We start from the raw sequence: 57,671 nt of genomic DNA on the forward strand, positions 1-57,671 counted from the left end.
TATCGTAGATAAGAGTCCCCAGCAAAATGCCGTAGCAAGCTGCGGAGATCTTGGTATACGGTGGCAAGGAGGGGATGGGATAGGAAGCTTGCGGCAAAAACAGCCACGCTGCAACAAAACTTATAATTACCGCCCGCAGAGGCGGAAACCTCACAAACAGGTAAAAAACGACTGGAATAAAGCCGAACATAGCAAGTGGGATTAATGCAACCATAAGTCTTTTTTGGCAGTAAAATTATAGAAAGACAACTCTAATTGCTCGATAAAAATTCTCGATTAAACGATCGCCCAACCCCAATCTTTTAAATCAGCCTCAATTTTACCTCTTGTTCGTTAATTGTGCCTGACGTTCCAAAGCAGTGTAGAGTGCCGCCTCAAAGAGATTAGTTGCATCCTCCCAAGTATAATTTATCACCGTTTCCAAAGCAATCTCGGACATTGCGCGCCATTCGGCATCAGACAACTGACAAATCTGCTCGATCGCTTTTGCCATATCCTCTGGGTCTTCTGGCTTGACAAGTATGCCACCCCCGCCAGCAAGTAGTTCCGGAGCCGCACCCGCAGGAGTGCCGATGACTGGAGTGCCACAAGCCATAGCTTCTAAAATTGGCAAGCCGAAGCCTTCGGATCTGCTGGAAAACAGCCAAGCATCGCATTTGCTGTAAAATTCTTTTAGTTGATCTTGAGTAGGTTGCTTATTATACTCAGTACCCTCAGGCAACAAATGGGGAAAAGCATTATCGTGGCCGGAACCAAATGCAACTAAACGAAGGTTAGGAATTTTTTTAGCAGCTATAGAGAAAGCTTTCAGGGCAATATCGCAGCCTTTCCAAGGAGTTGTAGTATAGTACATCCCGACTGTGGGAACTAATTGCTTGCCTCGCGGCTGCTTCGCTCGCGACTGGGGGTCGTAAAACTGTTTGGTGTCCACCGTAGGAGGGACGAGAGATACAGACAAATCGCCGTATTCATTCCGAGCTATGTCGGCCAGCCACTGGGCCACAGCGATTTTGTGCATCGGCAGGCGCCAAGTTGCCTCTACCCGACCTTTTGGTACGTAGTCAAAAGCCTCGTAGTGTTGGAGAAAATATACTTTCGTTCCTTTGCTGGGAGAGAGTTTTGCCACCCACTCAGCAGTTTCCCACCAAGTAGCCATGACAATATCGGCATCAGGTACGTCCAAATCGGTAATTGGACGGTTGGTTTCGATAACTCGGCTTTCGACATCAACCTTGTCAAAATGAGACTTTTGTGTTTTGGGAGCCGGCAGCCAGCCCCTACCCCTCATCAGCGATCGCAATTGTTCGATTAAAGTCGGTTGCGGCAGGGGCATAGAGACGATAAATATTTTGTGTCCTCGTTTTTGGAGAAGTTCGGTGTATATAGATAAAACCCTCATGCCACCTGTAAGACTAAGGGTAGGCAGGACAAAAGTAATTTTCATGAATAAATGCTGAAGATTGATACTGGTTAAAACTCCTCCTTAAAGCAAGTTGGCACTTACCAGCCTCTGTTTGGCTTTTCTGTGGGGTGCGGATCTGTGCTGGAGGCGATCGTAACTCGATAGTCGAGCCGATCTTACTTGGTCGTCAGGGACTTTTCCCAATTACAAATCGGGATATGTTTGAGGACTAGACAAGTTTAACCTGTAACGGAGCCAGCCTTAAAACCTCCGTTGCACTCTGCTTCAGATTTTGGCCGATCGCTTTATAACCAGCATTCGCTCGTCGGTGCGGTCAGAATTCGTGTCGAGACTGCGGGGTAAAAAACAGGACAGATGCGATTTTAGTTGGGGCAGACGCACCCCACCAAATGATATTGAGTTTCTGCCCAGAAATCCGGCGCCGAAAACGCCCGTAGCGCCGAATTTCAAATTGCAGCAGTTAGCAAACCGGAATTTTTCCATAGGGAGAAAACGAAACTATCTTAACGTCGCGCTGTTTAGATTTGTCTATAGCAACTTTCAATGCAGCTTCAAAATGATCCGTGGCATCTTTCCACGTATAATTGTTCACCTTGGCATAGGCGGCTTCAGACATGGCTTGCCACTTGGAATTTGGCAACTGACAGATATACTCTATGGCTTTTGCCATCTCTTCGGGATCTTCTGGTCTTACAAGTATGCCTGTACCGCCGCTCAAAATTTCAGGAGCAGCGCCTGCTGGGGTACTGATGACGGGAGTGCGACACGCCATCGCTTCGATAATAGGCAAGCCGAAGCCTTCTGAGCGGCTCGCCAGCAGCCATGCATCGCATTTGCTGTAATAGTCTTTGATTTTGTCTTGGTCGGGTTGAATTACATACTCGGCATTGGCCGGTAGGGGCAATTCCGAGGAGGGGGCCCCTGTACTGAAGGCAACCAAACGCAGGTTGGGGATCTTTTCGGCCGCTAGGGAAAAAGCTTTGAGGGCGATGTCAGTTCCTTTCCAGTAGACTGTAGAGTACATTAGACCAACTGTAGGAACCGATTGTTTGTTGCGAGGACAGGCGTAAAATTGCTTGGTGTCCACGGTAGGAGGAGCTAAGGAAACTTGGCGATCGCCATATTTAGTCCGAGCTAGCTCAACTAACCACTCAGAGATCGTAATTTTGTGCATGGGCAGCATCCAGGTTGCTTCTACTCTTCCTTGAGGTAGATAGTCAAAAATTTCGTGGTGCTGGATAAAATAAGCTTTTGCTCCTTTGCTAGGAGAGAGTTTGGCTACCCACTCGGCTGTTTCCCACCAGGTGGCAACTACTACGTCAGCGTCAGGTACATCTTTGTCTTCTACGGGGCGGTAGCGATCGATAATTTTGTGTTCTACACCTAAGTTATCGAAAAATGAGGGTTCGTTTTCAGGTGGGGAAATCCAACCCCCTCCCCGCAGCAGCGACTTGACTTGCTGGCGCATACTCGGCTGGGGACGGGGTAAAGAGATGACGAACACGGAGTGTCCTCGCTTTCTCAAAAGTTCTGCGAAAATAGATATTACTCGTATTCCACCAGTCAGAGACAGAGTAGGAAGAACAAAGGTGATTTTCATTTTTAAGTCCCGCTGAAGACGTTGACTCTCATTCGGCACTGTTACCAGCGCTGATGTTAGAGCGCAAAAGGAAAGAGGGGCGGGTGAATATTAATTACCGCTTTCCTGGTGTTTACATAGAATTCAACCGACCGACTGTTCGCAACACCCCAGTATCTATCTGCCAAAACTTTGCTGTCATTGCAATGATAATAACGATGGATGCGAGCACGGAACAGTTCCCATAGGGATAATGTGCAGGTAACCGAAATTTCATCCTGAAGATAGATCCCTCATAAAATAAAACCTTTTTTCGCGAAAAACACCAAGCTAGACAACACTCTCTGGTCAAGATAACATCATTTACTATCTAACCAACAAGGATGTACGGTAAACCGAATATTAGCCCACTTTTAAGGTGGAGGATAAAAGTAACATTAGCAACAATATTCAGTAGATTAATATCGCTTTTGGCAAAATTTTATACGGGATTAAAGAGGAGAATTCTTACCTTGATAATGTTGATTGCCCCCTCGATCTAACAGATATAAATACCGATTAGGGGCAGTGATTTTTTGGTAACTGTGCTGTCGGTATTGCTTGACACAATATCCTATTTTTTCAAGATTCAGACATGGTGGTTTTCTCAGATACCTGCTGGGGCGCGATCGCGCGAATCACCGTCGTGGACGTGCGAATGAGGCGAAAAACCCTGTTTTTCAAGCGGTATCCCTCGCCATCACTTGTCGTAGGTTCGTGTAAAAACCCGGTTGATGCGTCCACTGTTTGAAAAAATAGGTTTCCCAATCGTCCTACAGAACATAGAGTTTCACCGATATACATTTAATTAGCTGGGTGAGTTTTAAATTTGTTAATAAAAGGCGAGCTCCTGAAAAAATTTCCCAAAGAGACTGGCACTGCGGCACAGAGTATATGTAGCGTTCCTGCCCAATTCCTCTCTAAGTAATTACCGTAAAAAACTTCAGCAGCCAATTATCACATGACCCTATAAAGATCAAAGGAATACTCAAGGGTGAGCGACCTATACCCTGCAAACCTTTACTCCTAAGCAGTAGCAGCAACTTCGTGATATGTATCAAACGATTTCGCGTACAAAAAATTTCCTGTTATGAAAGCATCATTTTTCCTAAGTTTGTAATTGCGGATGACAATCGGTGTGCTCTTGGGGGTTGGGCCGCCGATGCTTGTAGCGATATGTTGGCCAGTTTTTATGCAGCTAAAATTATGCGATCGCAAGCAAAAGAAAACCTAGGATTACAGTCAAATGCCTTAACGGAAAGCATCTTCCGGTGGGAAGATATAAACGTTCGATTATTGCAGAGCATCAGTCAAGAGCCCAGTACAATCAGCAGGAATGCCAGCAAACCCTTGTCGCTGCTAGTTGGTATCAACCCCAGCTATAGCCATATATAGCTTGCCGAAGCTGACAATTTAGAAAGGTACGTTGTCGCCCGCGGCAGCGGCACGCCGCCCGATCACATCAACCGCAGCGATCGGTATTGGTTTAAAAGTAGAGTTGCTGGCACGGAAATTACCCGCGAAGCTTTGACATATCCCTTAACTGGAAAACCCGCAGTTATTTTCTCAACACCCATTCGGGAATTTGCTATTTTAAGTTTGGGCGATCGAGGAAATTCAGTCAACCAATTGCAGCCGCAACTCAAACTACTCGGGTATTACAAAAACGAAATTACGGGAATTTACGGAAACCCCACCGCCGACGCCGTTGATCAATTTCCAAAAAAATATTTAGGCTTGCCGGTTGGTGGCAGCGTCGATTTTACAACCAAGTAGCTTCTCGAACTAGCAAGTAATTTTAAACAACAATTTTCTCACACACCTCAATTAAATTCAACAGATAAATCTGCCGACCAAGTGGAAAAAATTCAAGGAGTAGCTATTATAGGTATATTATTAAGCGCCGTCCCTCGCTCGGAACAGTCCCGACCTGGAAATTTAGCTTCGCTTTAGGGGGATAAAAAAAGGTCAATTAATCGGTCATCTCGACCCAAACTTACTTGCTAGAAAGCAACTAATAAACCTCAGCAAATATCCGCAAGTCAAAACTCTATTAGCAGGCAAAAGTGGTGCATTTTTCTTCGGCGATGAGCGGGTAGTGAAATGGCTTTCATGTCTGAATTAATTAGACAGTGACCGGGGCGTAATTATCTTGCACGAAGAAGCCGAGGCTTTAGAAAAAAAACAGTTGTTTTTGCAGTTGGCAATTATTATTACCGCCCTTGCCGTCTTGGGAGCCGGCGGTTTCACGTGGATATTAACCAGCCGTTTGGTTCGGCCGATCGCGGACTTGACAGTTGCTGCTGCACTGCTTTCGGGCGGCGACTGGAATCAGAGAGTAAATATCTATCGCCCAGATGAATTGGGGACGTTAGCCCAAGCTTTGAATCAAATGCTTTGCAATTGCAAAAGTTATTTTCTAGCTGGGAATCCCAACATCACGAAGCAGAAAAAGTTCGCAACAAAGCGGAACAAGCTAGCAATGTAAAAAGCTTATTTCGAGCCAATATGAGCCACGAACTCCGCACGCCTCTGAATACAATTATCGGTTCCAGCTAAATGTTAGAAGAAGAAGCCTGCGGTCTAAATTGTGAATAATTACTTCACACTTTACAAGAAATTAATACGGAAATCTAACCTGTACTATCTCTGATTAATAATATTTTTAAGACTTATAAAAGTGAATATATAAGAATAAAGTTTTATTTATAAATGTGGAAGGATTCGGCGACAATCCACGACATGGCTACTATTATTAAACCTTTGATTGACAAAAGTGGCAATTTTTTGACAGTCAAGTGTGCGCCAGCTATCGACCCGGTTTATACTAATCTTACTAAGATTTATCAGTGTGTTTTAAACCTGCTGAGCAATGCCAGCCAATTTACCAAATCTGGAAAAATTACTTTATAAGTAAGCCGTTTTAGAAGGAATAAGGAAGAGGAAAGGGGGAAGTCGGAATAAAAATTTACTTCTCTGGGAGAGGAACAGACAGAATCGGATGTTTTATGTTGAGAAGCGAAGGGAGAAGGAGAAAAAAGGAAAAAAGAATCAGAATCGGATATTTCGGCTGGTGAAGAAGGGATTAGTTTCAAAGTCAGCGATACTGGAATTGGGATGAAGGCAGAGCAAATTGAGAGAGTATTTCAAGCTTTTACGCAAGCGGACGAGTCTACTACTCGCAGGTACGGCGGTACGGGTTTGGGACTGGCAATCGCCCAGAAATTCTTCCAGATGATGGGGGAGATATTCGTCGGGAGAGCGAGTTTGGAAAAGGGCCAAATTTTACTGTAGAATGGCCGACGATAGTCACTGAAACAGCAGCTAGTTAAAGAGGATTTGCCAACCAATAGTTGCTAAGGCTAAATCTGCGATCGCGTGGCTGATATAACTCGACCAAAGCGAACCGTAAGTCAGATAAGAGTGCGACCAAATTATCCCGGCGGCGAAGACAGCTAAGGCCCCTAAGATCACAGCCTGCCAGTCGCTGTAAGCTGCTATTACAAAAATGTGGTGGAGCGTGAAAAATAGCGAACTCAGAAATATTGCTTTTGTGCCTGGTATGAGAATCTGGCACTTGTTGCAGACAAACCACCGCCAAGTAAATTCTTCAATCAGCGAGTTAACTAGCACAAAATATGCTTCTACAATCAAGTAAATAGTAGGGGTGCTAATACCTAATTGGTACGATTTTTCTTTAGCAACTACAGGATCGATCCAGTGCTGACCAAAAAGGCTATAGATACCCAGAATTACCGCAAACATGAATATTCCCCAAATAGCTCCAGCCAGCAATTCTTGGCGCTTGGGAACGGATAAACGCAGCTTTTTGCGATCGACAAAAACAGACCACGCGATCGGAAAAACCAGCAACCAAAGTTGACAAAAGACTGAGAGTGTTTGTCCCCAGCCTCCCGGGGCAATATACAAGGCTGCTATGATACCAATACTAGCCGCAGGGACAAGCAGTGTTAGAGCCAATAGTGCTGATTTGCGATCGCCCATATCCAGCATTTTTCACGCTTCCTTTGAAAATAGGATTGATATCAAAGGTAAAAGCTTGGCGGCGGCGGACAGGTGATACCACTTTTTAAAAAAATGCAACTGTAGACCCGTACTCCAAACCCTTATGCAGTCACTTATTCCAAAGCTTTTAAGGTAAAATCTAAAATGGTATGACTTTTGTGACTATTATAAAAGTGGCGCTTATTTGTTGCAACGAAAAATATGCAGTTGCACAAAATGGAAGACTCCGCCACTAAAGCAGTTTTGGTTGCAACAAAGTATTTATCCAAGCATAATTTGATATCTATTTGCATTTGGGGCTCCAAATACCATAATATGATTTAATCCCTCGTAGCTGTGTATTTTGGCTGAATGGCGATCGCAATTGATTTTGGAACTAGCAACACCGTCGTCGCTCGCTGGAATCAAGTCCTCCAGCAGCCCGAAACTTTGAAATTACCGGGATTGTCGGCAATCTCGGCTCAAAATCCGCCCCTAATTCCCAGTTTACTCTACGTTGAGGACGCTGCTCAAAGTAAAGCCTTACTCGGTCAGCAAGTCCGCGACAGAGGCCTGGATTTGAGTGGAGATTCTCGGTTTTTCCGCAATTTTAAGCGGGGAATTGGCACTTCTGTTCAGGGTTTTGTGCCGGAACTTGACGGGCAACTTATTACTTTTGAACAAGTAGGTGAGTGGTATTTGAGCCAAATTGTGAACTCAATTCGCCAACTTCCCTTGCCGATCGATTCTTTGATTTTTACTGTGCCGGTAGATAGTTTTGAAGCTTACCGCCATTGGTTGGGCAAAGTGTCACAATCTCTGCAAGTAGAACAGGTGCGGATGTTGGACGAACCTACGGCGGCAGCTTTGGGTTACGGTTTGGCCGATCGCGAAAATCTGTTAGTCATTGATTTCGGCGGCGGAACTCTAGACCTTTCTTTGGTGCGTTTGGACGCTTCCTCCGACAAAAAGCCCCTCGGTTTTATTCTGAAGTGGGGCGAAAAGCTATTAGCTGAATCTTCAGCGCAAAAAACAAAAGTTGCCCGGGTTTTGGCTAAAGCCGGACAAAATTTAGGCGGTTCTGATATTGATAATTGGCTGGTTGACTATTTTGTTCAAACAAAAGGGCTGGCAAAATCTCCGATTACAACGAGATTGGCAGAACGGTTAAAGATTCAGTTGTCTTTAGTGAATCAGGCAGTTGAGGTTTATTTTGATGACGAAAATTTTGAGAGTTACGAATTAGAATTAGACCGAACTCGTTTTGAATCTATCCTCGCTGAACATAAGTTTTTTGACAAACTCGACGAGTGCATGAATCAAGTATTGCAGCAAGCGCGGCGTCAAGGCTTAGAAATTGGGGATATCGATGCAGTTTTGCTAGTTGGCGGTACTGTACAAATTCCCGCTGTCGGGCGTTGGGTGCAGCAATATTTCGATCAGGCAAAAATTCGCTGCGACAAACCCTTTGAGGCGATCGCCCAAGGTGCTCTGCAACTGAGTCAAGGCATAGAAATCAAAGATTTTCTCTATCACAGTTACGGAATTCGCTACTGGAACCGCCGCGAAAATTGCCACAGTTGGCACAGTTTAATTAAATCCGGCCAGTCCTATCCGATGAGCGAACCGGTAGAATTAGTCTTGGGAGCTTCTTTAGAAAATCAGCCGAGTATAGAATTAATTATCGGCGAATTGGGAGCGGAAACTGGCGGCACGGAGATATATTTTGACGGGGACAGGCTAATTACTCGGCAACTCGCGGGTCAAACATCGGTACAGCCCTTAAATGATAAAGACGGAGCACGCAGCATCGCTCAATTGACGCCGCCTGGGTATCCGGGAAGCGATCGCATCAAAATCTTCTTCCGCGTTGATGAACAGCGCTTTTTGCGAATTACCGTGGAAGATTTACTGACAAATCAAACATTGTTAGAGGATAAACCCGTGGTGCAGTTAAGTTAAGGATAGACTTTAGATAATTTGGTAGATAATTCGGCTCTTGAAATCCCTGCATAGAGTCAAACTTTAGTCCTAGCAGAGGGGGACTAAGAAATTACTGGTTTACTGGTTCCCAGGCTCTTCCTAGGAATGCAGATCCGGAGGAAGAGCCTCGAATTTTCCGGCTCAGAAAGCGAGGCTCTTCCTCTGGACATCGCTTCCCAGGCTCTTCCTAGGAACCAGTTAGTTTTTGGAGATGTCTATTGGAGACGACAACCTATGCAGATAGTTAAGTTTAAGTCTGCGGAGGCTTGACATGGCGACAATTTTCGTGTATGTTATTTGAAATCCACCCGCCTCAAAACCGCCAGTCTTTCATTGTAGTATCAAGATTTTTATTAACCCAAATCCTAGGAGATTAACAGGTATGAGTACAACTCCCGGCTTACCCCTCTGGGTGCAAGATAGAGAAGAAGTTCTGAAACAGGATGAGGGAGTAGAATGGCGGGACGGGAATCGTCCCAACTATTCTCGCACTAATGCTTTCTTGGAAAAGGAAAAGAAACACAATCATGCCGAAGGGTCTTTGAATGCGATCGCCTATAATTTGGTGAGAACATTTGAAATGGAAGCATCCTTCAAAACCAATCCCCAACAATGGATATCTGTAGTTACGGATAAATTCCGTATGAGCACTAATGGAGGAAAAGAATACACAGCCCAAGAAGTTGTAGATCAGGGAACCTATAATCTCTTTCTAGAAAACTCAGAGCACTACCGCGCCTCTGATGAAACCTTTCAATCCTCCTACAACCTCTTTCACACAGCTTTTCCCGATGGCTTTCTCTGGGAATTAGTCGAAGTCGTTGCAGGGCCTCCTAACGTTGTGTTTAAGTGGAGACACTGGGGTACTTTTAGGGGAGCTTACAAAGATCATCAAGGGACAGGAGAAACTATTGAAATTATTGGTCTTAGCATTGCTAAAGTCACAGAGGATTTAAAGATTGAGTCTGTAGAACATTTCTTTGACACCAATAATTTCTTAACAGGGTTAACGACAGGAGGATGTCCAGTGAGTCATTAATCAAAGGAAGAGGTCATATCGTTTCCGCTGGAATCGGAATCATAAATAATTGTTCGAGTTGCAGTGCAAGCGTGTCCGTCGCTATAAGTAGCGAAAGCGAGGGAGACGCTTGCTTTCGCTTGACGCCGCCTGGGTATCCGGGGAGCGATCGCATAAAAGTTTTGTTCCGCGTTGACCAACAGCGCTTTTTGCGAATTACCGTGGAAGATTTGCTGACAAATCAAACATTGTTAGAGGATAAACCCGTGGTGCAGTTAAGTTAAGGATAGACTTTACAGGTAAGGTGCACGGCCCGGCGCACCCTACGGATTGCCTTCATAACAAATTGTTAATAGCAGATGAACTACAAACTAGAATGTCCACTCTCTCCAGAACTAGAAAAGTATCGCGACAGAATCGAAGCTACCATTAAACCTTACATCGAAATCCAAACCCAGAATAATCATGACGTTAATTGGTGGCAGAGTAAATTTGGGGGATTACCTTATTTACCTAAAGGCTTTGAATATCCCAAAACTTGTGACGGTAAATATTTATTTTTGCTAGCGCAACTCAACTTTGATGAAATACCGCCTTTAGATGGTTTTCCCGATCGGGGAATTTTGCAGTTTTATATAGCAGACGATGACCTATATGGTTTAGATTTCGGCAATTACGCCAATGTAGATAATCCCGCAGTTGAGCAAAAATTCAAAATAATCTATTTTCCTCAGCCAGACTTCCAAGTTGAAAACATCATTACCAATTATGATTTTGTGCCGGAACCAGAATATTTTCCTGTTCAGGGCTGTTGCGGCTTGCAATTTACTAAAAAATATGCGCCGATTAGTACGAATGACTACCAATTTACCGAACTTTTAGGCTCGGAAATCCACGAGTTGTTTATGAACCATGAAATTGAGAATGAGTACCTAGAAATATCGCAGTCCGTTGGTCATAAAATAGGTGGTTATCCTGATTTTACACAAGAGGACGTAAGACAATATAGTAGTAACCCTGAGCACAAACAAAAGCTAGACATTCTTCTATTGCAAATGGATACTGATGGCAATGATACAGTAGATCTAATGTGGGGAGACACTGGTGTAGGTAACTTTTTTATTGATGAATCAGCACTCAGAGAATTAGATTTTAGTAAGGTTTTATACAATTGGGATTGTGCTTAAAAGCATCAGTTAAGTAAGCACGCCTAAAAAAACATAATACCCAGAACCCCGACTTCTTTAAGAAGTCGGGGTTCTAACAGATGGAATAGTGTTTGACTATGCCCAATGCCCAATGCCCAATTCCCAATGCCCTAAACCTGAGATTTGTGCACCACCACGGGTGTTCCCACCGAGGCCCATTCAAATAGCCATTTAGCGTGATTAACAGCTACATTTGTGCAGCCGTGAGTAACGGGATTGCCAAACAAATTGTGCCAGTAAGCGCCGTGAATTGCCATGCCTCCGTCGTAATACATTGTATAGGGAACGTCCGGCACGTCGTAGTCCGGCCCAGTCATTCTAGTAACGCGGTGTTTGGTTTCAACGGCAAAGGTTCCCGTGCGGGTGGGAGTCGATGATTTGCCGCTGGAAATAACCACCGCGTAAACGGGTGTATTTCCTTCCCAAGCTATTAACCTTTGTCTTGACAAATCTATTTCAATCCAGCGTTCGCTGGATTGCTGCAACAACATAATTTTATTGGCAATTATGTTGTGCTGTTCGCTGGCAAATGCGGTCATTGAACCGCCGCAGAATGTAGCAAAAGTGAGGGCGCAGCCGGCACAGAAAGTTCCAACGCGGCGGAAGTAAGTTGAGTTGATAATGCTGTTCATTTCTTACACCTCGTACTATTTTAGATTTTAGATTTTAGATTTTAGATTGGCTTGTCCTATTTTAGATTGTAGATTTGAAATGTTGGATTGGGAAACAGGGCTTAACAAGTTGTTAAGTTTTGGGTAAGATCTCGTGCAATTTGGGCGATCGCGCGCCAATCGCGATTTTCCACTAAGTGTTTAGGAAATAAGTCTCCGGCTAAACCAACGGCGATCGCCCCGGCGTCAATAAATACTTTCGCATTTTCCAGCGTCACCCCGCCAGTGGGAATTAAAGGAATGTTTCCCAGGGGGCCTTGCAGGCTTTTCAGGTAGGCGGCGCCTCCCAAAGCCGATATCGGAAACACTTTAACGCAGGTAGCGCCTGCTTGCCACGCGCTCACAATTTCCGTGGGAGAAAAAGCACCGGGGACGATCGGCACTGCGGCATCAACTGCTGTTTTAATCATAGTTAAATCGGTGTGCGGAGTAAACAGAAATTGAGCGCCACAGTCTATTGCTTGCTGCAACTCTTCTAAGTTTAATAAAGTGCCGGTGCCAATACTAAAAGTAGGGAATTCAGACCGGAGTTCCGCAATTAATTCAGCAGCTTTGTGGGTGTTCCAAGTAATTTCAATAAACTGGATTCCTCCGGCTGCTACCGATGATGCCATGTGCCGAGCGAGTTCTTTTTCGGAGGAGCGGATAACTGCGATCGCACGGTGTTTTTTTAGTTGTGTCAACCAAGATTGATGATTCATACAATTTTAGATTTTAGATTTTAGATTTTAGCTTCTAGAATTGGGAACGCTCCCGGATTGGGAACTTGTATCATTGATTCATACAATTGGAAATGTTAGATTTTAGATTTTAGATTTGGGAATGCTCCCGAATTGGGAAGTGGTCTCATTCTGACTCGCATATAATTTTAATACAGGTTACTAACTTCGATATATGCCAAATTACAATATGCTCCACGTTCAATTTTGAACTGAAAATCTAGGCAAAAAAACCGCTGCAATTGTTGACCTCAAAGAACACAGCGAATTTTTGGCTGAGGTTCTGGCTGAATGCCACGAACCGACAGACTTTCAGTTTTTAGTGGACTCTCAAGGCTAAAAAGTCGCGGTGCTGCTTGACTTCCAGTATCCAGACGAACTCTGGGAGGATGCTGAGGACTGTTGGATTATTGAATATAGAAAAGATGAAAGAAGATTTCCCTGGGAAGAAGTTAAGCGCCAGCTTCAGGAAAAAGGTAGGTGGAATGTCTGATTACTTGGTCATTCTTGAGATTCAAGCTAAAATCCCCAATTGAAAATCTAAAATCGATCGCACTCATAAAAAAATCGGGGCGATTCCAGACATTCCCAGAATCACCCCAATTATTGATTTCAAACTTTAGATTTCCTCGAAAATCCAATATCCAAAATCCCCAATCCACAATTGATTAGGCGATAGTCGCCATTTTCACATCGCTATTAGCTAACAAATTTTGCAATTCATCCGCATCCACAGTTTCCTTTTCAACTAGCATATCTGCCAAAGCATTAAGGACATGGCGGTTGCCGACGAGTACATCTTTAGCGCGACGATAAGCTTGCTCTACCAACAAACGCACTTCATCGTCGATCGTCGCTGCGGTTTCTTCCGAGAAATCGCGTTCGGCCATGATATCGCGACCCATGAACATATTGCCTTGTTGGCGACCGAGAGCTACAGGGCCTAGCCGATCGCTCATTCCGAAGCGAGTCACCATTTGGCGCGCTACTCTTGCCACTTGCTGCAAGTCGTTCGACGCACCGGTTGTTACTTCTTCTTCGCCGAAGACAATCTCTTCAGCAATGCGGCCGCCCAAAGCTACGGCCATTTGATTTTGCAAGTAAGACCGAGAATACAAGCCAGAATCCATCCGATCTTCGCTTGGTGTGAACCAAGTCAAACCGCCAGCGCGGCCGCGGGGGATAATGCTAATTTTCTGCACGGGGTCATAATCGGGCATCAGCGCGCCGACTAAAGCGTGACCGGCTTCGTGGTAAGCTACCAAAGTTTTGCGCTTTTCGCTCATCACGCGGTCTTTCTTTTCCGGGCCTGCGAGCACGCGGTCGATCGCATCGTTGACTTCATCCATCGAGACTTCGGTCAAGTTGCGACGGGCGGCTAAAATTGCTGCTTCGTTGAGTAGGTTGGACAAATCCGCACCTGTGAAACCGGGTGTCCGGCGGGCGATTTTTTCCAAGTCCACGTCTTTCGACAAAGTTTTGCCGCGGGCGTGAACGTTGAGAATTTCTAGGCGGCCTCCGAAGTCGGGGCGATCGACCACAACTTGGCGGTCAAAACGACCCGGACGCAGCAGCGCCGCATCGAGCACATCGGGGCGGTTCGTGGCAGCAATCAAAATGATGCCAGTATTACCCTCAAAGCCGTCCATTTCGGTCAGCAACTGGTTCAGGGTTTGTTCGCGTTCGTCGTTACCACCGCCCAAACCAGCGCCCCGCTGGCGGCCTACGGCGTCAATTTCATCGATAAATACGATACAAGGAGCGTTCGATTTAGCTTGTTCAAACAAGTCGCGGACGCGGGAAGCACCGACACCCACGAACATTTCCACAAATTCTGAACCGGAAATCGAGAAGAAGGGAACGCCTGCTTCTCCAGCCACTGCTTTTGCCAGCAGGGTTTTGCCAGTTCCGGGAGGGCCGACCAGCAGCACGCCTTTGGGGATTTTTGCTCCCACTGCGGTGAAGCGGTCTGCATTTTTCAGGAAGTCCACGACTTCTGCGAGCTCTAGCTTGGCTTGTTCGATGCCGGCCACGTCGCCGAAAGTCACCTGAGTTTGTGGCTCCATTTGGACTCTAGCTTTGGATTTGCCGAAGTTCATGGCTTGGTTGCCGGGCCCGTTTTGCGCGCGCCGCACCAGGAAAAACAGTCCGACCAAAAGCAGAATCGGGAAGAACAGGCTGCTGAGGGCTTTTACCCAGAAGCCTTCGTCGCTTTGGGGCAGAACAGAAATATCTACGTTATTTTTGGTCAGGATGTTGATCAGTTCGGGGTCGTTGGGCAGGTTAACGAGTACCTTGTTGCCGTCCTGGGCTGTGACCAAGGCTTTGCTGCGATCGGAACTGATATTTATTTTGTCTACTCTCTTGCCTTCGACTTCCTGAATGAATTGACTGTACTTCCAAACTTCGCGGCTTGGGGGCTGTTTGTCAAAAAAAGCCGTTGCTAAGGCAATGACTACAATAGCCAGCAGTGCGTACAGGCCAGCGTTTCTCCAGCGTTTATTCACCGAGGTCGATCCTCCTAATTTTTAGTCCCTGTGATTTGGGAATTTTTATTTATGTTCATCAATCTTAACGTAATTGTAACTTGTTTTTGTGTGGTGAGGAATCCCGGCCATGCTGTGGCGGTCTGAGGTCGCGGGAACGGAACTGCCCTGGGCGGCGTCAGGAGATTCGGGTGTTGTCCTAATTTTTGGGTATCCTCTTACACTATAAGGCATAATTTGTCAAGATTATCAAAACTGGTGGCGATCGCGTTAATCCCTTTTTCGGTTAAATAGCCATGCAGAAACCGGGTTTGTTGACGGAAATACTGCACTTGAGTCTTTAATTAAAGTGAAAAACCCGGTTTCTTTGGTAGTTACGCCTAAGTTCTCTTAAACTGTTAAGTAAGGTAAAGTAGGACTGAGCCAGAAACCAAGTGTGTTTACCAAAAATCGTCATTTACCCCAATAGTCGGATCTCAAAAATCGGCTTTCTTTCGTAACTAAATTTAACTTCAGGGTTTTTTTTAGAAAACGCATTCCCAGATTAATAACACAATGAATTAAGGAGAAAATTGGATCATGACTTCAGAAATTAATAAAATCATTCCCGCAGAAATTAAGTACGATCAATTTTCTCAGGCTATTAAACAAATAGCCCAAGAAGAAGATATCCAAACCATTTTAGAAATAGGGTCATCTTCTGGCGAGGGAAGTACAGAAGCATTTGTCACAGGAATTAGAGAAAATCCCCATCATCCTCAACTTTTTTGCATGGAAATCTCCCAGGCAAGATTTACCGAATTACAAAAGAGATATGCTAACGATGGTTTTGTAAAATGTTATAATGTTTCCTCAGTAGGAATGAATAAATTTGCTCAAGAAAAAGAAGTTATTGATTTTTATAATTCTTACCAAACAGCACTGAATCAATACCCCATAGAACGAGTATTAGATTGGCTCAAACAAGACCTAAAATATCTTCAAGATTCTGGAGTATCTCAGGTAGGAATTAAGCAAATAAAATCAGAAAATAAAATCCTTTTTTTTGATGTGGTCTTAATAGATGGTTCTGAATTTACCGGGGAAGCGGAATTAGATGAAGTCTATGGGGCTAAATTTATATTGCTAGATGATATTAATACCTTTAAAAACCATAAAAATTACCATAAACTTCTCAAAGATCCTAATTATAAACTCTTATTGCATAATCTTCATCTGCGAAATGGTTATGCCATTTTCCAGAAAGAAAAATTTGCGTTTAATGAAGAACAAATCGAACAACGGCTTGTACAAAGATTAGTTCGTCAAGGGATGACTGTTTTCGATATTGGAGCCAATATTGGTAACTATTCTCTTTTGTTTAGTAATTTAGTCGGAGCTGAAGGAAAAGTATATTCATTTGAGCCGACTTCAACTACTTTTAATAGGCTCAAACAACGAACAGAAAATAATCAGAATATTTTCCTGTTTCAGAATGCAGTATTTTCCGAGAACAAACTGATTGAATTTAATGAATTTCCTGATGAGTTTTCGGTTTGGAACAGCATCGGCAGACCGCAGATGGAAAATCCAGAAAATCCCCAGGAATATGTACCTATTGTAAAAAGCGAAACCGTTAGCGCGATTACAGTTGATTCATTTTGTCAAAAACATAATATTGAGAAAATAGATTACTTAAAAATCGATGTAGAAGGAGCTGAAAGTGATGTTCTTAATGGTTGCCTGAATCTTTTAGCAAGAAAAGCAATTGAGTTTATTCAATTTGAAATATCTCAAAAAATGTTAGAGGGAATGCAGCACACCGCCAAAGAAACTTTTGATTTACTCATGGCCAATGGTTATGAGTGTCATTGTATAGAAAAAACGGGTGCGATTGGTCGAGCAGTTGTCAACTCTAATGCTTTCTATGAAAATTATATTGCATTTCCATCACTTCCCCTTCATTTCTTTACCATCGTTCTCAATGGTGAACCGTTCATCCGTTATCATATTGATGTCTTGAAAAAATTACCCTTTCGATGGCACTGGCATATTGTCGAGGGGGTGGCAGATTTAAAACATGATACGGCTTGGAGTGTAACTCTGGGCGGTAACATTTCTGATGATGTTCATCGCGACGGGCGCAGCCTGGATGGGACTACCGAATATTTAGAGGAACTGGCTCGTCTTTATCCCCAAAATATTAGCATTTATCGTAAGCCAGAAGGCGAATTTTGGGAAGGGAAACGAGAAATGATAAATGCTCCTATTGCCCGGATTTCTGAAGAGTGTTTATTGTGGCAAATTGATGTAGATGAACTCTGGACTTTTGAGCAGATTTGCCAAACTCGACAGATGTTTATTGAACATCCTGAAAAAACCGCGGCTTTTTATTGGTGTTGGTATTTTGTTGGGGAAAATTTAGTTATTAGCACTCGTAATTGTTATGCAAATAATCCTCAATATGAATGGCTACGCACTTGGCGTTTTAAACCAGGTATGGTATGGGCAACCCATGAACCGCCCAGATTAGCGGAACCCTTACCTAACGGTAAATGGCGTGATGTCGCGTTTGTTAATCCTTTTCGACATCAAGAAACCGAAAAAGAGGGGTTAGTTTTCCAACATTTTGCCTACGTTACCCCGAATCAATTGCGCTTTAAAGAGCAATATTATGGTTATAAAAATGCGACTTCTCAATGGTTGACTCTGCAACAACAGACTCACTTTCCTGTCTTATTGCGTCAATACTTTGATTGGGTTAAGGATGAGAGTCAAGTCAATAGCGCGATCGCTTGTGGAGTAGAACCCCTTGCACAACGAGATATTAGTACAAAAAATTGGCACTTTAAAACTGTGTCTGCTTTACCTTCACTTGGTGTTAACCCTAGTCAAAAATCTCCGACTGTTGTCATTGATGGTGTATTTTTTCAACATAATAATACAGGCATTGCTCGCGTTTGGAAATCCCTCTGGCAAGAATGGGCAAATACGAAGTTGGCTCAAAATATTATCATTTTAGATCGAAACGGAACAGCCCCCAAAATTTCTGGTATCCGTTATAGAACTATTCCCGTTTATGATTACGGTAATACCGAGCGCGATCGCGCGATGCTCCAACAAATCTGCGATGAAGAAAAAGCAGATTTATTTATTTCTACTTATTATACAACGCCTTTGTCAACGCCATCGGTATTCATGGCCTATGACATGATTCCAGAGTTGATGGGACAAAATATTGGTCATCCCGAGTGGAGAGAAAAGCATTGCGGTATCCGCCACGCCTCTGCTTACATCACCATTTCGGAAAATACAGCCCGCGATTTAATTAAGGTTTTTCCGCAGATTTCTTCAAATTCTATCGCTGTAGCGCACTGTGGCATTGATGCCAATTTTTCGCCAGCCGATAGAGAAGAAGTTTCAGGCTTTAAGTCAAAATACAGCATTACCAAGCCCTATTTTCTTTTGGTAGGCGAAAGGGTAGGCTGGCATGGTTACAAGAACGGGATATTATTCTTCAAAGCCTTTTCTCAACTTGCCAACAAGTTTGACTTTGATATAGTCTGTGCAGGTGGCAAACCTGTATTAGAACCAGAGTTGAAATTGTACTGTTCTGGGAATACTGTCCACACGCTGCAACTAAGCGACACGGAACTGAGAGCTGCTTATTCTGGTGCTTCAGTGTTAGTTTATCCGTCGAAATATGAAGGCTTTGGGTTGCCAGTCCTTGAGGCAATGGCTTGCGGTTGTCCAGTCATCACCTGTCCAAACGGTTCGATTCCAGAAGTAGCAGGACAAGCAGCGGTTTATGTAAATGGGGATGATGTTATTGGGCTTGTCAATGCTTTGCGGGAAATACAGAAGCCCGCTGTCCGCAACTCATTAATTGCGGCGGGGTTAGAGCAAGCTAAGAAGTTTTCCTGGTCGAAAATGGCTGCAATTGTTAGCTCAGTTTTGGTTCAAGTAGCTGAGCGCGCACATTCGGAGAATGCTTCCGTTCAACAGCCAACTGATGCAGGCTTGCAGGGGGAATTCGGGAATGCTGAGAACTCCCAGCCTGTCCCCTCCGCTTTTAAAGTATCTGCGATCGTTTCTACTTACAATTCCGAAAAATTTATCCGCGGGTGCTTGCAGGACTTGGTAGAGCAAACGCTGTACAAACAAGACCAACTCGAAATCATAGTAATTGACAGCGGTTCCCAAGAAAATGAACAGTCTGTTGTGCGGGAATTTCAAGCGAAATATCCGAATATTGTGTACGATCGCACTTCGGACCGCGAGACATTATATGCAGCCTGGAATCGAGGCATTAAGATGTCGCGCGGAGCTTACATGACTAATGCTAATACCGATGACAGACACCGCCCCGATGCCCTAGAAATCATGGCGCAATACTTGGATGAAAATGCCCCAGTAAGTCTGGTTTATGCTGACCAATTAATCACCAGCACAGCTAACGATACTTTTGCAAAAACCCCAGCAGAAAAGTGCTGGAATTGGCCAGCCTTTGACTACAGCGAACTCGAACGGCGCTGCATTATTGGTCCCCAGCCGATGTGGAGAAAATCGCTGCACGAAAAATACGGCTATTTCCGAACCGAATTTACGGCGGCTGGCGATTACGAATTTTGGCTGCGGATTGGCAAAAGCGAAAATATTGTGCACTTGCCAGAACTTCTCGGCTTGTACTGCGAAAATCAACAAGGTTTGGAACATTCATCGCCAATATCGCAGCAAGAAACTCGGCAAATATGGGAGCAATATGGGATCACCCGCCGAGGTGTAAAACCAGCCACTACATTACCTGTTTCAATCTCTCCATCACAGCTAAATGCCATGCCCTACCGCACCTCCGCAGAAACACTCGTCAGCGTAATCATTCCCTGCTACAATCACGCAACTTTACTGAGAGAAACTGTTGAAAGTGTTATCCGTCAAACTTATCCAAACTGGGAGTGCATAATTGTCAATGATGGCAGCACTGATGATACCAGCAACTTCGCCAATTATTTAATTAAACTGTATCCTCAAAAATCGCTTCGCCTCATAGATAAATCCAACACGGGACCCGCTGATTCGAGAAATGTTGGCGTTCAGCAGTCGTCAGGAAAGTTTATTTTATTCCTAGATGCTGATGATAAACTTCATCCCAAATTTATCGAGGAGTGCGTGGAAATTTTATTAGCAAAACCAAAGGTTGGTTTTGTCTATACAGATGTGCAGCACTTCGGAGCAAATTGCGATTTAGTTGTTCACGGTGACTTTGATGCCAATCGGTTTTTGAGAGACAATCAAGCCCCTGCTACTTCCCTATTTAGAAGGGAGATTTACGAGCAAGTAGGTGGCTTAAAAAAAGTGATGAAGCTGGGATGCGAAGATTGGGAATTTTGGGTTTCTGCCTATGAAAAAGGCTGGTTAGGCGATCGATTACCTAAGCCTTACCTCTATTACAGGCAGCACGGCGACGGATCTAGCAGAACCCAAAAAATGGCTAGCGATCGCCCACAATTAGACTTAATGAGAGCCACAATTATTTACCTCCACTCTCAACTTTATAAACCCGAAGAAGTGCGTTGGTCACAGCAGATTTTGCAGCAACACGGGAATTTAATAGCTAATGAATTAGTGGAATTTAACAAACCCGAACAATTTTTAACTTTGCTGTCCCAATATGTGGGAGAGTATCAAAAAGACCAAGCTAATGAAGTAAACCTCGCTAACCTCCGCCAATCCCGGCAGCAACTTGCCAATTATTGGCTGAATCTGCCTGCTGAACAACTGGCAAATGCCTATGGCGGTGATGCTGGTAAGGCGCATCAGCTACTGCTAAACAGTAACATCAAAGATGAAGCGCTGACAGATGCCGAAAAGATTGTTATCGATCGACTAGCATCGCATCTCTCCCAGGGAGTTAAAAATCCCAAAGATATTAACTACCTACTAGCAGCCGCCCTATATCGTCGTGCAGATCAGTTACTGCTGAACTATGAAAATGCAGTTATACCTAATTGGTTTGTCAACCAGTATCTCAAATTCATGTTTGCGGCGCCTAGTCTCTTTCAAGAAATAGGAGAGGCTGACAATTATTGCCGATATGCCCAGGGATGGGTCAGTTATTTGCATAGCAATATCTTCAAGAACCAAAACTCACAAGTGTGGCAGGAAATCGCCTCGTTCTTCACCCAAAGCGCTAACTTTATTCCTCTGTACTTTAATAGTGAAAATCTCAAGGATATATACACAAAGCGGGCAGATATTATTGAATATACCTTGAAAAATCGTGGCGCTGCGATTGATTGCATTTTTCCGGCTAGACCTGCGAACAGGCCGAAAATTCGCCTTGGTGTCCTGACTAAACATTTCGGGGCTATGACGGAAACTTTCGCTACCTTGCCAGCTTTTGAATATCTGAATCGAGAGCAATTTGAAATTATTTTATACGCTCTCAATCTCGACGGCAATAAACTAGAACAGTATTGTCAGAGTCGCGCTGACAGACTGGTTAAACTGTCTAATGAATTGCCAACTCAAGTTCAGACAATCCGCGCTGATGACTTAGATATTCTGCTGATTGCTACCAATATTACTGCGGTTACTCATCCGATTAGTTTACTGGCGCTGCATCGATTGGCGCGGGTACAAACTACCTGTTTTAATTCTCCCATTACCACAGGAATGCGACACATTGACTATTACATTGCTGGTAAGTTGATGGAACCTGCACCTGAAGGACAGGAGCATTATCGCGAGCAATTAGCAACTATTGACGGGCCTGGCTGCTGTTTTAGCTATACCCTCGAACCTTACACTCCTAACATTAATTTCACCAGAAATAGTATCGGGATTTCCGAGGAATCGGTTGTCTTTATTTCGAGTGCTAATTTGTATAAGCTAGTGCCGGAGTTAAGGGAAACATGGGCAAAAATTATGGCTGCTGTTCCTAATTCGGTGCTGTTTTTAATGCCCTTCGGTCCTAGCTGGACTAATCATTATCCTGGAGGGGCTTTTGTGAATAATATGAAAGCCGTTTTTGCTAAGTATGGCATTGAGAGTAATCGTTTGCGGGTGTTGAAGAGTTTTCCTAACCGTGCGGATGTTAAAGAAGTTCTGAAGTTGGGGGATGTTTATTTGGATTCCTATCCCTATGCGGGGACTACTTCTCTTGTAGATCCGTTAGAGGTGGGACTTCCAACGGTGGTTAGGGATGGCGATACTTTGCGATCGAGAATGGGGGCGGCCGTGGTACGATCGCTCTCTATGCCAGATTTAATTGCCAATAGTGAAGCATCTTACATTCAGCTAGCAGTTACTCTCGGCACTAATCCTGAACTTCGGCAACGCTATCGCCAGGAAATTCAGCAAAAAATGCAAGCTAATCCGGCTTGTTTTGACAGTGTTGCATACTCGGGGGCGATCGGCAAATTATTCCAAGAACTCTTTGGTAAATGGCAAACCAGCCACCTGGAAGCATCCCGCAGCTTACAGGATACCATTCCCAAGCAGGCAGATGTCGGCGATCTTCTCTCGAATGCCGTCAACCTTTACCAAAGAAACTCTTCAAACATCTCAGCAATATCCGAACTCCGTCAAATCCGCAAACAAATCGCTGATTTTTGGCTGAACGTTCCCGCCGAAAACCTCGAAACCGCCTACAAAAGCGCTTCAGGTAACAGCTATCAAATCCTGCTCAAGAGCGGTTTCCAACGTCAACCGATGATCGAAAGCGAACAAATATTTTTGCAGCAATTAACCCAGATTAGCAAAGGATTAGTGCATCCCAAAGCTGTCAACGCCTTGCTTGCCGCGATGCTGTATTTCCCGCCGGGAACCATGCGAATTCCCGACGCTCGCAACCGTTTGCCGCACTGGTTAATTGGGGATTACGAACAAGTTTTTGAGACTGAAGCCGCCGTCAAGTCTGATTCAACTTCTGACTTGCTAGCTCAATACATTCAATCGCCACAATTTGCGAATCAACTGTTAGGATGCGTCAATCTTTACCGCATCGATCCGTCTGACGAATCGGTAGTTTTGGAACTCCGCCAAATCAGAAAACAAATGGCTGATTTTTGGCTGACTGTTCCTTCAGAGAAACTCGAAAGTTTTTACCGAGGAGAAGTTCGCAAGGGATATCAAGCAATACTTAGCTGCGGCTTGCAAGCAGAATCGATGACTGAAGCCGAACAGCAGTTTTTGCAGAAATTGACTGAAATTAGCCAAGGGTTGGTCCAGCCTCAAGCTATCAATGCTCTCCTGGGGGCAATGCTGTATTTTGTTCCGGGAAAAATGCGGGTTCCCGATGCTCGCACCCGGTTGCCGGAGTGGTTGCTTGAAGATTACGAAAAGGTGTTTGAAAGCGCATTTGTGACAACAGAACCAACACTTGTCAAACAAGATTATCTGCCGCAGTTTCTCAATCAATTAACTGCTGCCGTCAATCTCTATGAAATAGACCCTACGGCTGAATTGGTAATAGCAGATTTGCGGCATATTCGCAAGCAAATTGCCGATTTGTGGCTGAGCGTTTCCGGAGAACAACTGGAACTTTTGTACCGGAGCGATTTTGGCAAGGGTTACAAAGCAATGCTGGGCAGCGGGTTTATTAACGAGCCACTGCATGAGAGCGATCGCGAGTTTTTTAACTCGTTGGTTGCTGAGTTGAGTAAAGGGTTTGGAACGCCTAAAGCTGTTAATAATTTGTTGGCCGCCATGCTGTATTGTCGCCTAGGACAGTTGCGGGTTCAGGATGCGAATACTTGTTTGCCTCCGTGGTTGTTGGCGGATTACGAGCAGTTGGTTGGGGGTGCGATCGAGCTTGCGGTGAAGTAAACGGATCTGGCGTAGGGCGGGCAGCGGCTCGCCCGACAAGATATCGAAATGGGATTCAAGGGCGATCGAGCTTGCTGTTGCTTGAAAAAGTGCGATCCCGCCGCTGTTTGTATCGGGTTTACTGGTAAAATATCTCTAATTAATGATTAACGGTGGCAAGGGTGTAGCGACTACAGTGCGAACCAGCACTTATCGATCGAGTAATGATGTCCGTATTTATGGCGATCGCCTGCTCAAGGCAACGCTGGTAATTCTACTCCTCTGGGGTATCGTCAGTTGGCTCCACTGGCCACCCCAAATGCAATGGTTGATGGCGGGATTAACGGCACTCCTCAGCGCTCAAACAGTAAGGATGCTAATCGTAAAACAGACTTTTTCAAGTATTGTATATTTTTTTTTTAGAGAGAGCTGATTTTTATACTTGTTATAATAAAATATTTTGTAAATTCATTCCCTAGAATTATGCGGATTACTGAACTAACTAGACGAAATATTATTGAAGCTCTCTTAGGAAAGAACATCTATGGTAGGCTTGAACTTTTTGATTTTTTAAACCTGACTTGGAACTTGTCAGAAATGCCCTCTACAGATAGTCGATTTGAAAATGCTGCTGGTGATATCTGGCAACACATGGTAAATAACAATGATTGGGAGGAAGACTATTTATTCTTCAGGTGTCTTGATATTCTTCAATTACCAGATCAGCGTTTTTTACATTTCCTAGAGCAGGTAATACACCCTATTGTTCGACATTCTGAGACTCAAGCGGAGTACGCTGAGATCATCAATTCATACTTAGTCCATGATGGATATCGACTAAATGCAACAGAGCAGATGTCTGGTTGTCCAGTTTATAAAGCTACTATGCTACAAGGAGGTGTACCTAGTCGAGTTAAGAATTTGATATTTGCTTCAAACGGGCATAAGCCAGAGATTGTCTTGGTTGATGCTGTGAATAATGATATTCAGATTACTCGAAATGAAAAAAACTGCTTAGTTTATGAAGAATCAGTACCATCATCAGGTTTATCCTGGTCTAATTTAGTCCAATGGTGGGCAGCGCTCACTAACACAGATCCTATTAGTAGTGAAACGAAGAAAGCTTTATATGAGCGATTATGTGACTCACTTGAGTCTGAGCCTGAACGTTTATTGTTTAATAGCTATTTTCAAAGAATCTATCCATTGATGCAGGACCCACCAGCTTTAATCCCTCAAATTTATTTGCACTATGACCCCTACACAGTTAGTGAGCGCAATGGGCAGAAAGTGCTACCCCGACAGCGTATGGATTTTCTCTTACTATTACCTAGCTCACAGCGCGTGGTTATTGAAGTTGATGGTAAGCAGCATTATGCCAATAAGGACACAGCAAGTCCTCGCCTCTATGCTGAGATGGTTGCAGCCGATCGTGAATTAAAGTTGAGCGGATATGAAGTGTATCGTTTTGGTGGTTTCGAGCTACAAGGAGATTCCGGGAAGCAAGTTGTAGAAGATTTTTTTCGCAAACTTTTTGTGCGACATGGATTACTTTAGGACTTACGCAAGTAACACAATAGAGGTTGAGATTATCAAATAATAAGCGATCGCCCTCCTTATGCGAAACCCGACAAACATGAAATATTATACTGTATAGCTGCACTACAACCCTAACCAACCTCGAAGAGATTGCTCAAGTTGCTCCGCATCACAATCCGCTAATTTGCCAATTGTCGTTAGAACCAAGCTTTCATGCACTGTATACAAACCTCGCTTGACTGCTGTAGCCACATTTAACCCTGCTGTTGACCATTCAGCAAGTACGAACTCACCCTCCAGTAACGATGCAGTTTTGCTTGTCAATGGCACAATCATAATGTCTTGAGATACGTGCGGCGCACTCACAACAATTGCTGGTCTTACCTTAGAACTAGACAAGTCTGAAAAGGGATATCTAACCAAAATTATGTCATTTTTAGAGTAGCTGGGCATAGACATCATCCTCAGTATTATCCCAAACTGTATCTAGTGATGTTTGACTGGCTTGAAGCCAAAACTCAGCTTCTTCATCAGGTAAAACTGTTACTAATACTTTTGCCCCTTCGGGTAATTCTGATAACTCCAGCAGTTCAATTTTCCCTTGTCGAACAGTAGCCCAAAGTGTTTTTAGCATATCCACCTCATAAACTGTGCTTTATGCAATTTGCAGATTTCTGGTAGGTTGTCGCACTGAGCGACTAATTACAACCTCACACACATAGATCGAGGAAGTATTTAAGCCTGATTTAGGCTCAATTTAACACAAGTTCTGGATGTTGTGGCTCAAATAAGGGGCGAGTTACCTGACGTAGTAGCACTGTTTCTAAACTGCCTTCTACTATATTTGCAGCTTCTATTTCTAACTCGCCCCACAATAGCCGATCGCCTTGATTGGGCATTTTACCTAAATTGTGGATCACGAATCCGGCGATTGTTTGGTAAGCTTGGTCAGTCGGCAGGTGTAACCCGAGTTTTTCGTTAACTGCTGTCACTTCCCATAGGCCAGAAATCAGTGCCGAATGAGCATCTTTTTGAAGGAGAGTGGCCTCGGAAGGTGGCAGCAGCGGTTGAGACTCTTTACTGGTAATCCAACCAGTCAGCAGCCGCACGGTACCGTTGAGAATTGCTAGCAGCGGCCAGAGTAATTTTGAGCAGAGTTCGAGGGCTGGCATCAGCAGCAAAGCGGTGCGTTCTGGGGCGTGGGTTGCTAATACTTTGGGAATGAGTTCTCCTAAGACTATTTCTACGTAAGTTACTAAGATAAAAGCTGCGGGAACTGCGATCGAATGAGCAGTCAGCACAGCCGACAAATGACCTATAGGCAATTTGTCGAGCCACGGTTCGATCCAGTGTACAGTCGCTCCCTCACCCAACCAACCCAACAGCAAACTCCCTGCTGTGGTGCCAGTTTGAGTCACAGACAGGTAATGCGGTATGTTGTTTTGAGCTTGGTGGACGAGTTCGGCGGTTTTAGCGGTTGGGTGATCGTCCACGTGAGCAAGTTGGCGGATTTGATGGCGATCGGCTGATACTAATGCTAGTTCTGACGCCACAAAAAAGGCGATTAAAAGTGTTAAGCCCAGCAACATTGCTAATCTCAGCATTGTTTGAGCGACTTCTATTTCTAGGCAAGTAAGGTTGTTCAAGATAGATATCTAATATGATAGATGTTTTAGGTTAATTCTTTTATTTTAGCTTGGGATTCAGATAGGATTATTCCGCGAGATTTCGGATATCCCCACTACCCTTATTCGTAGGCGCACCTTACCCGTAGAACTGGTAAACTCTTTCTCTTCTCTTCCTTCGCGCCCTTGGCGTCTTCGCGGTTCGTTTTAACTGAGATATTGTACCATTCTCAATTACTTGTTTAGGAACAGGCAAGATGCCTGTTCCACAAAAGATGAATTTTATTGTGGAACAGGCATCTTGCCTGTTCTTGACAATGATGCAAGATGTGAGTTAAAAAAAAATCTAATTCACAACACCGGAACTCATTGCTGTATCAACTCTCCCTTACTCCCCGGAGCGAGTTAATTTCCGTAAAAGTCTGCACCGGATCGGACTTCAACCCGCCTTGAATGTAATTCAACTTCACTTCTTCTAACAAATCCGACACCAGCGACTGCAATTCCCCGAGAGTTTTCTCATCTTGCAATTCCCGCCGCAAACTTTGATTAAATTCTTGGCTGAAATTATCTAGAATTTTTCGACCTTTATCGTCTTCATAAGTAGTAGATACCACATCCACAGCAGTTTGAGCCAAATAATTTGCTAGCTGTTCGGTCATCTCGGTCGGCAAAATGTTAATCGGAGAGAAATTTTGCACAATTTGATAGAAATCCGACTGTTTGATTGTTGTTTCCAAATTGTGGTGCAGCAATTCTTCCAAATCCGGTTGCACCTGTGGCAAAACTTTGTAAATTGTCAGATCCAAAATCCGCTTGGTAATTTGTTCGATCGTATTGTCCTGATTGACGTGAAGGTAAGGCTGCTGCGCCAGCAACATCTGCGCCGCGTCGCCCTGTTTGATCGAACTTTTAGCTTGATTGATAAACCGCACCATCATGTATTCCGACATCGTATTGGCTAAATAAGCCACCGGTTCGTAGGTAACTTGAGCAACTGCGCGATCGAGATTCACCAAACCCGACTTGTGCAGTCGCACCAATACCGGCAGAATCCGCCACCCCTGCCAAATCGGTATCACCAGAAACACCTCATACCAGCGCCTCAGCACAAAATCAAACCAAGTTACCCCCGGTTTGCGGCGGGTATGGAACAGACTTTTAATCAAAAATTCCGCCCCAAAAAAACCAATAAAAAACGTATCTATTCGCCAAAACTGGTCAGCGCTTGTCAAATATTCTGGATTAGCTAAACTCGAATCAATGCCTTTAATGGGGTCATAAATTTTAACTAAACCCGGAAAATAGCTCTGATAAACAGGGCGCAACTGAAGGTAACTGAAATGGAAAAGCACCAGCAAGAAATTGACCACCGCTACTAATGCGCTCATTTTCGCCCAAGAAATTGTTTTTTTGGACGATTTTACATCGGTGTTGTTAACAGTTGTGTGGGAATCTGACATAAAAGTAATCTTCCGAATTTGCTAATCGATAAATCTATCTTGTGGCCGAGGCTAAAAAACTATTAACCTATTAGAATCCCTTGGACGATAAGTATAAGGAAACCAAAGACCGTGAACTTAAAAACAGTCATATCGCTGCTCAAACAAACTTTTACTGAATGGCAAGAAGATAAAGCCCCAACCTTAGCCGCCGCCCTAGCCTATTACACAGTCTTCTCCCTGGCCCCGCTGCTAATTATCGTAATTGCGATCGTCGGTTTAGTCTTTGGTGCAGAGGCAGCCCAAGGTCAAATCGTCGCCCAACTCCAAAGTTTAATTGGCAAAGATGGCGCCCAAACTGTCCAAGAACTCATCCTCAAAGCCTCCGAACCCAAGTCGGGAATGATTGCTACTTTAGTCGGCGTCGCTACACTTTTGTGGGGCGCTTCCAACGTGTTTACTAATCTCAAAGAAGCCCTTAATACTATTTGGAATGTTTCACCGCCCCCCGGACGAGGCATCTGGGGATTCCTCCAAGATCGCGTATTGTCTTTTGCCATGATTTTAGGCATAGGCTTTCTACTGCTAGTATCTTTAGTAATTAGTGCCATTTTAGCCGCCGTTAGCTATTGGTTGAACAACTGGCTGCAATTACCAGTTGGCATTTGGCAGATTGTAGACTTTGGTATCTCCTTTGGCGTAGTTACGCTGCTTTTTGCCTTAATTTACAAACTTTTGCCCGATGTCCATCTTGCCTGGAATGATGTTTGGATCGGCGCCGCCATCACCTCAGTGCTGTTTACGATCGGCAAATCCCTAATTGGAGTTTACCTCGGAGGTAGCGGTATCGCCTCTACCTACGGTGCTGCGGGCTCGTTCGTGATTATCCTGCTTTGGATTAATTATTCCGCTCAAATTCTGTTCTTAGGTGCCGAGTTTACCCAAGTTTGGGCTAACAGATACGGCTCCAGAATGCAAGGTTCGCGAAACAATATCCCCAACAGCGAAAACGGAGAATCCTCCGCACGCAAACCTCGGAAGAACTCTTAACATTACACAAACGGGAAATTTGAGGTTAAACCAGAATTCCTAGTTTGAGATAAGAAGTAAGAAGCAGAACGCAGAAGGAAGAGGGAAAAACGCAGAAAGCGGAAGGGGGAAAGAAAGAAAAATTTTCAATGCAATAATTTTGCTTTTTTTTCTCTGACCCTGTAACATTCTGTCTTCGGGGCGACCTACTTCTGCTTTCTCCAAATCCCTACCTATTTATCCAGAGAAGTAAAAATTATACCTTCGACTGACCTCGCATCTCGAACACCAAGCTGAAAGCAGGTTCGAGTTTTACACCGACCAGAATCCGGGAAATTCCCTTCACCCTCATTCATTTCTATTTAGATTATCTAGAGTTTGAGCTGCTGCACGTCTCTGCCAGCAGAAGGAAGTCGTTTGTCAATTTTTCTCTGCAACTTATCCCTTCAGGATGATTTCCCGATCCCGCATTTTCACTTTAATACAAATTAGCTAGAAGATTCCCGTCCCGGCGCAGCAGCCACAATTGCACTTTCAATCTTCTCCTGAAATATTTTTAATTTTTGGTAAGAAATCATGATTTCATTAACTAAAAAACGCATCGCTCTCATATCGGTACACGGTGATCCCGCTGTGGAAATTGGCAAAGAAGAAGCGGGCGGGCAAAATGTTTACGTGCGTCAAGTAGGGGAAGCTCTGGCTAAACAGGGGTGGCAAGTTGATATGTTCACCCGCTCATCCGATCGCCAACAAGCAAGAATTGTACAGCACAGTCCGAATTGCCGGACCATTCGGCTAGTAGCAGGGCCACAAGAATTTATTCCCCGCGACGAACTTTATGGATATTTACCAATTTTTGTTCAAGAATTTCAGAAGTTTCAGTTAGAGTCAGGCTTTCAATATTCGTTAGTTCACACAAATTACTGGCTGTCTTCTTGGGTGGGAATGGAGTTGAAAAAATCACAACCTCTGCTGCAAGTTCATACTTACCATTCTTTGGCAGCAATTAAATACAAGTCGGTTTCGACAATTCCGATGATTGCCAAAACCAGGCTGCAAGTCGAAAAAACACTTTTGGAAACAGCCGATCGCGTAGTGGCTACCAGTCCCCAAGAAAAAGAACACATGAGGTCTCTGGTTTCCTCAAAAGGCAATATTGACATCATTCCCTGCGGTACCGACACTGAACGGTTCGGCTCGATCGCCCGAGCGACCGCCCGCCGCCACTTGGGAATAGCCCCCGAAACCAAAGTCGTGTTGTACGTCGGCCGTTTCGACCGCCGCAAGGGCATCGAAACCTTAGTCCGCGCCGTCAGTCGGTCGGCGGTGCCCAAAGGCGATTTAAAACTCATAATTGGCGGCGGTTGGCGTGCCGGGGAAAGCGATGGCAAAGAGCGCGATCGTATCGGCCGCATCGTTGAAGAACTCGGGTTGAGCGACATTACCAGTTTTCCCGGCGCCTTGAGCAGAGACATTCTCCCCGGCTACTACGCCGCCGCCGATGTCTGCGTCGTTCCCAGCCACTACGAACCCTTCGGTTTAGTCGCCATTGAAGCCATGGCCTGCGGCACGCCCGTAATCGCCTCCGCCGTGGGAGGGCTCAAATATACTGTAGTTCCCCAACAAACAGGTTTGCTCGCGCCGCCGAAAAATGAAGCAGTCTTTGCCGATGCGATCGATCGCTTGTTACTTGACTCAGTATGGTGCCAGCAACTCGGACACACAGGCCGCCAGCGCGTCGAAACCCATTTCAGTTGGGACGGTATCGCCTCCCAACTGGGTCAACTTTACACTCAACTGCTCCAACAATCGGCCCTTGAGCTTGACCCGGTGAGCGCTTAGTAGTATCACTTAGTATAGTTGAAGCCAGTTTCCCTTGATCCCTGTTTCACTCATCCGTTATAGCTGGGAACCTTCAACTAGAAGTGATATCAGGAGGTACTCTTGTACGCATCAAAACATCTGGGACGCCACCTGCTCCCTATGTCAGACATGGAGCTAATTCGCCTGTGGGTAAAGCGCCAATCCCCCCGCAACCGGCACTTTAGCTGGCAGGCGGCTAACCATTTTCGAGTGTTTGTTGCCAAACCGCTGGCACAAGTTACTCTGACAGATGTCGAGACTTTCGCCGCAGCGATGAGAGCTCGGAAACTTCCACCACGTTTTTACAAGCAAACCTTGGTAGCGCTGAAATCGCTGTTCGCCTTCGGCCAGCAAACGAAAATTTTGCCCGCAACACTCCCCCTTCATCGGTGGCCGGTTCTGCGCCGGAATCGCTCCAAACGCCTTCGTTTTCAACTCTCTTGGGGTTTCTTAATCTGTTTGTGCTTTTTCTTAGGTCGAATGACGCCGAGACTGCTGTGGGGACAATCGCTCTCGGCAGGAAGCTCGCCCGCCCCGAAACGCCTGCAGGAAGTTGCCGCCCTCGATTCCCTAGACAAAGGAGAGAATAACATCGAGCGCGATCGATCACCCAAAACTGCAACCCTGAATTCACCAGAGCCCAAACAGAATAGCAGACTCGATAGCATCGGCCGCGAACGTCGAGTCAAAGCCTTTCTCGACACCATAGCCGCCGCCGAAGGAACCGCTAGCCCCGACGGCTACCGCACCCAGTACACCGGCACGAAATTTGTCAGTTTTCAAGATCATCCCAGACAAATGAGGTGCGGTCGTCGTTACCGCAAAAAACTCTGTTCCGATGCAGCGGGGCGATATCAGTTTCTCAGCACCACGTGGGACAGATTTGCCAAAAAATTTGGCGTCCGCGATTTCAGCCCAGAAAATCAAGATTTGATGGCTATAGAGTTAATCCGAGAAAAAGGTGCCTTAGAAGATATAGAAGCGGGTCGATTAGAGTCAGCAGTGAGAAAACTCGCTTACATCTGGCCATCTTTTCGCCGTTATGGTGGTTCTGTGGAATCGTCGATGCCCACACTCGAAGCCATGTATCAGAAAAATTTGGGGATTGACCGCCCAGGATTGGTTGTTAGTAATTAGTGAACAGTCCCAGGACGAGTTTAGATTGGGGTTTGGCAATTTTGGATTCAATTTTAACATCCAAATTGAAAATGAGGGAGTTATGGGTGATGTCTATTCTTCGGAAATTTAAAAATTAGGCTAATTTTCCATCTTCCATGTGAAGGATGCGATCGGCAATATCCAAAATTCGGTTATCGTGGGTTACTAACAAAATAGTACAACCCTGTTCTTTGGCTAGTTGCTGCATCAAATTCACGACTTCGCGACCGGATTTGCTGTCCAGGGCGGCTGTGGGTTCATCAGCCAAAACAATTTGCGGTTGACTGACCAAAGCCCGGGCGATCGCAACTCTTTGTTTCTGTCCTCCCGACAAATCCTCTGGATAATAGTTAATTCGCTGTTCCAGTCCTACTAACTCTAGCATTTTTGCAGAGCGATCGCGCATTTGAGAACGCGACAAATTCCCGTGAACTTCCAAACCCATCTGCACGTTTTGCAGCGCCGTCAAACTGCGGTGCAAGTTGTGCGCCTGAAAAATATAGCCTATTTTGCGCCGCGCCTTTACCAATTGGTCTGCACTAGCTTTGCACATTTCTTGACCGAGAATTTTGAGACTTCCTGATTGACCGGATCTCAGCCCGCCAATCAAAGTTAAAAGCGTGGTTTTTCCAGAACCAGAAGGTCCCGTCATCAGCACGATTTCACCTGCCTCAACGTCGAGATTAATGTCAAAAAGTACCTGTTTTCGCAGTTGACCTTGACCGAAGTAGTGGTCGAGTTGGTGCGCGGAAACTACAGGTGCAGGAATCTGTAATGGGTTGGTAGTTGGGTAGAGAGTAGTAGAGTTCATAACTTTTTGGTTTGAGGTTTTAGATTAAAGAATAAATAGCTTTTGTCGCAGACAATGCAGAGAAAAAACAAGAGAATGATTACCAAAAATAGGTCTGTAATCAGGACTTTATAGCAATCCTCAATCATTTGTAAATTTCTTACTCCCTCCCCTTGATAAGGGGAGGGCTGGGGTGGGGTAAAAAATTTACGACTCATTTATGATTGCTATATACAAAATCTGGCTTTAATACCCCCTTTATTCTTTAGTCTGGGGAAGCGGACTTCGTTTGTGTACAAAGGTTTCAACCGCCGAGTCTTATAAACTGATTCATTTTCCCTTAAAACATATCTGCGGGATCGGCTGCTTGCAGTTTCCGAGTGGCAATTGCTCCAGAAATAGTGCACATAATCACGTTCAAAAGTAATACTATAAATGCTCTAAGCAGCGTCATATAAAGGGGTAAATTTGTAGCTGTGCGAGTTAAAGAGTAGAGTCCGAGAGAGACTCCTACTCCGGGCAAAAAGCCGAGGACAGAAAGAATTAGAGCTTCTTCAAAGACGATGCCGAGTAAATAAACATTGCGGTAGCCCATCGCTTTGAAAGTAGCGTATTCTCCCATGTGGTCGCTGACATCGGTTGAGAGAACTTGATAAACAATAATGACACCAACTACAAAACCCATCGCGACGCCTAAATTAAACACAAAGCCGATCGCAGTATTCTTAGCCCAATAGTTTTTCTCAAAATCGATAAATTCTTGTTTGGTTAGTACCTTGACATCTGGCGGTAAATATGATTTCAAAACTTGTTGAACTTCCACGGGGTCAGCACCCGGTTGCAGTTGAATTAATCCGGCATTGACACTCGCGGCGTTTTGTCTGGGAAACAGGCGCAGGTAATTTTGATCGCTAGTCATCAAAATACCGTCGGCGGCAAAAGATGCTCCAACTGTGAATAAACCGCTGACGTTAATCGTGCGTCGCTCGACCTCAGCTTTAACGGCTTTTCCTCGATCGATTTGCGCGATCGTTCCTTGGTAATCTCCCCTAGAAGCTCGATCGAACAGCACGGTATCCGGCAATTTAATCGCGCTCAAATTTTGGTTAACTTCTGGAAGCGCAAACGCAGGCTGATTCGGATTGAAACCGACCACCATCAGCGACGTTTCGCGCCGAGTTTCGGGATTTTTCCAGTTAGCAATTTTCACGTAAAGCGGCTCGGCTGATTTCACGCCCGGTACGTTCATTGCTTGATACAATCTGCGCCTGGGGAAGGAAGACAAATTAATCAAATTTCGCGCTTGGGGGTGAATCAAAACTAAGTCTGTTTGCAAGGCTTGATGCAGCCGCGTATTGCTGGTGTAAAGCGCATTTTGAAAGCCTAACTGCATGAACATCAAAACGTCAGCAAAGGCAATTCCTGCTACTGCAACCAGCATTCGCCCTTTGTCGTGACTCAGTTGCAGCCATCCGAGGGGAGTTCTGCGTCTTAATTGTTGTAAGGGTTGGATGAGTCCAATCATAGGATTTTAGATTTTAGATGTTGGATTTTGGATTGAAGAAAGCGACCCTGCGGTTTAAGTCTTCTTAATCTTTAATTTCCCCGATCGCCACTTTGACTTGCAAATTGGTTAATCCCGCTACTTTCTGGCTGGAAGGTGCATCCAAACGCACTTTTACTTCCACAATTCGACCATCAATATTCGCAGAAGGATCGGTGTTAACAATGTTTTGCCGCTGCACTTGCAAACCAATATGTTCGACAGTTCCGCGCAATTCGCCGGTCAAAGCATCGCTAGTAATTTTGGCGGTTTGTCCGAGGCGTACTTTGTCCACATCGCTTTCGTAGATTTCCGCAACAGCTAGCATCTCGCGAGTTTGTCCCAGTTCGACAATGCCGTCGTTTCCTACCCTTTCCCCCGGATGCGTGTGAATTTTCAGGACTTGGGCGTCTCTGGGAGCACGGATGTAAGCTAGATCCAGATTGGCTTTGGCGCCTTTGGCTGCTGAAGTGGCGGAACTGACTTCGGCGGCGGCTGCTGCTATGTCAACGGGACGCACTTCGGCGATGCGATCGAGATTTGCCACGGCTTCATTAATCTGCTGTTGTCGAGATTCCTGAATTTGGCTGAGTTTGGCTTGCGCTTCGTTAATTTGTTGTTGGCGGGATTGCTGAATTTGGTTGAGTTTGGCTTGGGCTTCGTTAATCTGCTGTTGGCGGGATTGCTGAATTTGATTCAGTTTTGCCTTTCCTTCGTTGAGTTGCTGTTGAGTTGTTTCGGCGGCGAGGCTTTTGCTGTCGCTGGTGGAAGCAGAGATTGCTCCTTGTTGATACAGTTGCGAGTACCGCTGATCCTCGCTTCTGGCGTTGCGGAGTTCGGCTTGTAGGCGGGCAATTGCGGCTTTTTGGGTTTGAATTTCCCCTTGCTGTTCGGCCCTGATGCGAGCAATTGTGGCTTCTTGCGCTGCGATTTCGGTGCTGCGATCGACTTCTAGGCGCGCAACGATCGCCTGTTGCGCTGCGATCTCGTTGCTGCGATCGGCGGATAAACGGCTAATAGTCGCTTTTTGGGCTTGGATTTCGCCGTTTTTGGCTCCAGCTTTGACTTTCGCTAGGTTTGCCTCGGCGACGCGCACTTGTTCTTGAGCTTGTTCGAGGGCGGCTTGCAGGCGATCGCGACTGTCCAAAATTGCGATCGCCTGACCTGTTTTCACCCTGTCTCCCTCTTTAACTAAGAGTCGATCGATCCGGTTCCCTTCCGCCGCACCGGAGGCGGAGACTTTAATTACTTCTCCTCTGGGTTCGAGTCGCCCCAAGGCTGTAACTCGGGTTAATTGGGATGCTGCGACGGCGGCTGCTGCTGCTACTGCGTTGGGATCGGGTATGCGCGATCGCCAGATGGTGTACCCTGTGGTTCCCCCTGCCGCCAGGGTTGCTACTGCTGCCACAGCTAGGAGTTGTTTAACTAGGGATGGATTTGAGGATAAGCCGTCGGCTGTTGCTCGGTGTACCATGACACACCTCATCATTTAGGTTGATAAAACTAAACGGTTTAGTTCTAAATTAAATACTAAACCGTTCAGTATAATGATGTCAAGACCCGAAGCAAGAATTACAAAGACAAGCGATGGCCAGGACAAAACCCAGCGAACCAGACAGCGCCGCAGCAAGTGACAAAACCGAGCAAATCCTGCAAGGTGCGATGCAAGAATTTTTAACCCACGGCTACGCGGGGACGAGTATGGACAAGGTAGCGAAGACGGGAGGAGTTTCCAAAGCCACGGTTTACAGCTATTTTGCAGATAAAGAAGGATTATTCGTTGCCTTGGTACAGCGGCTGGCGCAAAAAAAAGTCCATTTTACAGTTCTGGATGAAGAACCGGCCGTAGCGCTGCGATTCGTTGCCACAACTCTATTAGAGCAGGTGACGCAGGAACCTGAATTCCTCAATTTTGTGAGGTTAGTGATTGCGGAGTCAGGGCGTTTTCCCCAGCTAGCGCAGACTTTTGTGAAAAACTTAGCTAAACCGGGTATTGAGCGGCTTACTCAATATTTCGCATCGCATCCAGAGTTAAAATTGCCAGATCCGGAGGCAACGGCGCGGATTTTTATTGGATCGCTGGTATATTTCCAATTAACGCAGCATATGATGCACGGCAAAGATATTATCCCAATGGAGCGCGATCGACTGATCGACGGTCTGCTGCACTTGATTTTATCCGCGCAGTCCAATTCCTAAGTGCGATCGACAGAATTTAGGAATTTTATTTGAGAACGATCGCAGCCATAAAGAGTGAGATCCCTTTATGGCTGCGATCGCAGGTTTTAGTCAGGTGTTTTTCCTAACCTGTCCCTTAATTCCTCAGCCGATAACTGTGGCAATTGTTCTACAAACAATGTCAATTCTGCCACAGGCAAGACCAATAAATTAGTAACGGCTGTAGGCAGAAGATCGCCCAATTCAGGCGATCGCATTTGCAACGCACTTTCAGCTAACAACTTCACTGCTTGTTCCCGCCCAGCTTCATCGACTGTCAGCATCGATATTGCCAGCAACAGCACTGTAAATTCCGCCGCCGCCAACTTGGATATTGGAGAGAGAAAAACCGTCATTTTGGGGCTTACTTCTCCAAATCTGACTTGCAGAAAGTTTTCTAAGATTAAGCGCTGTTGTTCTTGTCTGCCTCGTTCTAGTCCTTGTTCTAGTCCTCGTTCTAATCCTTGTTCTAGTCCTTGTTCTAGTCCTTGTTCTAGTCCTTCTTCTCTAGCTTGTTGCTGTGCGGCTTGTATTTGTTCTTGAAAAAGTGGTGCAATGGCCATAATTAACTCCCGCTCTTCTGGCTCTAATTCTTGTGGCGCATCGGTTACTAAAGTTGACTGTAACCGATACAGCAATTCTAGCGCGATAATTCGCAACGGATCGTCTGTTGCTAAAGCGCTTAATTGGGAAATAGCCCTTTGCTGCACTCCCCCTTTGCCCAAAATCCTCAACCACAGAGTTTCTGGAGTTTCTGGCAACTGGTGAATCGCCACAATTGCAGTTCGCAAAGATTCACCCAAAAAATAAATTCCCTGCATCCAATTCTCTGTGTCTGGTATCGCATTAAAGCTATCTACCAATGCTTTCGATGCTGTGGGCATCAAAATCCACAGTTTGGGTAACTGAGCGTCATCATAGCGAGTATTTTCTCTTCTAAATTTTCGCTCCAATTCACCTCGCACGTCCAATAACTTGCCCAGACAGCTACAAATTTCGCTGACGTTGGCCGGATTGCGAAACGGTTCAAAAATTGCAGTTGTGCTTGCCATTTTTCCCAACAATCCCAGGGTTTCTGAGTATTCGGGAATTGCGGTGCTGGGAGTGAAATAAACATCGATTTCTCGGACTTCGGAAGTGACATCGCGGCCGATATTCACCGTTCCGATCGGGGACAGCAATTCTTCCAGAAATTCTTTGGCAAAGCGATCGTGAATAAATCGCGTCATATAAATTATTTCAAACACTAAATAGATTTTTTAACCGTTTTCTCACCCATTCTACAGGATTTTCCTCCTCTTCTGCGGCATCTACTAATTCCATTTCTCGCAATAATTGCTGTCTTTCGCTTAGTTCTTCTTTGTGTTTGACTATTTCTTTAATAATCTGTTCAGATAAATCAGGTCGTTCAGTTAAAACTTTTTGGAAACCTTCTTTATTGATAGCAAACAAAATTGTTTCTTCCAAAGCTCTCACTGAAGCAGTTCTGGGGATTCCCAACATCAAAGAAAGTTCCCCAAAAAACTGACCCGTACCCAGGTTATTCAGGTGTTTGTCAATAGCTTGTACAAAAACTTCTACTGAACCTGAAAGAATCATGTAAAAAGCATCTCCCGGGTCGTTTTCATGAAACAAATATTCTTGCGATCGCAGCCGTTTCCGGTATCCAACTTCAATCAATTGCCGCAATTCAAGATCCGTCAGATTTTCAAAGTATTCCACCTCTCGCAGCAAACAGCTAAGGGACGATAGCTTTTTCATTTCCTCTCCAAAAATAGGCATCTTTTGCTTTTTTTCAGAGGAAGTCTTCCTGATGTCAATTGCCGTTTCTTTTGGGTTGAACATTGACAACAGAACTTCGGGATTTTTCAAATAAATTTCTCTGTTATTGAAGGGGAAGTCGATTTTATGCTGGCGGAAATTGTATTCAATGGCAAAATTCAAAGAACTTTTAATTACTTCTCTTTCAATCGGCCTATCCGTCCAAACTAAAAGTTCAAATTTAAAACTATCATCACCAAACTCGACAAACAATACTTTCGGATTCGGTTCGTATAAAACTCCCGCTTCCGCGTAAGCAATATTTAACAGAGTTTCTGTCACTAACAGCGGGTTACTATTCTCCGCTACTTCTACGGGAACTCGCAGACAGAGTAGGGAGTTTTCGTAACTCCAGTTAACAATTTTGTTGCTAATCATGTTGCTGTTGGGAACTATGACGCTGGAGTCCTCAGTGGTTTGGAGGATGGTCGATCGAATGGAGATTTTTTTGACGATTCCCATTAATCCTTCTAATTCCACGAAGTCTCCGACTTTCACGGGTCTGTCTAAAAGCAGCGTTAAGCCGCTGACAAAATTAGTTGTTAAATCTTGGATGCCAAAGCCAATTCCGACTCCCAGCCCCCCCGCAACTACTGCAAAAGAAGCGAGGTTGAAGCCGATGCTTTGGATGGCGACTATCACCCCCAAAGCTACTATTAAATACCCAATAATAACTGCAATAGCTTCCCGGTTCCCCTCGTCAATTCCCAGTTTGACAAGCAAGTTTTCCTTAAGAAAGTTCGTAAAAGAGCGTGCTATGACAAGGATAGCCATGAACAATACAATCAGTTCCCCAAGTGACTGCAGCGATACAGGGTTTTCACCTATTTTAAATAGGGTCGCTGTAAAAACTTGGATAATTTTAAGCAATAATTCTTCGGGTATTGTATTCAAGTTAAATCCACAAAGTAATGTTTTTTTAAGTTTTTAAGCAGATGGGAGTAAGGAATAAAAAATTTTACTTACCCGTCTAAAAATTAAGGCATACAGTCGTTATTACGAAAAATTAATGTGTTTTTACGCTCGTAAAAAACTTAATTTCTTACATAAATATGTCGTTATTCAGACTAAGCCGTTATCCGTCTTGCCAATTTCTCGGATATTGGGATATATTGTCTTCCCCGGCCTGCGGTGAGTGTGCCACTTTTTCGCACTAGCGGAATCATCTATTATTGAGGTCAACCCTCTACTAACTTTAGTCAACGTTAACACTCTGGGATTTTATCATACTTTCCGCTGATTTGTTATTGAGTTTCCGTTATAAACTTAAGCAGGAATTATTCAATGCCTATTTAAGTGGACAACTCAAATATCCTAGTATTACAATGAGTTTAGCTGGTAGGAGAGATATTGCTATCACTGTGCCAGTTGCGTCTCTATTCTGTATATCTAAGAATATCTAACTGAAAATTTAACGGATCTAGCTAAAATTGAGAACGTTCCCAGAATACTTGGCATTCTAGCGACCTTGCAGACAAATTAAAACTTAATTGCATTTGTCAATCAGTAAAATTACTGAAAATACTGCTTGTTGAGGAGTGGAAAATTCGCGATTTGGGGGTTACTGGGCATAAATAGGGCGATCGCCATGATTCCTCGATCGCCCCAATCTAAGTTCTCCACCCCCAATCTGAGTAAATGCTGAGCATAATTGCTGATTGACAAACGCTTCCCTAGCTTATGTTGTCACCAATGTTCTACCCATAGGATTGATTAGGAATAGAATTGATGAGCAACAGAACTGCTTGGCGATACATCCGAAGAATTAACAGAAATATTGTCGCCAGGGATACATATATCGCCGATTGAAAACCTAATGGTCGCCCTACTGAACGTTTTATTCAGTACCCAAATATGAGAAAACGAAAACCTTGCGATCGCGCAATGGGACAGAAGTTCTAGAATTATAGCTGAAATGCACGATTTAACATGAGCAAATTCCCACCAGAGAAAACCCAACCACCACAGCAAGAGAGCACAACAGCACAGGCATTGCGACAGGCTCAATTCGACGCTTTTTTTGCAGGTGCTAACGCCGGACTGCTGATTTTTGACCACCAACTCCGGTACGTCCAAATTAACGAAGTTCTGGCCCAGATGAATGGCGTTTGTGTGGCAGACCATATTGGTAGGTCACTGCGTGAAGTACTGCCAGAATTGGCTCCGACTGTGGAACCAATTCTGCAAGGCATTCTGGATACGGGCAAGCCCATTCTCGACTATGAATTAGTGGGTGAAACGCCGAAACAACCAGGCATCCTGCGCTATTGGCAAGCATCTTACTATCCTTTGCTGGATGAAAACGGCTTGGTTTTTGGTGTTGGTGGGATTGTGATTGAAATTAGCGATCGCAAGCGGGCAGAACAAAAGCAGGCACGACTGACGGCAATTTTGGAAGCAACTTCCGACTTAGTAGGAGTTGCGGATGCAACTGGGCATAGCGTCTACGTCAACAAAGCCGGACAGAAATTGCTGGGGATGTCCCCAGAAGAAGCACGCTCTTCGTTTAGTATAGATTCTCTATTAGCTCCCTCGGCAACGGCAAAATTCCACAACGAAGCCTTTCCAACCGCCTTACGAGAGGGTAGCTGGGCTGGGGAAATCCTGTTTTTGTCACGCGATGGGCAAGAAGTTCCAGTCTCCCAGGTTTTGATCGTTCACAAAAACGAAGCGGGCGAAGTCGAGTTTATCTCCACTATTGTGCGGGATATTCGCGATCGCAAAAAAGCAGAGGAAGAACGGCAATTGCTCGCTACAACGCTCGAGAACAGCCGTGACTTTATTGGCGTCGCCTCAATGGATGGTCGCCCTATACTCGTGAATCAGGCTGGTCTGAATTTGGTGGGACTCAGTAGTGTGGAGGAAGCCAGAACCAAACACATTACCGACTTCTTCATGGCAGAAGATTTGGACTTCGTACAGCAGTCTATTATGCCGGTAATCATGCAAGAGGGAAGTTGGCGGAGTGATTTCCGCTTCAGAAATTTCGTCACAGGTCAACCCATCCTGGTAGATTACACCCTATTTGTGATCAAACATCCAGAGACTAATGAACCGGTAGGAATAGCCACTATTACGCGGGATATTCGCGATCGCAAAACCGCAGAAGATTTCCTCAAACAAAGCGAAGAGCGATTTCGTTCTCTGGTTGAAGCTAGCGCTCAAATTGTTTGGAACACGAGTGCTGAAGGCGAATTCATTACCCCGCAACCCGGTTGGAGTGCATTTACAGGACAGACATTTGATGAATACAAGGGTTGGGGCTGGCTAGACCAAATGCACTCAGACGATCGCTCGTATATTGCCACTGCGTGGTCAACTGCTGTTGCTAATCGATCGCTCTATGAAGTTGAATTCCGTATGCGCCGCTATGACGGCGAATATCGGTACATGAGTTGTCGTGGCGTACCAATTCTGAACGCGGATGGTTCAATTCGGGAATGGATTGGGGCTAATACAGATATTACCGGTCGCAAACAAGCTGAAGAAGCTCTGCGCGAACAGCAAGCTGCGCTGCGCGATCGCAACGTTTTGCTCACCTCTATCTTGGAAAGTACGCCAGACATAATAGTTGTTAAAGACCGGGAAGGCCGATATGTTGCCCTTAATTCCTTTGTGGCACAATCCTTTTACGGTAAAACCATTGAGGAGATCCTGGGTAAAGATGATTCGGAACTCCTTCCCCCGGAGGCCGCCGTTGCAATAATGGCAAAAGACCGCGAGATCATGGAAGCAGGCACTACTGAAAGCTACGAAGAAGATGTTTCTAATGGTAAGGAGAGCATTTCTTTTTTAACCACAAAAGCCCCTTGGCGGGACGCTCAGGGCAATATTATCGGCCTTATCGCCATAGCACGAAACATTGGCGATCGCAAACAAATGGAAGCAGAGTTGCGCGATCGCAACGCACTGCTAAACTCAATTTTGGAAAGTACACCAGACTTCATTCTCGTTAAAGACCGGGAAGGGCGTTATGTTGCCCTTAACTCCAATTTGGCAAACTTCTTTGGCAAGCCAATTAAAGAAGTCATCGGCAAAAATGATTTGGAAATACTGCCGCCTGACATTGGCCGTGAAGTTATGGCAAAAGATCGCCAAATCATGGCAGCCGGAATCATTGACACTTATGAGGAAGATATCTTTTCTCATTCTGAAACCACTAGAACCTTTTTCACTACCAAGGCTCCTTGGCGGGATAATCAGGGCAATATTTTAGGCATCATCGGCATAACACGAGATATTAGCGATCGCAAACAAGCCGAAGATGCTATCAAACAAAGCGAAGGACGCTATCGTTCGCTAATCGCTGCTACGTCCCAACTTGTCTGGACAGCGGATGCTGAAGGAAGATGCGTGGATCAACCGAGTTGGAGAGCTTACACCGGACAAACCGAAGCTGAGATGGCTGATGGTTTTGGCTGGTTAGATGCAATTCACCCGGACGATCGCGAACGAACGACTCAGGTGTGGATGGAAGCAGTGCAAACGAAAACCCTGTATGACGTACAATATCGAATCCGGGGAGCGGATGGAAACTATCGTTATTTTCAACTTAGAGGGGTACCAATTCTGGATGAAGATGGCAGCCTCCAGGAGTGGATTGGCACTTGTAGCGATATCCACGATCGCAAACAAGCCGAAGATGCTCTAAAACAAAGCGAAGAACGCTATCGTTCGCTAATCGCTGCTACATCCCAAATGGTCTGGATAACGGATGCAGAAGGAAGATGCCAGGATACACCGAGTTTCAGAGCTTACACTGGACAAACCGTAGACGAAGTGGTTGGTTTTGGCTGGTTAGATGCAATTCACCCGGACGATCGCGAACGAACGAATCAGGTGTGGATGGAAGCAGTGCAAACGAAAATCCTGTTTGAGATGGAATATCGAATGCGCGGAGCGGATGGAAACTATCGTTATTTTCAAGCTAGAGCAGTGCCAATTCTGAATGAAGATGGCAGCATCCGGGAGTGGATTGGCACTTCCACCGATATCCACGATCGCAAACAAGCGGAAGATGCTATCAAACAAAGCGAAGAACGCTATCGATCGCTAATACTTGCTACGTCGCAAATTGCCTGGACAGCGGATGCTGAAGGAAGATCCCCGGATCTACCGAGTTGGAGAGCTTACACCGGACAAACTGAAGCTGAGGTAGTTGGTGTTGGCTGGTTGGATGCAATTCACCCGGACGATCGCGAACGCACCGCTCAGGTATGGATAGAAGCAGCGCAAACGAAAAGCCTGTATGACATAGAATATAGAATCCGCGCAGCGGATGGAAACTATCGTTATTTTCAAGCTAGAGGGGTGCCAATTCTAAATGAAGATGGCAGCCTCCGGGAGTGGGTTGGCACTTGCAGCGATATCCACGATCGCAAACAAGCCGAAGATGCTATAAAACAAAGCGAAGAACGCTATCGTTCGCTAACCCTTGCCATCTCCCAAATTGTCTGGACAACCGATCCTGAAGGAAGATGCCAGGATTCACCGAGTATGAGAGCTTACACCGGACAAACGGAAGCTGAGGTGGTTGGTTTTGGCTGGTTAGATACAATCCACCCCGACGATCGCGAACCAACAGTTCAGGTGTGGATGGAAGCAGTGCAAACGAGAAGCCTGTTTGACATACAGTATCGAATGTGCGGAGTGGATGGAAACTATCGTTATTTCCAAGCTAGAGGGGTGCCAATTCTGAATGAAGATGGCAGCATCCGGGAGTGGGTTGGCACTTGCATCGATATCCACGATCGCAAACAAGCGGAAGATGCTATCCAACAAAGCGAAGAACGCTATCGATCGCTAATCGCTGCTACGTCCCAAATCGTCTGGGCAACGGATGCTGAAGGAAGAGGCACGGATCTACAGAGTTGGAGAGCTTACACGGGGCAAACTGAAGCTGAAGTGCTTGGTTTAGGCTGGTTAGGGCCAATTCACCCGGACGATCGCGAACGAACGGCTCAGGCGTGGATGGAAACGGTGCAAACGAAAATCCTGTTTGACATAGAATATCGAATCCGGGGAGCCGATGGGAACTATCGTTATTTTCAAGGTAGAGGGGTGCCAATTCTAAATCAAGATGGCAGCATCCGCGAGTGGATTGGCACTTGTAACGATATCCACGATCGCAAAGAAACAGAAATCGTACAAGCAAAAGCCAGGCAAGCCGCAGAAGCAGCTAGTCGGGCTAAAAGTGAATTCCTTGCTAACATGAGCCACGAGTTGCGGACTCCCCTTAATGGCATCATGGGATACGCGCAGATTCTTCAGCGTTCCAAAGTCTTGAATGAAGAAGAGCGATCGCGCATTGATGTCATTTATCAGTGCGGTTCCCATTTACTGACCTTAATCAATGATATTCTCGATTTGTCGAAGATTGAAGCACAGAAAGTGGAACTCCAGCCCACCGATTTTCATTTCCCAGCGTTCCTGCAAGGTGTAGCAGAGATGTGTCGCATCCGAGCTGAAATTAAGGGAATTCAGTTTCATTTTCCATCAAGCCCCGAACTCCCGATCGGTATTCGTGCGGATGAAAAACGCTTGCGACAAGTGTTAATTAATCTTTTAAGCAACGCTATTAAATTTACGGATGAGGGCACTGTTACTTTTATAGTCAGTTTTGCCACAGAAGAAAAAATTCGCTTTGAAATACGCGATACAGGTACCGGTATTGCACAAGATCAACTCGAAGCTATCTTTCAGCCCTTCGAGCAGGTAGGAGATCGCAGGCGGCAGACCGAGGGCACCGGATTGGGACTGGCAATTAGCCAAAGGATTGTAGAACTAATGGGCAGTACCATTCAGGTTAAAAGTGAGATGAATGTTGGCAGTATTTTCTGGTTTGATGTCCATCTATCTCAAGCCGATGAATGGGTGAAAACTTCTCAAATTGACCATCGCGGGCAGATAATCGGCATCAAAGACCGCCAACCTAAGATTGTAGTTATTGATGACAAATGGGCTAACCGTTCGGTAGTTAGCAATTTGCTCAGTCCGATCGGCTTTGAGGTGTTTGAAGCGAACGATGGGCAAGAAGGCTGGGAAAAGGTTCTAGAGGTGGAGCCAGATTTAATCGTTACCGACTTACTAATGCCCGAACTAGATGGCTTCGAGCTAATTAAGCGGGTTCGAGAATCGGAAAACTTCAAAGACATCATCATTATTGTCTCTTCGGCCAGCGTATTTGAAGCCGATCAATACAGAAGTTTAGAAGCAGGAGGCAACACTTTTATTCCCAAACCTGTTCAAGCCACGGAACTCCTGCAAAAATTACAACAGTATCTTCATTTAGAATGGGTGTATGAAGCTAATGAAGAGCCACTGGCGATCGGCTCAGATACCAATGAGCTAATTGCCCCGCCTCCTACAGAAATGGAAATACTATACGAGCTGGCTATGAAAGGAAATTTCCTAGAAATAGTTAAGCAGGCGGTATTACTGGAAGAAATAGATCCCAAATACATTCCTTTTGCTAAAAGATTAAATCAGATGGCAAAGGACTTTCAAGACGAAGAGATTTTAACGTTTATTCATTCCTACAAGTAAGGTTCATGAATTTAGAAATTCAAGCAAATGGTACGATTCTTATAGTTGATGACAATTCAGCTAACTTAGGTGTTTTATCTGATGCCTTAAGCCAAGAAGGATTTGAAGTTCGGGTTGCGAAATCTGGAAAAATGGCACTAGAGCGAGTTAAATATGCTCTACCAGATCTAATCTTACTAGATGTCATGATGCCAGAGATTGATGGATTTGAAACCTGTCGTCGATTACAAGCTAATCCAGAAACTAAACAGATTCCCATTATATTTATGACTGCGCTCTCGGATACGGCTAATAAAGTTGAGGGATTTAAGCTTGGGGCTGTAGATTATATTACCAAACCCTTCCAACAAGAGGAAGTATTAGCTCGCGTCAAGCTGCACTTAAAGCTTCATGTTCTAGCAGATAAATTAGAAGAAAAAAATACCTTACTGGAGCAAAAAGTTGTAGAAGTTAGCCAAGCCTATGAAGATTTACAACAAATGCAACTTAAGTTAATCCAAAGCGAGAAAATGTCGGGCTTAGGGCAAATGGCGGCTGGGATTGCTCATGAAATAAACAACCCTATAAATTTCATCTCTGGCAATCTGGGTTATGCCCAAGAGTACGCTCATAACTTACTAAAAATTATACACCTCTATCAAGAAGATTATGTAAATCCCACTCCTCGGATTCAAGCAGCAATGGATGAAATAGAACTAGAATTTGTGGAAGAAGATTTTATTAAAGTTCTTAACTCAATCAACTTAGGAACGCAGCGCATCCAGGAGATTGTCAAGTCTATGCGAATCTTTTCTCGCCTAGATGAGGCAGAGGTGAAAGCTGTCAATATTCATGAAGGAATTGATAGTACACTCACCATCCTGCATCATCGTTTAAAAGCAAAACCAGAGCATCCTGAGATTGAACTAATAAAAAAGTACGGTCAGCTTCCACCAGTAGAATGCCATGCCGGACAATTAAATCAAGTGTTCATGAATATTCTTTCCAATGCCATTGATGCTTTAGATGAATCTAATCAGCAACGTTCGTTTGCAGAAATCAAACAACACCCGAACCGCATTCAAATTTCTACAAAAGTAATTGACGATAATTGGGTGGCTATTTATATTAGTGACAACGGTCGAGGAGTTGTTGAAACTTTAAAACCGAAAATATTTGACCCTTTTTTTACCACCAAACCGATCGGTAAAGGAACGGGGTTGGGGTTATCTATCAGTTACCAAATTATCGTTGAAAAGCATGGGGGCAGATTATACTGCCAGCCTGGATTAGGAAAGGGAATAGAATTCGTCATTGAAATTCCTATTCGGCAGCAAGCTTATAAAGCGGCTTAGTTTCCTGGTAAATGTCTCTTTGGTTATCAATAGCTATCGTGATGAATGCTATGACTTTTTTGGCGGAAACAGAAGATGGTTATTTAGTGACTAATTCTGTCAGGGATTGAGCAAGGGCTGAAGGGATAGTAACAACTGACTCTCAACGTAAACATCCTCATAAATTTGGCGGTTGCTATATATTTTATAGATTTGTTCGTGGCTAACCAGAAAGCATGGAGGTATTTGCTGCATATAAAGGGAGGTTGGGCTTTATTAGGTCTTAAACTTTGTTTAAGTCGCATTAGTTCCAAGTAGGACAAGAAATAACTTCAGTCTATACTACGAACTTGTGAGAGGATGAAGTCCATACTATAGCCATCCTAAATCATTTGTGAATTTCTTACTCCCTCCCCTTGATAAGGGGAGGGTTGGGGTGGGGTCAAAAATTTACGACTCATTTAGGATTGCTATACGAACTTTTGTTAATTTCTCGCTGACAGCGGGGACGACAAGGTGTTCCTGTGCAAATAAAGCCTGCAGGCATATTTTTAAAGACGCTGCTGCGAGCTCCGATTAAAGCGTTAGCACCGATTTCTACACCAGGGCCAATGAAGCAGTCGGCGGCAATCCAAACGCCGTTATTAATGATCACAGGTGCTGTTATTAAGCCAAAGGCTGGGTCTTGAGGGTCATGAGTGCCGGTGCAGAGGTAGCTTTTTTGAGAAATGACGCAGTGTTTGCCGATCGCAATTTGAGCGAGACTGTACAATACAACATCATCTCCGATCCAACTGTAGTCTCCGATTGCAATTTTCCAAGGATAGGTAAAACGAGCTGTGGGGCGAATGATCACACCCCGACCTATTTTCGCTCCAAATAACCGCAGCAGCCTGCTTCTGATGCGATTAAAAGGGTGTGGAGTGAGAGGAAATGCGATCGCCTGGACGAACCACCAAACCAAAATTAGCCAACTAGGCTTTCCTCGATCGAACTTTGATTGATCGTAGCGGCGCAAATCAACTAAAGATTCGCCTGTCAAAGTATTTGCGTGATTGTCGCTAATTGGACAATCGTTTATTTGAGAATTTGGGAAATTTGCGCTCAAATTTTCCGGATCTTGGTTCGGATTTGGTATATAATCGGTCATTGATAGTTAATTTAATGTTTAATTTAAAATCGAGTTTAGCCTTAAGGACTGCTGCATGACATTTCTAGTTAGGGAAAATTTTGACTCTGAAAACGCCAAGGATCTCGCACAATGCGAGAATTTAAATCCCAGAATTGGCAAAGTTCGACTTTTACAAACAGCATTGGTACTGCTGAGCAGCTTTTTTGTAGCAGAGTTAATCGCCGCACTTAATTCTCATAGTTTGTCCCTATTAGCAGATGCGGGTCACGTCTTTTCAGATGTAGCAGCTTTAGCAATAACTTTGACCGCGACTTGGTACTCCTCAGTCAAACGCAAAAGTAAATCCGTAGATTGTACGATCGCACAATCGCCAATCCCTGAACGAGGAGAAATCATTGCTGCTTTAATTAATAGTATCAGTTTAGTGGCGATCGCCCTGTGGATAGCCGCAGAGTCGATCGCCCGTTTGCAGTCCCCAACTCCCGAAGTAGAAGGGCTCCCGATGTTAATTACCGCCATAGTCGGTTTAAGCATCAACTCGATTAATGCTTGTTGCTTGCATTCCTGCTGTCACGGCGACTTGAATCTCAAAAGCGCGTTTCTGCACGCCGTGGCCGACATATTTTCATCGGTTGGAGTAATTTTAGCGGCGATCGCCGTAGCCTGGCTACACTGGAATTGGGCAGACGGCTTGATTAGCTTGCTGGTGTCAGCATCAATAATTTTATTAACCCTACCATTGCTAATCGAAAGCATCCAATTGCTGCTGGGAAAAGTATCAGCAATATCCGCCACTCAACAGCCTTGTGATTGCGAAAAAGTGAGCGCCGAAAAATTGCTTTTTCCATCGCTAGAAGATCTCATCAAATAACATCTCTTCCTCGGTTCCCAACCATAGAAATAGATAACTAATGTCCTACAGTGATTTTACTTTAAATCGAGTTACCAAAGACTTTAATTTAACGATTTCCGAGCGCTCTAATATTTTTACAGAAATTCCCGAATTAACACCAAGCGATTTCCTCCAAGAAACCCTGCGCGATAATCTAGCTTTAGCCCTTGGTAGCAATACAGAAAAAGCGCGATCGGAATTAATTATTGCTCCAATTCTCGTGGAACTCAGAAAACAATTAAATTATCAAATTAGCTGGTTTTCCGGCATTGACTTTAGTGTGGATGCCAGTAAAGGATTAAACGGCAGTTGTGATTTTATCATCAGTCAATCACCTGAACTTTTATTTGTTACTGCGCCAGTTATGACCGTCGTAGAAGCTAAAAAAGAAAATATTTTGGCTGGCTTGGGACAATGCGTAGCGGAAATGTTGGCAGCGCAAATTTTTAATGAAAAGGAAGGCAACGAAATTCCTGTGATTTACGGTACTGTTACCACCGGCACTAACTGGAAATTTATGAAATTAACAAAACAGACAATCGAAATTGATTTAGTCGAATATTTTATCAATGATTTAGGTAAGATTTTAGGTATCTTAGCAACTGGTCTTCGCTCAAGTATTAATTAGCTCAACAAGCCCGGCGGCTGAAAGAGACGGTTGGGGAATTCGCGGAGGGTGTTACCCCTGAGATATGGAATGCAGCATTGGGGTTCGCTATTGGTAGTTAATAGTTGATACGAGCAATTAAATATTTAGTTCAGAGCCAGTATTTTTAGGGGTGAGGGGTGAAACTATTTTTTAATTCGCCAAAAAAAGTCTCTTGAAATCGCGTCTACACAAACTTTCGTCCCTCTCGCTTGAGACTAAGAGGAACCCGGCCCTTGGAAACCGCGAAGTTTACCCGCACACAAATAAAGTCCACTCCAAGCGGACTAACAGATACTATTATGGCAATTTAACTTCTGTTTCTTGAGTGATAACTACTGGCGGCGACAAAGTAGACTGAGATTCTGCCACATTCAACTGACCGCCACAACAACGCAACTCGTAAAGTTTTGCATTAATTTGATACTCATATTGACTCAACAACCTTGCATAAGTATAGCCAGCTTTTCCATCCAAAAAGCCTAACTGAATGAAGTAAAATAAAATAAATCTGAGCATAGGTTTAAAAGGCAGCCACACCCAAACTTTTTTGAGAAATCGTTTCCGCTGTACGGCATCTCCAAATAGGTGAGCGCCAATAGTGCCGCTGTCGTCGCGCCCTTCAATAATATTGTAATAAACGCGAGCTTCCCAATTAGAATAGCGGTTGTGCCGTTCTATCCAGTGAAATAAATCGCGGTAATCCTCGTGGATCATGTCATTTTTTAAGTAGCCGACTTGACCAGCTAAAATGACGTGCTCGTGAACTTCGTTGTCGCCAGTATTGGGAACGGATTCAGTGCCGAGATTTTCGTAACGTCCTTTTTGATGCTTGAACAAACGCAAATTCCAGTCGGGATATCTGCCGCCGTAACGCAGCCACTGGCCTAAAAAGAAGACTTTGCGGTTGAGGTAGTAGCCGTCAAAATTGGGGTCTTCGATCGCCTGGGCGATTTCGTCCCAAAGTTCTGGGGGAATGCGCTCGTCGCAATCGACAATTAATACCCATTCGTTGCGAAAGGGCAGATTGTCCAATGACCAATTTTTCTTTTTCGGCCAGCGGTTGTCGAAGTAGAATTGCACTACTTTTGCGCCGGTGCTGATGGCAATTTCCACCGTGCGATCGCTGCTTTGGGAATCAACCATGAAAACTTCATCCGCCCTGGCAATGCTGGCCAGACACGCAGGTAGATTAAGTTCTTCGTCTTTTGCCGGAATGAGAACTGAAACCGGAATCTTGGATGAACTAGATGTCATAATCGAGTGCTTGAACCTAAATGCGGTCGAGTTTTGGTGGATGAAGTGCGATCTGCACAGCCGCGCCGACGACTTGAGCAGCGAGGGATATTGCCTATAGCCTAATGCCTGCTGGTCGATTTCGGTGCAAAAATCAGGCCGCGGATGGCTGCGCTCAAATAACCGATTTGACCCCAGGCAAAAACGAAATTTTCAAAGCGCAGCCCTGGATCTCTAATATATTTAAAAGACTTCCAGACACCCCTCAATATTCTTTCACCCCCCCGCCCAAGCTGAGCAATACCGGCTCGATCGGACAATTGTTCGCGATAACACTCGCTGATGCCTTGCCACCACCCGCGCTCTAGAAACCAAGCTTTGTTGAGCCTTTCTGCTGCGACATGGTGAAGCACCAGCGCCTCCGGTAGATAAACTACTTGCCAACCTAACTCTAAAGCTAATTCTGTGGTTCGCAACTCTTCATTTGACAGCAACTTTTTGCCGACTCTACCGAGTTTGACATCGAAGCCGCCAATTTGTTGGAGAAAAGCGCGCCGGATTGAGTAGTTTACCCCCCTGGGAGTCAAACCGGCAGCAGTCACATACAGGCAAGTATCGCCTAAATCGTATGCCCCCAAGTTCTGGGCTAATCCCGGTGACAACCATTCGGGCGGGCTGACTCCAGAAGGCCAGAGCAAATTGACTTTGCCACCAGCTACGGCGAGTTTTTGATTGCTTTGATAAGCCGCGTGCAGTACCCTGAGCCAATTCGGCTCAGCAATAGCGTCGTCGTCGAGATAAACTAATATTTCGCTGCCAGCTTCCTTTGCGCCGGTGTTCCGCGCCACTGACAGACCGATTTCAGGCTCCCAGACATACTTGAGGCGCCGATCGCCCTGTCTTGCTTCTACCACCTCGCGGGTGCGCGAAGTCGAACTTTCGGGGCTTGCATAATCGCTAGAAGCGTTATCGACTACTACTACTTCAAAGTTGTCGGGAAAATCCTGTACCAGCAAGCTGTCGATCGCCCCACCTAAATAGGCGGCGCGATTGTGGGTGCAAATAATCGCTGATATCTGAGGATGATCTGGCATAAATAACAGCTTGGGAAATACGGGGGTTCTCGATCGACTTACTCTGATATTGTCTCATCAATGCTATTATCGCTTAAAAAGCATTTGGTAGTTGGGCGTTTAAATCATAATGGGTAATGGGTAATTGGTAATTGGTAATGGATAATTGTGTTTAATCCTTTGTATGTGACTGCTGACTAATGACTGCTGACTAATGACTAATGAGTAACTCAGAACCCACCACATCGAGACAATTAATCTTAGTAACTGGGCCGGCCCGAAGTGGCAAAAGTGAATGGGCCGAAACTCTGGCGACGGGTTCGGGAAAACAAGTAATCTATGTGGCTACCGGTCGCGTTGATGAAGCCGATTTGGAGTGGCTTTGTCGCCTCGATCAGCACCGAAATCGCCGTCCAGTTGATTGGACAACTCTAGAAGTGCCGATCGAATTATCGGCAGTTGTGCGGGCCAGCCAGCCCTCAGATTGCTTGTTGATTGATTCCCTGGGAACTTGGACGGCAAATCTTTTGGAACAAGAAGCGGGAGTTTGGGCGACTACGCAGCAAGATTTGCTAGCCTGTTTGAAGTCGGCGGCGGCTGATGTAATTTTGGTAGGGGAAGAAACCGGATGGGGTGTTGTGCCTGCTTATCCGGCGGGGCGGCTGTTTCGCGATCGCCTCGGCACTCTCGTCCGCCACATCGGGGCGATCGCCGATAATGTTTATCTCGTCACCGGAGGTTACGCCTTGAATCTCAGGGATCTGGGTACGCCGCTGCCGCCTGCTGCGAAAAATTAACAGCCGGAGTCGCGATCGACTAGGGAGAAAAAAATATCGGTTTCCCGACGAACAATTTTAAATAAAAATTAGGTATAATCCTAACTAAGATTGAAACCTAAAAACTCACATAAATTACTCGTAAAAAATACCTAGAAAATACTTCATGGGGCAACCAGCACAACAATTTGATATGGAAAGTAGCCAACTTATAAAATAATGTAAAATATAAAGTGTCTCTTGAGAGAGAGTACAAATTTCAAAGGTAAGGTCTAAAATCACCAATTAGTTGAAGGGTTGACTAAAAATTATGGCATCAGATGGTGAAGTAAGAAAATATATTGCTTACTGGTTTCAGTTAGGCAAAAAAGTATTAATTCGCAACGGTTCCGAAGCGCTGCTGCCCAAATCGGTAAATGCGGGCGATCGCTACAGCCAGGAATTTGAAGAGTGCTGGCAAAAAATCATCTCCCGCGACAGCGGAGACTGTTACCTCGAAGGCACAAACGAAACAATTGCCCAACTGCTGACACCAGCTTGGGAAATCAGTCCCTGCGCGCGCTGCGCTATGCCCGTAGTGTTCCAACAAACGGGGATGCCCCCGGAGTTCTGTCCCTGTAACGACTTACCGAACTGGCCCGATACTGAAATGCCCCAACCCCGATCGCCCGTCAGCAGCCAATCGCAACTCTCAGGCATTCGCGATCGACTCAAAAGATCCAGCGGCGAGTAAGTATACAAGAAGGAAGAAGGGTCTTCTTCCTTAAATTGTTACAATATATTTACAATGCTTCACACTAGGTCTGATTTATGAATGTCAAGACAGTATCGCCAGCCTCCCCGCAAACTTATGTAAATTCAGGGACTCAGGCTGTACTCGGCAATCTCCAAGATGCAAATACAATTCCCCTGCAAGCACTACCAGTATCACTAGAGACGGAGGTCGTAACGGGCGATCGGCTCAAATCAGCCAGAGACATAGCTTTCGAGTTGGCCGGAGATGCTGTTCGGTACGATCCAGTGGCGATCGCAGCCCAGTACCGAAATCGACCTCTACAAGTCTGGGGAAGACTGTCGAGCGTTGTTTGGACATTTTTTAGCTTTGCCTTCAGTGTGTGGTTCGACGCCAAAACAGGTCGTACCGCCACCAACCAAAAGCGTCGCGCCGTCCGACTGCGAGAAATTCTGGCCCAACTCGGCCCAGCTTTCATCAAAATCGGACAAGCACTCTCAACACGACCCGACTTAGTACCGCCAGTATATTTAGAAGAACTAACAACGCTGCAAGACCAATTGCCAGCATTTCCGAACGAAGTAGCATATCAATTCATCCAAGAAGAATTGGGCGCCCACCCCAAAGACATCTACGCAGAAATCACCCCCGATCCGATCGCCGCAGCATCTCTCGGACAAGTCTACAAAGGCAAACTCAAAACCGGAGAAACAGTCGCAATCAAAGTCCAGCGACCGGGTTTAGCCGAAAACATCGGCTTAGATATCTACATCCTGCGGCGAGTTGCAGTTTGGGCACAAAACAACTTCAAAATAATTCGCAGTGACCTCGCAAGCATTATGGACGAGTTGGGCGAGCGCATTTACGAAGAAATGGACTACACCCACGAAGGTCAAAATGCCGAACGGTTTGCCCAACTATACGGCCACATCAAAGACATTTACGTTCCCAGCATCTACTGGGAATATACCCGTCGCCGAGTCTTAACAATGGAGTGGATCACCGGCGTCAAACTCACTAATTTAGAAGCAGTCAAGGCTCAAGGAATTGACGCTCCTTACTTAATTGAAGTGGGGGTGCAGTGTTCTCTCAGACAACTTCTAGAACACGGTTTCTTTCACGCAGACCCGCACCCCGGAAATCTTTTGGCAACTCTTGACGGTCAGTTGGCTTATCTCGATTTCGGGATGATGAGCGAAGTTAAACCTTATCAGCGATACGGCTTGTTGGAAGCTGTGGTGCATTTGGTGAACCGCGACTTTGAAGGTTTGGCAAAAGATTACGTGAAGTTGGAGTTTTTAACACCAGACACGGATTTGACGCCAATTATTCCAGCTTTGGCGGGCGTGTTTAACAATGCTTTGGGTGCTAGCGTTGCCGAACTCAATTTCAAAAGCATTACTGACGAACTTTCGGCGGTAATGTACGAATATCCTTTCCGGGTTCCAGCTTACTATGCTTTGATTATTCGATCGCTCGTCACCTTAGAAGGCATCGCCATCAACGTTGACCCCCAATTCAAAGTGTTGAGCAAAGCTTATCCTTACGTTGCAAAACGGCTGTTGAGCGACCCCGCGCCGGAATTGAGAGCATCCCTGCAAGATTTGCTGTTCAAACAAGGCGAATTCCGCTGGAACCGCTTAGAAAACTTGCTCAACAATGCCCGCGAGAGCGACGATTACGATGTGAGCAAAATCTTGAACCAAGCATTAGAATATTTATTTTCTGAAAGAGGAGATTTCATTCGCGATCGTATTGTCCTGGAATTAGTCAAAAGTCTCGACACACTTTCCAGCAATGCTTTTGCTAACGCCAAAGCAGTCGTGGGCGAATGGTTTGGAGTCAAGGCACATCAACCTGTGGTTTCACAAACAGAACAAAAAAACCTAGAACATATCAAGCGAATTTGGGAGATTTTGCAATCCACCCCGGGTTTTGACGGCATGAAAGTATTGCAGCTACTTCCGCAATTGTTGGTGAAACCGGAAGTGCAGAACATGGGCCAGAAAGTAGTCGGCGGTTTAGCTCAAAGAGCAGTTGCTAGGGTAATTCGTGAGTTTTTGCTTTCGCAGGAACCCGCAGCGATTCCCGAGAAGGGAAGCTATGCTAAAACTTCGCCTCAGTTGTCTTTGCCGGCGGCGAAGTAGTTGGAGTTGAAGTTTTTTTGAGCGCAGATATTAGCAGATAAACACAGATGAACGCAGATGAAACTTCGTCTGCGTTCTTTTAATTAAGCTTGAATCCTTTAGCGGCTAATTGCTGGCGGAGACTCTGAATCATTACGTAATCAACAGTATTTTCGCCACTATTGGTACTAGATTTCCGCTGTTGTTCAATATATGCTGTACGCTTTTGAGATAAGTCGCGGATCGTCTTTTTAATCGCCTCTCTTTCGGTTTTCTTTCCCGCTACATATGCTCTTTTTTCTGTTAGCGTCATCCCTCGCATGATTTCTGGTAAACTATCCTCTGATATTGCCTCTAGTTTAACTGTTCCGTTTTCGAGAGCATCCAGCAAGTCCCAAGAAGCATTATCATAGTATTCAGAAGCTTTGGACGCACTACGCGAAGCAAAATTGGTGCCAGAATTACTATCTTCAACAGCCTGACGTTGTTGTCCTATTCTTCCTTCTCTACCGTAGGGAATGTAGGTTTGATTGAGTTTAGTATTCCAAATAGAAATTTCGTCGTCGTAAGGCGACTTAATTACCACAGTTTGTTGGTTTTGATTAATGTTGAAGCTACTGCCTTTTGCTAAACTAGCTCCTGATACCCAAAGTTGTCGCTCCTGACTTTCGGCTGAACCACAGTAAATTGTATTAACGAGCGTATCTCCTTTGACAGCGAGATTCACAGATTGATTCCAAACTATTGGGCCTTGATCGAATGGTTCATTACCCGCAATAAAAATCACGCGAAAGTCTTCCTGATTTTTACTCCAGTTTAATTGTTGCATTGCTGAGCGAATTACCCACCCAGCATATTCTTGACCGCCGTTGGTTTTGATACTAAATAGCTTTTCGGAAACTAAATCTAATTCAGGAGTAAATCCAGTTAATAATCTGACAAAACCTTCCTCAGAAGGTAAGCTGTCATTACCATAATGGTAAAGGGCAACTTCTAACTCGGGAACTTCGCCATCTTTGGTTACTTTAGTTAAAAAAATTACAATTTGCCAAAGTTGAGTACGAGTCTGGTCAATCAATCCATCCATGCTATTACTAGAATCTAAAAGGATGGCTATCTGAATTTTTGCTTTAGCGAAAGCTGTTGTGGGAGAACACAAGATACTTAGGGTTAAAGCTGTAGTGAATAAAATTCTAGTTAGTTTCTGCATGGAATTTTCGGATTGGTTTATAGTCAGGACTGACGCACTCAAGG

General features: G+C 44.9%; 45 protein-coding genes and 5 pseudogenes (1 of these 50 running past the window's edge). 26 read left to right on the plus strand and 24 right to left on the minus strand.

Annotated elements, in window-relative coordinates:
- From D0A34_02705 to D0A34_02720, 4 genes are all read right to left on the minus strand, one after another.
- Window positions 1-214, minus strand: partial view of an O-antigen ligase domain-containing protein gene (locus D0A34_02705; GenBank protein ID UNU17914.1) — the 5' portion only. The gene continues 1,157 nt to the left of window position 1, outside the view; the window shows 214 of its 1,371 coding nt (coding positions 1-214); the start codon lies at window positions 212-214; its stop codon lies beyond the left edge, outside the window.
- A gap of 105 nt (window positions 215-319) precedes the next feature.
- Window positions 320-1,444 carry a glycosyltransferase family 1 protein gene (locus D0A34_02710; protein UNU17915.1) on the minus strand — a complete coding sequence of 375 codons (1,125 nt, stop codon included), beginning with the start codon at window positions 1,442-1,444 and terminating at the stop codon, window positions 320-322.
- A gap of 243 nt (window positions 1,445-1,687) precedes the next feature.
- Window positions 1,688-1,906 (minus strand): hypothetical protein, encoded by a 219-nt coding sequence (locus D0A34_02715; GenBank protein ID UNU17916.1) that lies wholly within the window; start codon window positions 1,904-1,906, stop codon window positions 1,688-1,690.
- Window positions 1,884-3,023 carry a glycosyltransferase family 1 protein gene (locus D0A34_02720; protein ID UNU17917.1) on the minus strand — a complete coding sequence of 380 codons (1,140 nt, stop codon included), beginning with the start codon at window positions 3,021-3,023 and terminating at the stop codon, window positions 1,884-1,886. The genes D0A34_02715 and D0A34_02720 overlap by 23 nt, the downstream gene beginning before the upstream one ends.
- A 1,065-nt stretch (window positions 3,024-4,088) precedes the next feature.
- Here D0A34_02720 and D0A34_02725 point away from each other — a divergent pair.
- From D0A34_02725 to D0A34_02745, 5 genes and pseudogenes are all read left to right on the plus strand, one after another.
- Window positions 4,089-4,436 (plus strand): hypothetical protein, encoded by a 348-nt coding sequence (locus tag D0A34_02725; GenBank protein UNU17918.1) that lies wholly within the window; start codon window positions 4,089-4,091, stop codon window positions 4,434-4,436.
- Between the two features lie 66 nt (window positions 4,437-4,502).
- Complete coding sequence (locus D0A34_02730) at window positions 4,503-4,817, plus strand: hypothetical protein (protein ID UNU17919.1); 315 nt, start codon at window positions 4,503-4,505, stop codon at window positions 4,815-4,817.
- Between the two features lie 370 nt (window positions 4,818-5,187).
- Window positions 5,188-5,529 carry a HAMP domain-containing protein gene (locus D0A34_02735; protein ID UNU17920.1) on the plus strand — a complete coding sequence of 114 codons (342 nt, stop codon included), beginning with the start codon at window positions 5,188-5,190 and terminating at the stop codon, window positions 5,527-5,529.
- Window positions 5,445-5,600, plus strand: a complete 156-nt coding sequence (locus tag D0A34_02740) for a hypothetical protein (GenBank protein UNU17921.1) — start codon at window positions 5,445-5,447, stop codon at window positions 5,598-5,600. Before D0A34_02735 ends, D0A34_02740 begins: the two co-directional genes overlap by 85 nt.
- A 504-nt stretch (window positions 5,601-6,104) precedes the next feature.
- Window positions 6,105-6,373 (plus strand): annotated as a pseudogene (locus tag D0A34_02745) (hypothetical protein).
- Here D0A34_02745 and D0A34_02750 read toward each other — a convergent pair.
- Together D0A34_02750 and D0A34_02755 are read right to left on the minus strand one after the other, a co-directional pair.
- The gene (locus D0A34_02750) at window positions 6,366-7,055 is read right to left on the minus strand and encodes a CPBP family intramembrane metalloprotease (GenBank protein ID UNU17922.1); all 690 of its coding nucleotides are present in this window, start codon (window positions 7,053-7,055) and stop codon (window positions 6,366-6,368) included. The pseudogene D0A34_02745 and the gene D0A34_02750 sit on opposite strands and share 8 nt — an antisense overlap.
- Window positions 7,056-7,180: 125 nt before the next feature.
- On the minus strand, window positions 7,181-7,360 hold the full coding sequence (locus D0A34_02755) for a hypothetical protein (protein UNU17923.1): 180 nt from the start codon (window positions 7,358-7,360) through the stop codon (window positions 7,181-7,183).
- A gap of 58 nt (window positions 7,361-7,418) precedes the next feature.
- Between D0A34_02755 and D0A34_02760 the strand changes: the two genes are divergently transcribed.
- From D0A34_02760 to D0A34_02775, 4 genes are all read left to right on the plus strand, one after another.
- The gene (locus D0A34_02760; protein ID UNU17924.1) at window positions 7,419-9,008 is read left to right on the plus strand and encodes an Hsp70 family protein; all 1,590 of its coding nucleotides are present in this window, start codon (window positions 7,419-7,421) and stop codon (window positions 9,006-9,008) included.
- A gap of 403 nt (window positions 9,009-9,411) precedes the next feature.
- Window positions 9,412-10,068 carry a SnoaL-like polyketide cyclase gene (locus D0A34_02765; GenBank protein ID UNU17925.1) on the plus strand — a complete coding sequence of 219 codons (657 nt, stop codon included), beginning with the start codon at window positions 9,412-9,414 and terminating at the stop codon, window positions 10,066-10,068.
- Between the two features lie 71 nt (window positions 10,069-10,139).
- Entirely contained in the window at window positions 10,140-10,331 is a 192-nt protein-coding gene (locus tag D0A34_02770) for a hypothetical protein (protein ID UNU17926.1), read from the plus strand.
- Between the two features lie 75 nt (window positions 10,332-10,406).
- Entirely contained in the window at window positions 10,407-11,234 is an 828-nt protein-coding gene (locus tag D0A34_02775; GenBank protein UNU17927.1) for a DUF1963 domain-containing protein, read from the plus strand.
- A gap of 131 nt (window positions 11,235-11,365) precedes the next feature.
- Here D0A34_02775 and D0A34_02780 read toward each other — a convergent pair whose 3' ends face one another.
- The 4 genes from D0A34_02780 to D0A34_02795 all read right to left on the minus strand — a co-directional run bounded on the left by D0A34_02780 (window position 11,366) and on the right by D0A34_02795 (window position 15,152).
- Window positions 11,366-11,887, minus strand: a complete 522-nt coding sequence (locus D0A34_02780) for a L,D-transpeptidase (GenBank protein ID UNU17928.1) — start codon at window positions 11,885-11,887, stop codon at window positions 11,366-11,368.
- A 101-nt stretch (window positions 11,888-11,988) separates the two neighbouring features.
- The gene (locus D0A34_02785) at window positions 11,989-12,627 is read right to left on the minus strand and encodes a bifunctional 4-hydroxy-2-oxoglutarate aldolase/2-dehydro-3-deoxy-phosphogluconate aldolase (protein ID UNU17929.1); all 639 of its coding nucleotides are present in this window, start codon (window positions 12,625-12,627) and stop codon (window positions 11,989-11,991) included.
- A 470-nt stretch (window positions 12,628-13,097) separates the two neighbouring features.
- Window positions 13,098-13,307: a hypothetical protein gene (locus D0A34_02790; protein ID UNU17930.1), complete on the minus strand. Its 210-nt coding sequence runs from the start codon at window positions 13,305-13,307 to the stop codon at window positions 13,098-13,100.
- Between the two features lie 6 nt (window positions 13,308-13,313).
- Window positions 13,314-15,152, minus strand: coding sequence for an ATP-dependent metallopeptidase FtsH/Yme1/Tma family protein (locus D0A34_02795; protein UNU17931.1), 1,839 nt, complete (start codon window positions 15,150-15,152; stop codon window positions 13,314-13,316).
- Window positions 15,153-15,710: 558 nt separating this feature from the next.
- Between D0A34_02795 and D0A34_02800 the strand changes: the two genes are divergently transcribed.
- The 3 genes from D0A34_02800 to D0A34_02810 all read left to right on the plus strand — a co-directional run bounded on the left by D0A34_02800 (window position 15,711) and on the right by D0A34_02810 (window position 25,475).
- Window positions 15,711-23,939 carry an FkbM family methyltransferase gene (locus tag D0A34_02800; GenBank protein ID UNU17932.1) on the plus strand — a complete coding sequence of 2,743 codons (8,229 nt, stop codon included), beginning with the start codon at window positions 15,711-15,713 and terminating at the stop codon, window positions 23,937-23,939.
- A 142-nt stretch (window positions 23,940-24,081) separates the two neighbouring features.
- Entirely contained in the window at window positions 24,082-24,351 is a 270-nt protein-coding gene (locus tag D0A34_02805) for a hypothetical protein (protein ID UNU17933.1), read from the plus strand.
- Window positions 24,352-24,401: 50 nt separating this feature from the next.
- Window positions 24,402-25,475: a hypothetical protein gene (locus tag D0A34_02810; protein UNU17934.1), complete on the plus strand. Its 1,074-nt coding sequence runs from the start codon at window positions 24,402-24,404 to the stop codon at window positions 25,473-25,475.
- 105 nt (window positions 25,476-25,580) lie between these two features.
- On the opposite strand, the gene D0A34_02815 is transcribed toward D0A34_02810, so the two are convergent.
- From D0A34_02815 to D0A34_02830, 4 genes are all read right to left on the minus strand, one after another.
- Window positions 25,581-25,910 carry a MazF family transcriptional regulator gene (locus D0A34_02815; protein UNU17935.1) on the minus strand — a complete coding sequence of 110 codons (330 nt, stop codon included), beginning with the start codon at window positions 25,908-25,910 and terminating at the stop codon, window positions 25,581-25,583.
- On the minus strand, window positions 25,894-26,091 hold the full coding sequence (locus D0A34_02820; GenBank protein UNU17936.1) for a hypothetical protein: 198 nt from the start codon (window positions 26,089-26,091) through the stop codon (window positions 25,894-25,896). The genes D0A34_02815 and D0A34_02820 overlap by 17 nt, the downstream gene beginning before the upstream one ends.
- Window positions 26,092-26,209: 118 nt before the next feature.
- Complete coding sequence (locus D0A34_02825; protein ID UNU17937.1) at window positions 26,210-27,061, minus strand: DUF21 domain-containing protein; 852 nt, start codon at window positions 27,059-27,061, stop codon at window positions 26,210-26,212.
- Window positions 27,062-27,459: 398 nt separating this feature from the next.
- Entirely contained in the window at window positions 27,460-28,545 is a 1,086-nt protein-coding gene (locus tag D0A34_02830) for a hypothetical protein (protein ID UNU17938.1), read from the minus strand.
- 111 nt (window positions 28,546-28,656) lie between these two features.
- Between D0A34_02830 and D0A34_02835 the strand changes: the two genes are divergently transcribed.
- The 3 genes from D0A34_02835 to D0A34_02845 all read left to right on the plus strand — a co-directional run bounded on the left by D0A34_02835 (window position 28,657) and on the right by D0A34_02845 (window position 32,553).
- Window positions 28,657-29,574, plus strand: coding sequence for a YihY/virulence factor BrkB family protein (locus tag D0A34_02835; GenBank protein ID UNU17939.1), 918 nt, complete (start codon window positions 28,657-28,659; stop codon window positions 29,572-29,574).
- Between the two features lie 555 nt (window positions 29,575-30,129).
- Window positions 30,130-31,395, plus strand: a complete 1,266-nt coding sequence (locus D0A34_02840; protein UNU17940.1) for a glycosyltransferase family 1 protein — start codon at window positions 30,130-30,132, stop codon at window positions 31,393-31,395.
- 141 nt (window positions 31,396-31,536) lie between these two features.
- Window positions 31,537-32,553: a glycoside hydrolase family 24 gene (locus D0A34_02845; protein ID UNU17941.1), complete on the plus strand. Its 1,017-nt coding sequence runs from the start codon at window positions 31,537-31,539 to the stop codon at window positions 32,551-32,553.
- Window positions 32,554-32,668: 115 nt separating this feature from the next.
- Here the strand turns inward: D0A34_02845 and D0A34_02850 are convergent, their stop codons facing one another.
- The 4 genes from D0A34_02850 to D0A34_02865 all read right to left on the minus strand — a co-directional run bounded on the left by D0A34_02850 (window position 32,669) and on the right by D0A34_02865 (window position 36,381).
- Window positions 32,669-33,385, minus strand: coding sequence for an ATP-binding cassette domain-containing protein (locus D0A34_02850; GenBank protein UNU17942.1), 717 nt, complete (start codon window positions 33,383-33,385; stop codon window positions 32,669-32,671).
- Window positions 33,382-33,582: a hypothetical protein gene (locus D0A34_02855; protein ID UNU17943.1), complete on the minus strand. Its 201-nt coding sequence runs from the start codon at window positions 33,580-33,582 to the stop codon at window positions 33,382-33,384. Before D0A34_02855 ends, D0A34_02850 begins: the two co-directional genes overlap by 4 nt.
- Window positions 33,583-33,704: 122 nt before the next feature.
- Entirely contained in the window at window positions 33,705-34,889 is a 1,185-nt protein-coding gene (locus tag D0A34_02860; GenBank protein UNU17944.1) for an ABC transporter permease, read from the minus strand.
- A gap of 64 nt (window positions 34,890-34,953) precedes the next feature.
- Entirely contained in the window at window positions 34,954-36,381 is a 1,428-nt protein-coding gene (locus tag D0A34_02865; GenBank protein ID UNU17945.1) for a biotin/lipoyl-binding protein, read from the minus strand.
- 113 nt (window positions 36,382-36,494) lie between these two features.
- On the opposite strand from D0A34_02865, the gene D0A34_02870 reads away from it, so the two are divergent.
- Window positions 36,495-37,106 (plus strand): TetR/AcrR family transcriptional regulator, encoded by a 612-nt coding sequence (locus D0A34_02870; GenBank protein UNU17946.1) that lies wholly within the window; start codon window positions 36,495-36,497, stop codon window positions 37,104-37,106.
- Between the two features lie 86 nt (window positions 37,107-37,192).
- Here the strand turns inward: D0A34_02870 and D0A34_02875 are convergent, their stop codons facing one another.
- Together D0A34_02875 and D0A34_02880 are read right to left on the minus strand one after the other, a co-directional pair.
- Window positions 37,193-38,353 (minus strand): flagellar assembly protein H, encoded by a 1,161-nt coding sequence (locus tag D0A34_02875; protein UNU17947.1) that lies wholly within the window; start codon window positions 38,351-38,353, stop codon window positions 37,193-37,195.
- Window positions 38,354-38,363: 10 nt separating this feature from the next.
- Window positions 38,364-39,839: a mechanosensitive ion channel protein MscS gene (locus D0A34_02880; GenBank protein UNU17948.1), complete on the minus strand. Its 1,476-nt coding sequence runs from the start codon at window positions 39,837-39,839 to the stop codon at window positions 38,364-38,366.
- A gap of 1,362 nt (window positions 39,840-41,201) precedes the next feature.
- Between D0A34_02880 and D0A34_02885 the strand changes: the two are divergent.
- The 5 genes and pseudogenes from D0A34_02885 to D0A34_02905 all read left to right on the plus strand — a co-directional run bounded on the left by D0A34_02885 (window position 41,202) and on the right by D0A34_02905 (window position 47,824).
- A pseudogene (locus D0A34_02885) lies at window positions 41,202-42,056 on the plus strand (PAS domain S-box protein).
- Between the two features lie 279 nt (window positions 42,057-42,335).
- A pseudogene (locus D0A34_02890) lies at window positions 42,336-43,229 on the plus strand (PAS domain S-box protein).
- 651 nt (window positions 43,230-43,880) lie between these two features.
- Window positions 43,881-44,342: pseudogene (locus D0A34_02895) on the plus strand (PAS domain S-box protein).
- 342 nt (window positions 44,343-44,684) lie between these two features.
- Window positions 44,685-46,490 (plus strand): annotated as a pseudogene (locus tag D0A34_02900) (response regulator).
- 5 nt (window positions 46,491-46,495) lie between these two features.
- Window positions 46,496-47,824, plus strand: coding sequence for a hybrid sensor histidine kinase/response regulator (locus tag D0A34_02905; protein ID UNU17949.1), 1,329 nt, complete (start codon window positions 46,496-46,498; stop codon window positions 47,822-47,824).
- 436 nt (window positions 47,825-48,260) lie between these two features.
- Here the strand turns inward: D0A34_02905 and wcaF are convergent, their stop codons facing one another.
- Complete coding sequence (wcaF, locus tag D0A34_02910; GenBank protein ID UNU22142.1) at window positions 48,261-48,845, minus strand: colanic acid biosynthesis acetyltransferase WcaF; 585 nt, start codon at window positions 48,843-48,845, stop codon at window positions 48,261-48,263.
- 163 nt (window positions 48,846-49,008) lie between these two features.
- On the opposite strand from wcaF, the gene D0A34_02915 reads away from it, so the two are divergent.
- Together D0A34_02915 and D0A34_02920 are read left to right on the plus strand one after the other, a co-directional pair.
- A complete protein-coding gene (locus D0A34_02915) occupies window positions 49,009-49,806 on the plus strand; it encodes a cation transporter (GenBank protein ID UNU17950.1) in 798 nt (265 codons plus the stop codon).
- 40 nt (window positions 49,807-49,846) lie between these two features.
- Entirely contained in the window at window positions 49,847-50,455 is a 609-nt protein-coding gene (locus D0A34_02920) for a hypothetical protein (GenBank protein UNU17951.1), read from the plus strand.
- Window positions 50,456-50,773: 318 nt separating this feature from the next.
- Here the strand turns inward: D0A34_02920 and D0A34_02925 are convergent, their stop codons facing one another.
- Together D0A34_02925 and D0A34_02930 are read right to left on the minus strand one after the other, a co-directional pair.
- Window positions 50,774-51,730 carry a glycosyltransferase family 2 protein gene (locus tag D0A34_02925; GenBank protein UNU17952.1) on the minus strand — a complete coding sequence of 319 codons (957 nt, stop codon included), beginning with the start codon at window positions 51,728-51,730 and terminating at the stop codon, window positions 50,774-50,776.
- Between the two features lie 101 nt (window positions 51,731-51,831).
- A complete protein-coding gene (locus tag D0A34_02930; GenBank protein UNU17953.1) occupies window positions 51,832-52,803 on the minus strand; it encodes a glycosyltransferase in 972 nt (323 codons plus the stop codon).
- Window positions 52,804-53,003: 200 nt separating this feature from the next.
- Between D0A34_02930 and D0A34_02935 the strand changes: the two genes are divergently transcribed.
- The 3 genes from D0A34_02935 to D0A34_02945 all read left to right on the plus strand — a co-directional run bounded on the left by D0A34_02935 (window position 53,004) and on the right by D0A34_02945 (window position 56,438).
- The gene (locus tag D0A34_02935) at window positions 53,004-53,579 is read left to right on the plus strand and encodes a bifunctional adenosylcobinamide kinase/adenosylcobinamide-phosphate guanylyltransferase (GenBank protein ID UNU17954.1); all 576 of its coding nucleotides are present in this window, start codon (window positions 53,004-53,006) and stop codon (window positions 53,577-53,579) included.
- A 289-nt stretch (window positions 53,580-53,868) separates the two neighbouring features.
- Entirely contained in the window at window positions 53,869-54,291 is a 423-nt protein-coding gene (locus D0A34_02940) for a hypothetical protein (protein ID UNU17955.1), read from the plus strand.
- Window positions 54,292-54,368: 77 nt separating this feature from the next.
- Window positions 54,369-56,438 carry an AarF/ABC1/UbiB kinase family protein gene (locus tag D0A34_02945; GenBank protein ID UNU17956.1) on the plus strand — a complete coding sequence of 690 codons (2,070 nt, stop codon included), beginning with the start codon at window positions 54,369-54,371 and terminating at the stop codon, window positions 56,436-56,438.
- Window positions 56,439-56,517: 79 nt separating this feature from the next.
- On the opposite strand, the gene D0A34_02950 is transcribed toward D0A34_02945, so the two are convergent.
- Window positions 56,518-57,627 carry a hypothetical protein gene (locus tag D0A34_02950; protein ID UNU17957.1) on the minus strand — a complete coding sequence of 370 codons (1,110 nt, stop codon included), beginning with the start codon at window positions 57,625-57,627 and terminating at the stop codon, window positions 56,518-56,520.
- Between the last annotated feature and the right edge of the window lie 44 nt (window positions 57,628-57,671).

Source organism: Microcoleus vaginatus PCC 9802 (assembly GCA_022701275.1).
Taxonomy (GTDB): domain Bacteria; phylum Cyanobacteriota; class Cyanobacteriia; order Cyanobacteriales; family Microcoleaceae; genus Microcoleus; species Microcoleus vaginatus_A.

What these genes read in the sequence shown, in the direction of transcription:
- D0A34_02760 (UNU17924.1), top strand. Translation starts at nt 7,419, where the DNA reads ATGGCGATCGCAATTGATTTTGGAACTAGCAACACCGTCGTCGCTCGC.
- D0A34_02815 (UNU17935.1), bottom strand. Translation starts at nt 25,910, where the DNA reads ATGCCCAGCTACTCTAAAAATGACATAATTTTGGTTAGATATCCCTTT.
- D0A34_02775 (UNU17927.1), top strand. Translation starts at nt 10,407, where the DNA reads ATGAACTACAAACTAGAATGTCCACTCTCTCCAGAACTAGAAAAGTAT.
- D0A34_02875 (UNU17947.1), bottom strand. Translation starts at nt 38,353, where the DNA reads ATGACGCGATTTATTCACGATCGCTTTGCCAAAGAATTTCTGGAAGAA.
- D0A34_02865 (UNU17945.1), bottom strand. Translation starts at nt 36,381, where the DNA reads ATGGTACACCGAGCAACAGCCGACGGCTTATCCTCAAATCCATCCCTA.
- D0A34_02765 (UNU17925.1), top strand. Translation starts at nt 9,412, where the DNA reads ATGAGTACAACTCCCGGCTTACCCCTCTGGGTGCAAGATAGAGAAGAA.
- D0A34_02820 (UNU17936.1), bottom strand. Translation starts at nt 26,091, where the DNA reads ATGCTAAAAACACTTTGGGCTACTGTTCGACAAGGGAAAATTGAACTG.
- D0A34_02930 (UNU17953.1), bottom strand. Translation starts at nt 52,803, where the DNA reads ATGCCAGATCATCCTCAGATATCAGCGATTATTTGCACCCACAATCGC.
- D0A34_02855 (UNU17943.1), bottom strand. Translation starts at nt 33,582, where the DNA reads ATGAGTCGTAAATTTTTTACCCCACCCCAGCCCTCCCCTTATCAAGGG.
- D0A34_02805 (UNU17933.1), top strand. Translation starts at nt 24,082, where the DNA reads ATGATTAACGGTGGCAAGGGTGTAGCGACTACAGTGCGAACCAGCACT.
- D0A34_02715 (UNU17916.1), bottom strand. Translation starts at nt 1,906, where the DNA reads ATGGAAAAATTCCGGTTTGCTAACTGCTGCAATTTGAAATTCGGCGCT.
- D0A34_02870 (UNU17946.1), top strand. Translation starts at nt 36,495, where the DNA reads ATGGCCAGGACAAAACCCAGCGAACCAGACAGCGCCGCAGCAAGTGAC.
- D0A34_02710 (UNU17915.1), bottom strand. Translation starts at nt 1,444, where the DNA reads ATGAAAATTACTTTTGTCCTGCCTACCCTTAGTCTTACAGGTGGCATG.
- D0A34_02860 (UNU17944.1), bottom strand. Translation starts at nt 34,889, where the DNA reads ATGATTGGACTCATCCAACCCTTACAACAATTAAGACGCAGAACTCCC.
- D0A34_02945 (UNU17956.1), top strand. Translation starts at nt 54,369, where the DNA reads ATGAATGTCAAGACAGTATCGCCAGCCTCCCCGCAAACTTATGTAAAT.
- D0A34_02785 (UNU17929.1), bottom strand. Translation starts at nt 12,627, where the DNA reads ATGAATCATCAATCTTGGTTGACACAACTAAAAAAACACCGTGCGATC.
- D0A34_02950 (UNU17957.1), bottom strand. Translation starts at nt 57,627, where the DNA reads ATGCAGAAACTAACTAGAATTTTATTCACTACAGCTTTAACCCTAAGT.
- D0A34_02720 (UNU17917.1), bottom strand. Translation starts at nt 3,023, where the DNA reads ATGAAAATCACCTTTGTTCTTCCTACTCTGTCTCTGACTGGTGGAATA.
- D0A34_02750 (UNU17922.1), bottom strand. Translation starts at nt 7,055, where the DNA reads ATGCTGGATATGGGCGATCGCAAATCAGCACTATTGGCTCTAACACTG.
- D0A34_02915 (UNU17950.1), top strand. Translation starts at nt 49,009, where the DNA reads ATGACATTTCTAGTTAGGGAAAATTTTGACTCTGAAAACGCCAAGGAT.
- D0A34_02850 (UNU17942.1), bottom strand. Translation starts at nt 33,385, where the DNA reads ATGAACTCTACTACTCTCTACCCAACTACCAACCCATTACAGATTCCT.
- D0A34_02810 (UNU17934.1), top strand. Translation starts at nt 24,402, where the DNA reads ATGCGGATTACTGAACTAACTAGACGAAATATTATTGAAGCTCTCTTA.
- D0A34_02840 (UNU17940.1), top strand. Translation starts at nt 30,130, where the DNA reads ATGATTTCATTAACTAAAAAACGCATCGCTCTCATATCGGTACACGGT.
- D0A34_02920 (UNU17951.1), top strand. Translation starts at nt 49,847, where the DNA reads ATGTCCTACAGTGATTTTACTTTAAATCGAGTTACCAAAGACTTTAAT.
- D0A34_02800 (UNU17932.1), top strand. Translation starts at nt 15,711, where the DNA reads ATGACTTCAGAAATTAATAAAATCATTCCCGCAGAAATTAAGTACGAT.
- D0A34_02830 (UNU17938.1), bottom strand. Translation starts at nt 28,545, where the DNA reads ATGTCAGATTCCCACACAACTGTTAACAACACCGATGTAAAATCGTCC.
- D0A34_02755 (UNU17923.1), bottom strand. Translation starts at nt 7,360, where the DNA reads ATGCAAATAGATATCAAATTATGCTTGGATAAATACTTTGTTGCAACC.
- D0A34_02935 (UNU17954.1), top strand. Translation starts at nt 53,004, where the DNA reads ATGAGTAACTCAGAACCCACCACATCGAGACAATTAATCTTAGTAACT.
- D0A34_02925 (UNU17952.1), bottom strand. Translation starts at nt 51,730, where the DNA reads ATGACATCTAGTTCATCCAAGATTCCGGTTTCAGTTCTCATTCCGGCA.
- D0A34_02940 (UNU17955.1), top strand. Translation starts at nt 53,869, where the DNA reads ATGGCATCAGATGGTGAAGTAAGAAAATATATTGCTTACTGGTTTCAG.
- D0A34_02825 (UNU17937.1), bottom strand. Translation starts at nt 27,061, where the DNA reads ATGCTGAGATTAGCAATGTTGCTGGGCTTAACACTTTTAATCGCCTTT.
- D0A34_02905 (UNU17949.1), top strand. Translation starts at nt 46,496, where the DNA reads ATGAATTTAGAAATTCAAGCAAATGGTACGATTCTTATAGTTGATGAC.
- D0A34_02845 (UNU17941.1), top strand. Translation starts at nt 31,537, where the DNA reads ATGTCAGACATGGAGCTAATTCGCCTGTGGGTAAAGCGCCAATCCCCC.
- D0A34_02780 (UNU17928.1), bottom strand. Translation starts at nt 11,887, where the DNA reads ATGAACAGCATTATCAACTCAACTTACTTCCGCCGCGTTGGAACTTTC.